52 protein-coding genes and 1 pseudogene (2 of these 53 running past the window's edge) are annotated in these 56,563 nt (G+C 61.6%); 25 read left to right on the forward strand and 28 right to left on the reverse strand.

The genetic code is table 11. The features are described from left to right. Both P3G66_RS10290 and P3G66_RS10295 read right to left on the reverse strand, forming a co-directional pair. A protein-coding gene (locus P3G66_RS10290; RefSeq protein ID WP_276116604.1) for an FAD-dependent monooxygenase crosses the window boundary here: on the reverse strand, window positions 1-566 show its 5' portion. Its footprint begins 1,042 nt before the window's first position; 566 of the gene's 1,608 nt are visible here — the first part of the coding sequence; its start codon is at window positions 564-566; its stop codon lies beyond the left edge, outside the window. 139 nt (window positions 567-705) lie between these two features. Further along, entirely contained in the window at window positions 706-1,020 is a 315-nt protein-coding gene (locus tag P3G66_RS10295) for a hypothetical protein (protein WP_202975892.1), read from the reverse strand. 359 nt (window positions 1,021-1,379) lie between these two features. Here P3G66_RS10295 and P3G66_RS10300 point away from each other — a divergent pair, with 359 nt between their 5' ends. From P3G66_RS10300 to P3G66_RS10325, 6 genes are all read left to right on the forward strand, one after another. Then, window positions 1,380-2,555, forward strand: coding sequence for an alkane 1-monooxygenase (locus tag P3G66_RS10300; protein ID WP_058227279.1), 1,176 nt, complete (start codon window positions 1,380-1,382; stop codon window positions 2,553-2,555). Next, window positions 2,552-2,722 carry a rubredoxin gene (locus P3G66_RS10305; protein WP_007734092.1) on the forward strand — a complete coding sequence of 57 codons (171 nt, stop codon included), beginning with the start codon at window positions 2,552-2,554 and terminating at the stop codon, window positions 2,720-2,722. The genes P3G66_RS10300 and P3G66_RS10305 overlap by 4 nt, the downstream gene beginning before the upstream one ends. Before the next feature lie 30 nt (window positions 2,723-2,752). Further along, window positions 2,753-2,944 carry a rubredoxin gene (locus P3G66_RS10310; RefSeq protein WP_007734094.1) on the forward strand — a complete coding sequence of 64 codons (192 nt, stop codon included), beginning with the start codon at window positions 2,753-2,755 and terminating at the stop codon, window positions 2,942-2,944. Further along, window positions 2,944-4,200, forward strand: a complete 1,257-nt coding sequence (locus P3G66_RS10315; RefSeq protein WP_058227280.1) for an FAD-dependent oxidoreductase — start codon at window positions 2,944-2,946, stop codon at window positions 4,198-4,200. The genes P3G66_RS10310 and P3G66_RS10315 overlap by 1 nt, the downstream gene beginning before the upstream one ends. A 74-nt stretch (window positions 4,201-4,274) precedes the next feature. Then, window positions 4,275-4,901: a TetR/AcrR family transcriptional regulator gene (locus tag P3G66_RS10320; RefSeq protein WP_007734097.1), complete on the forward strand. Its 627-nt coding sequence runs from the start codon at window positions 4,275-4,277 to the stop codon at window positions 4,899-4,901. Between the two features lie 197 nt (window positions 4,902-5,098). Continuing rightward, a complete protein-coding gene (locus P3G66_RS10325) occupies window positions 5,099-5,932 on the forward strand; it encodes a hypothetical protein (protein ID WP_276116510.1) in 834 nt (277 codons plus the stop codon). A 70-nt stretch (window positions 5,933-6,002) separates the two neighbouring features. On the opposite strand, the gene P3G66_RS10330 is transcribed toward P3G66_RS10325, so the two are convergent. Together P3G66_RS10330 and P3G66_RS10335 are read right to left on the reverse strand one after the other, a co-directional pair. Beyond that, complete coding sequence (locus tag P3G66_RS10330; protein WP_003945499.1) at window positions 6,003-6,374, reverse strand: hypothetical protein; 372 nt, start codon at window positions 6,372-6,374, stop codon at window positions 6,003-6,005. A gap of 2 nt (window positions 6,375-6,376) precedes the next feature. Then, entirely contained in the window at window positions 6,377-7,537 is a 1,161-nt protein-coding gene (locus P3G66_RS10335; protein ID WP_003945847.1) for a Rieske 2Fe-2S domain-containing protein, read from the reverse strand. A 195-nt stretch (window positions 7,538-7,732) separates the two neighbouring features. Here P3G66_RS10335 and hsaA point away from each other — a divergent pair, with 195 nt between their 5' ends. The 4 genes from hsaA to hsaB are packed head-to-tail and all read left to right on the forward strand — an operon-like array spanning window position 7,733 to window position 11,280. Beyond that, window positions 7,733-8,908, forward strand: a complete 1,176-nt coding sequence (hsaA, locus tag P3G66_RS10340) for a 3-hydroxy-9,10-secoandrosta-1,3,5(10)-triene-9,17-dione monooxygenase oxygenase subunit (RefSeq protein ID WP_039973406.1) — start codon at window positions 7,733-7,735, stop codon at window positions 8,906-8,908. A 10-nt stretch (window positions 8,909-8,918) separates the two neighbouring features. Further along, window positions 8,919-9,797 (forward strand): 4,5:9,10-diseco-3-hydroxy-5,9,17-trioxoandrosta-1(10),2-diene-4-oate hydrolase, encoded by an 879-nt coding sequence (hsaD, locus tag P3G66_RS10345; protein ID WP_003945808.1) that lies wholly within the window; start codon window positions 8,919-8,921, stop codon window positions 9,795-9,797. Next, window positions 9,797-10,699: an iron-dependent extradiol dioxygenase HsaC gene (gene hsaC, locus P3G66_RS10350; protein ID WP_003945585.1), complete on the forward strand. Its 903-nt coding sequence runs from the start codon at window positions 9,797-9,799 to the stop codon at window positions 10,697-10,699. Before hsaD ends, hsaC begins: the two co-directional genes overlap by 1 nt. Then, on the forward strand, window positions 10,696-11,280 hold the full coding sequence (hsaB, locus tag P3G66_RS10355) for a 3-hydroxy-9,10-secoandrosta-1,3,5(10)-triene-9,17-dione monooxygenase reductase subunit (protein WP_003945677.1): 585 nt from the start codon (window positions 10,696-10,698) through the stop codon (window positions 11,278-11,280). The genes hsaC and hsaB overlap by 4 nt, the downstream gene beginning before the upstream one ends. 67 nt (window positions 11,281-11,347) lie before the next feature. On the opposite strand, the gene P3G66_RS10360 is transcribed toward hsaB, so the two are convergent. Further along, window positions 11,348-12,172 carry an Abi-alpha family protein gene (locus P3G66_RS10360; RefSeq protein WP_081557350.1) on the reverse strand — a complete coding sequence of 275 codons (825 nt, stop codon included), beginning with the start codon at window positions 12,170-12,172 and terminating at the stop codon, window positions 11,348-11,350. Between the two features lie 2 nt (window positions 12,173-12,174). Beyond that, window positions 12,175-13,449: a hypothetical protein gene (locus tag P3G66_RS10365; protein WP_003945674.1), complete on the reverse strand. Its 1,275-nt coding sequence runs from the start codon at window positions 13,447-13,449 to the stop codon at window positions 12,175-12,177. 330 nt (window positions 13,450-13,779) lie between these two features. Here P3G66_RS10365 and thrS point away from each other — a divergent pair, with 330 nt between their 5' ends. Continuing rightward, entirely contained in the window at window positions 13,780-15,000 is a 1,221-nt protein-coding gene (gene thrS / locus P3G66_RS10370; RefSeq protein WP_276116511.1) for a threonine--tRNA ligase, read from the forward strand. On the opposite strand, the gene P3G66_RS10375 is transcribed toward thrS, so the two are convergent. After that, window positions 14,997-15,443, reverse strand: coding sequence for a MarR family transcriptional regulator (locus P3G66_RS10375; protein WP_003945852.1), 447 nt, complete (start codon window positions 15,441-15,443; stop codon window positions 14,997-14,999). The genes thrS and P3G66_RS10375 overlap by 4 nt on opposite strands. 143 nt (window positions 15,444-15,586) lie before the next feature. Here P3G66_RS10375 and P3G66_RS10380 point away from each other — a divergent pair, with 143 nt between their 5' ends. Beyond that, on the forward strand, window positions 15,587-16,783 hold the full coding sequence (locus tag P3G66_RS10380; RefSeq protein ID WP_256520349.1) for an MFS transporter: 1,197 nt from the start codon (window positions 15,587-15,589) through the stop codon (window positions 16,781-16,783). 81 nt (window positions 16,784-16,864) lie between these two features. Here P3G66_RS10380 and P3G66_RS10385 read toward each other — a convergent pair whose 3' ends face one another. The 3 genes from P3G66_RS10385 to P3G66_RS10395 all read right to left on the reverse strand — a co-directional run bounded on the left by P3G66_RS10385 (window position 16,865) and on the right by P3G66_RS10395 (window position 20,603). Then, complete coding sequence (locus P3G66_RS10385; protein ID WP_042449415.1) at window positions 16,865-18,922, reverse strand: neutral/alkaline ceramidase; 2,058 nt, start codon at window positions 18,920-18,922, stop codon at window positions 16,865-16,867. Window positions 18,923-19,017: 95 nt separating this feature from the next. Continuing rightward, window positions 19,018-19,746 carry an acetoacetate decarboxylase family protein gene (locus tag P3G66_RS10390; RefSeq protein ID WP_003945787.1) on the reverse strand — a complete coding sequence of 243 codons (729 nt, stop codon included), beginning with the start codon at window positions 19,744-19,746 and terminating at the stop codon, window positions 19,018-19,020. Continuing rightward, complete coding sequence (locus P3G66_RS10395) at window positions 19,743-20,603, reverse strand: SDR family oxidoreductase (protein ID WP_276116513.1); 861 nt, start codon at window positions 20,601-20,603, stop codon at window positions 19,743-19,745. Before P3G66_RS10395 ends, P3G66_RS10390 begins: the two co-directional genes overlap by 4 nt. Window positions 20,604-20,742: 139 nt before the next feature. On the opposite strand from P3G66_RS10395, the gene P3G66_RS10400 reads away from it, so the two are divergent. Further along, a complete protein-coding gene (locus P3G66_RS10400) occupies window positions 20,743-21,948 on the forward strand; it encodes a cytochrome P450 (protein ID WP_276116514.1) in 1,206 nt (401 codons plus the stop codon). Here the strand turns inward: P3G66_RS10400 and P3G66_RS10405 are convergent. Then, window positions 21,937-22,371: a cupin gene (locus P3G66_RS10405; protein ID WP_003945598.1), complete on the reverse strand. Its 435-nt coding sequence runs from the start codon at window positions 22,369-22,371 to the stop codon at window positions 21,937-21,939. The two genes, P3G66_RS10400 and P3G66_RS10405, sit on opposite strands and share 12 nt — an antisense overlap. 125 nt (window positions 22,372-22,496) lie before the next feature. On the opposite strand from P3G66_RS10405, the gene P3G66_RS10410 reads away from it, so the two are divergent. Next, window positions 22,497-22,853, forward strand: coding sequence for a hypothetical protein (locus tag P3G66_RS10410; RefSeq protein WP_050655893.1), 357 nt, complete (start codon window positions 22,497-22,499; stop codon window positions 22,851-22,853). Between the two features lie 17 nt (window positions 22,854-22,870). Here the strand turns inward: P3G66_RS10410 and P3G66_RS10415 are convergent, their stop codons facing one another. Beyond that, the gene (locus P3G66_RS10415; RefSeq protein ID WP_054782037.1) at window positions 22,871-23,815 is read right to left on the reverse strand and encodes an alpha/beta fold hydrolase; all 945 of its coding nucleotides are present in this window, start codon (window positions 23,813-23,815) and stop codon (window positions 22,871-22,873) included. Between the two features lie 118 nt (window positions 23,816-23,933). On the opposite strand from P3G66_RS10415, the gene P3G66_RS10420 reads away from it, so the two are divergent. Continuing rightward, the gene (locus P3G66_RS10420) at window positions 23,934-24,533 is read left to right on the forward strand and encodes a TetR/AcrR family transcriptional regulator (protein ID WP_031332839.1); all 600 of its coding nucleotides are present in this window, start codon (window positions 23,934-23,936) and stop codon (window positions 24,531-24,533) included. A gap of 10 nt (window positions 24,534-24,543) precedes the next feature. On the opposite strand, the gene P3G66_RS10425 is transcribed toward P3G66_RS10420, so the two are convergent. The 4 genes from P3G66_RS10425 to P3G66_RS10440 all read right to left on the reverse strand — a co-directional run bounded on the left by P3G66_RS10425 (window position 24,544) and on the right by P3G66_RS10440 (window position 28,159). Further along, window positions 24,544-25,626, reverse strand: a complete 1,083-nt coding sequence (locus P3G66_RS10425) for an ABC transporter substrate-binding protein (RefSeq protein WP_020968444.1) — start codon at window positions 25,624-25,626, stop codon at window positions 24,544-24,546. Between the two features lie 78 nt (window positions 25,627-25,704). Then, window positions 25,705-26,502 (reverse strand): ABC transporter permease subunit, encoded by a 798-nt coding sequence (locus P3G66_RS10430; protein ID WP_003945590.1) that lies wholly within the window; start codon window positions 26,500-26,502, stop codon window positions 25,705-25,707. After that, window positions 26,499-27,329, reverse strand: coding sequence for an ABC transporter permease subunit (locus P3G66_RS10435; RefSeq protein ID WP_276116515.1), 831 nt, complete (start codon window positions 27,327-27,329; stop codon window positions 26,499-26,501). Before P3G66_RS10435 ends, P3G66_RS10430 begins: the two co-directional genes overlap by 4 nt. Next, window positions 27,326-28,159: an ABC transporter ATP-binding protein gene (locus tag P3G66_RS10440; protein WP_003945415.1), complete on the reverse strand. Its 834-nt coding sequence runs from the start codon at window positions 28,157-28,159 to the stop codon at window positions 27,326-27,328. The genes P3G66_RS10435 and P3G66_RS10440 overlap by 4 nt, the downstream gene beginning before the upstream one ends. A 97-nt stretch (window positions 28,160-28,256) precedes the next feature. On the opposite strand from P3G66_RS10440, the gene recC reads away from it, so the two are divergent. From recC to recD, 3 genes are read left to right on the forward strand one after another with little or no spacing between them, the layout of a single operon-like run. Continuing rightward, window positions 28,257-31,538: an exodeoxyribonuclease V subunit gamma gene (gene recC / locus P3G66_RS10445; RefSeq protein WP_065456144.1), complete on the forward strand. Its 3,282-nt coding sequence runs from the start codon at window positions 28,257-28,259 to the stop codon at window positions 31,536-31,538. 3 nt (window positions 31,539-31,541) lie between these two features. Then, window positions 31,542-34,859 (forward strand): UvrD-helicase domain-containing protein, encoded by a 3,318-nt coding sequence (locus P3G66_RS10450; protein WP_209922168.1) that lies wholly within the window; start codon window positions 31,542-31,544, stop codon window positions 34,857-34,859. Further along, entirely contained in the window at window positions 34,856-36,724 is a 1,869-nt protein-coding gene (gene recD / locus P3G66_RS10455) for an exodeoxyribonuclease V subunit alpha (protein WP_058039221.1), read from the forward strand. Before P3G66_RS10450 ends, recD begins: the two co-directional genes overlap by 4 nt. Window positions 36,725-36,750: 26 nt before the next feature. Here recD and P3G66_RS10460 read toward each other — a convergent pair whose 3' ends face one another. Next, entirely contained in the window at window positions 36,751-37,119 is a 369-nt protein-coding gene (locus P3G66_RS10460) for a cupin domain-containing protein (RefSeq protein WP_064112446.1), read from the reverse strand. Window positions 37,120-37,369: 250 nt separating this feature from the next. After that, complete coding sequence (locus P3G66_RS10465; protein WP_029254476.1) at window positions 37,370-37,933, reverse strand: TetR/AcrR family transcriptional regulator; 564 nt, start codon at window positions 37,931-37,933, stop codon at window positions 37,370-37,372. A 97-nt stretch (window positions 37,934-38,030) separates the two neighbouring features. Between P3G66_RS10465 and P3G66_RS10470 the strand changes: the two genes are divergently transcribed. After that, window positions 38,031-39,257: an amidohydrolase family protein gene (locus tag P3G66_RS10470; protein ID WP_238592526.1), complete on the forward strand. Its 1,227-nt coding sequence runs from the start codon at window positions 38,031-38,033 to the stop codon at window positions 39,255-39,257. Further along, on the forward strand, window positions 39,254-40,126 hold the full coding sequence (locus P3G66_RS10475; protein ID WP_065456142.1) for an alpha/beta hydrolase-fold protein: 873 nt from the start codon (window positions 39,254-39,256) through the stop codon (window positions 40,124-40,126). The genes P3G66_RS10470 and P3G66_RS10475 overlap by 4 nt, the downstream gene beginning before the upstream one ends. Before the next feature lie 163 nt (window positions 40,127-40,289). On the opposite strand, the gene P3G66_RS10480 is transcribed toward P3G66_RS10475, so the two are convergent. Both P3G66_RS10480 and P3G66_RS10485 read right to left on the reverse strand, forming a co-directional pair. Continuing rightward, window positions 40,290-41,600: an FAD-dependent oxidoreductase gene (locus P3G66_RS10480; protein ID WP_042449434.1), complete on the reverse strand. Its 1,311-nt coding sequence runs from the start codon at window positions 41,598-41,600 to the stop codon at window positions 40,290-40,292. Window positions 41,601-41,857: 257 nt separating this feature from the next. Continuing rightward, window positions 41,858-43,198, reverse strand: a complete 1,341-nt coding sequence (locus P3G66_RS10485) for an MFS transporter (RefSeq protein ID WP_058039219.1) — start codon at window positions 43,196-43,198, stop codon at window positions 41,858-41,860. 400 nt (window positions 43,199-43,598) lie between these two features. Here P3G66_RS10485 and P3G66_RS10490 point away from each other — a divergent pair, with 400 nt between their 5' ends. Next, the gene (locus P3G66_RS10490; RefSeq protein WP_041814672.1) at window positions 43,599-44,816 is read left to right on the forward strand and encodes a helix-turn-helix domain-containing protein; all 1,218 of its coding nucleotides are present in this window, start codon (window positions 43,599-43,601) and stop codon (window positions 44,814-44,816) included. Between the two features lie 639 nt (window positions 44,817-45,455). On the opposite strand, the gene P3G66_RS10495 is transcribed toward P3G66_RS10490, so the two are convergent. From P3G66_RS10495 to P3G66_RS10505, 3 genes and pseudogenes are all read right to left on the reverse strand, one after another. Then, window positions 45,456-46,880, reverse strand: coding sequence for a PQQ-binding-like beta-propeller repeat protein (locus P3G66_RS10495; protein WP_276116516.1), 1,425 nt, complete (start codon window positions 46,878-46,880; stop codon window positions 45,456-45,458). Window positions 46,881-47,022: 142 nt separating this feature from the next. Beyond that, window positions 47,023-48,325 (reverse strand): annotated as a pseudogene (locus tag P3G66_RS10500) (TrpB-like pyridoxal phosphate-dependent enzyme). A gap of 227 nt (window positions 48,326-48,552) precedes the next feature. Next, window positions 48,553-49,011 carry a PaaI family thioesterase gene (locus P3G66_RS10505; RefSeq protein WP_276116517.1) on the reverse strand — a complete coding sequence of 153 codons (459 nt, stop codon included), beginning with the start codon at window positions 49,009-49,011 and terminating at the stop codon, window positions 48,553-48,555. A gap of 85 nt (window positions 49,012-49,096) precedes the next feature. Here P3G66_RS10505 and P3G66_RS10510 point away from each other — a divergent pair, with 85 nt between their 5' ends. The 3 genes from P3G66_RS10510 to P3G66_RS10520 all read left to right on the forward strand — a co-directional run bounded on the left by P3G66_RS10510 (window position 49,097) and on the right by P3G66_RS10520 (window position 51,527). Next, complete coding sequence (locus P3G66_RS10510; RefSeq protein WP_065456140.1) at window positions 49,097-49,672, forward strand: TetR/AcrR family transcriptional regulator; 576 nt, start codon at window positions 49,097-49,099, stop codon at window positions 49,670-49,672. A 72-nt stretch (window positions 49,673-49,744) separates the two neighbouring features. Continuing rightward, window positions 49,745-50,248, forward strand: coding sequence for an SRPBCC family protein (locus tag P3G66_RS10515; protein ID WP_019746932.1), 504 nt, complete (start codon window positions 49,745-49,747; stop codon window positions 50,246-50,248). A gap of 28 nt (window positions 50,249-50,276) precedes the next feature. Next, window positions 50,277-51,527 (forward strand): NADH:flavin oxidoreductase/NADH oxidase family protein, encoded by a 1,251-nt coding sequence (locus P3G66_RS10520; RefSeq protein WP_065351931.1) that lies wholly within the window; start codon window positions 50,277-50,279, stop codon window positions 51,525-51,527. Here the strand turns inward: P3G66_RS10520 and P3G66_RS10525 are convergent, their stop codons facing one another. After that, window positions 51,528-52,403, reverse strand: coding sequence for an aldo/keto reductase (locus P3G66_RS10525; protein ID WP_007734162.1), 876 nt, complete (start codon window positions 52,401-52,403; stop codon window positions 51,528-51,530). Window positions 52,404-52,471: 68 nt separating this feature from the next. After that, window positions 52,472-53,572: an alanine dehydrogenase gene (gene ald, locus P3G66_RS10530; RefSeq protein ID WP_276116518.1), complete on the reverse strand. Its 1,101-nt coding sequence runs from the start codon at window positions 53,570-53,572 to the stop codon at window positions 52,472-52,474. Window positions 53,573-53,681: 109 nt separating this feature from the next. Between ald and P3G66_RS10535 the strand changes: the two genes are divergently transcribed. Continuing rightward, window positions 53,682-54,203 (forward strand): Lrp/AsnC family transcriptional regulator, encoded by a 522-nt coding sequence (locus P3G66_RS10535; RefSeq protein ID WP_003945867.1) that lies wholly within the window; start codon window positions 53,682-53,684, stop codon window positions 54,201-54,203. A gap of 7 nt (window positions 54,204-54,210) precedes the next feature. Here the strand turns inward: P3G66_RS10535 and P3G66_RS10540 are convergent, their stop codons facing one another. The 3 genes in view from P3G66_RS10540 to P3G66_RS10550 are tightly spaced (at most 37 nt apart) and all read right to left on the reverse strand, a layout consistent with a single transcriptional unit that may run on beyond the window. Beyond that, complete coding sequence (locus tag P3G66_RS10540) at window positions 54,211-55,275, reverse strand: maleylacetate reductase (RefSeq protein ID WP_063315016.1); 1,065 nt, start codon at window positions 55,273-55,275, stop codon at window positions 54,211-54,213. A gap of 1 nt (window position 55,276) precedes the next feature. Then, on the reverse strand, window positions 55,277-56,065 hold the full coding sequence (locus tag P3G66_RS10545) for a pirin-like bicupin family protein (protein ID WP_231782933.1): 789 nt from the start codon (window positions 56,063-56,065) through the stop codon (window positions 55,277-55,279). A gap of 37 nt (window positions 56,066-56,102) precedes the next feature. Next, window positions 56,103-56,563, reverse strand: partial view of a VOC family protein gene (locus P3G66_RS10550; RefSeq protein ID WP_007734170.1) — the 3' portion only. The gene runs 37 nt beyond the window's last position; 461 of the gene's 498 nt are visible here — the last part of the coding sequence; the start codon falls outside the window, past its right edge; it ends in the stop codon at window positions 56,103-56,105.

Here is a 56,563-nt window from a genome sequence, read left to right on the forward strand (position 1 = left end):
ATCGACCAGTCGACTTCGACGTCGCCGAGCATGTAGCTCTCGGCAAACGCGCCGCCCTCGAAGCTCAGGCCCAGCCCTTTGCGGACCACGCTGTGCGCGCCGTCGGAACCCACCAGGTACCGGGCTGTCACAGTGCTGCCGTCGCTGAGGGTGCAGGTGACGGCGTCGTCGGACTGTTCGAATGCAGTGAGGCCGACTCCGCGTTCGACGGTTGTTCCCAACTCGGTGAGGCGCTCGGTGAGGATGCGCTCCGTCGAGTACTGAGGCAGGCAGAGAAACCAGTAAGGAACGTCGTCGGGGAGGGTGAGGTCGACGCGGCCGACCTCGACGCCGTTCGTGTACATGATCTGACCGCGCATCAATGTCGAGGCGTCGAGTGCCTGGCGGAGCACCCCCATGTTCTCGAAGAGTTCGAGAGTGCGTGGCTGAATCCCGACTGCTTTCGCGTATTGCCGCGGTTCGTCGAGGGGGTCGACTATTCGACAGGAGATACCGCGTCTGCGCAGCTCGATCGCGGTGGTCAATCCGATCGGGCCGGCGCCCGCTACCAATACCTCGGTATCCATGAGGACCCACTCACGTCGGGGACAGTCGGTCATTTCAGTATGGGTACGCGAACTTTCGTTTTGGGGAAATTCGCGCAAATCGGACATCGAGAGGTTGTGTCTCGCGCCGACTGTCCGTCCGCGCACCGACTGTTTTGCGCTATTGCTCGTCTTCGAAGCCGAGCGCGATTCTCCTGCACAGAAGCGTGAGCTCGACCTCGTCGACGCGTGGCGCGTCGTCCCATGAATCGACGTCGTTCCAACTCACTGAACTCGGAGCGCCGAAAGGCCTGACGAAAACGTGCTGATGAAAGTGGGGGACGCTTAGCCCAGCGATCGCGGAGAACACGAATTCCGGAGTCAATTCCGAGTCGAGGGCACGTGAGACGCACCAGACCGCGTGTGCGATGGCGAGTGCTTCAGGTTCGGATAGTGAAGGCAACCCGGACACGTGTCGACGGGTCTCGACGAACACATATCCAGGAACCGAACGTCCGTGTGGTGGAGGGGGCCGATGGGAGACAACGACGAAGTCGTCCTCGAATATTCGAGGGCTGACGAGCGGGCCTGTTCCTCGGTGTTTGGCGCATATTGCGCACGTTGACGTCCCCATTCCACTTTTGTAGCGAGTGTGGCGCGGTGGCGGAAGATTTGCGATCAGCCCGAACGGAGGGTTCATCTAGATGTACAAATTGACATGTTTGTAAAAGTTTTACCTTGAAAATCGTTGACAAAACGCCATCATTTGTCCACTCTCTATACATAGATGTTGTTCGTGTCGCGGATTACCGCGCAGGACGCACTCACTGATCCGAACGAGAACTGGAGAATTCGATGGCGGCGTTGGTGTACACCGAGCCAGATGGTCGGCTCGCAACTTGGAGAGACCGGAAACGCTACTTGTGGCTGCTGGCGCTGATTCCGTCATCGGCAACTTTCATCGCCGTGGGGCTTGTTACCGCCACCGGATGGAATGTCTTCTGGTGGACCGGCCCACTGATCGCGTTTGCTCTCATTCCCGTCATCGACATCCTGGCGGGTGAGGACGGGAAGAATCCGCCCGACGAGGTGATCGACGAACTCGAGAACGACCGCTTCTACCGGTGGTGCACCTACGCCTATCTGCCGCTGCAGTACACGGCCTTCTTCCTGTCCTGCTACATCTGGGCACGTTGGGATTTGAGCGTTCTCTCCAATATCGGACTCGCAGTGACGATCGGTGTGACGGCCGGAATCGGCATCAACACAGCCCATGAACTCGGGCACAAGAAGGAGAGCGTCGAGCGCTGGTTGTCCAAAATCGTTCTCGCGCAGAGCGCTTACGGTCACTTCTACCTCGAGCACAACCGTGGCCACCATGTGCGAGTGTCGACTCCGGAAGATCCGGCGACCTCGCGCTTCGGTGAGACCCTCTACGGTTTCTGGCCGCGCAGCGTCGGCGGGGGATTGAAGTCGGCGTGGCATCTCGAGAAGACCCGCTTCGAGCGTTTGGGCACCACGCACTGGAGCATCAAGAACGACGTGCTCAACGCCTGGCTCATGTCGGTTGTTCTGTTCGGTGGCGCGCTTGCAGTGTTCGGGATCGGCATCGCGCCGTACCTCGTGATCCAGGCGTTCATCGGGTTTTCGCTGCTCGAAGCGATCAACTACCTCGAGCACTACGGACTCCTACGTCAGAAAACCGCAAGCGGACGGTACGAGCGATGCACGCCGGCGCACAGCTGGAACAGTGATCGCATCTGCACCAACGTCTTCCTTTATCACTTGCAGCGGCACAGCGATCATCATGCGAATCCGACACGGCGCTACCAAGCGCTTCGCAGTATGGAAGAGGCCCCTCAGCTCCCGAGCGGCTACGCCAGCATGATCATGCTCGCCACAGTTCCGCCCCTGTGGCGCAAGGTGATGGACCACCGCGTTCTCGAGCACTACCGAGGTGACATCACCCAGGTCAACATCGCGCCGAAGAAGCGGGCCAAGATCCTCGCAGCCTACGGGGTGAACGCATGAACGCCTACATCTGCCCGATCTGCGACTACACGTACACCGAATCGACAGGTGCTGCGCGAGAAGGCTTTCCGCCCGGCACACCGTGGTCGAGCATTCCGGACGACTGGTGCTGCCCCGACTGCGGTGTCCGCGAGAAGGTCGACTTCACCCTCGTCACGCAATCCTGATCGAATTACCCACCGGTGAAAGGAAAACCGATGTCCGAGACTGCCACTGCTTACAAATTGTTCCGCTGCCTCCAGTGCGGGTTCGAGTACGACGAAGCGATCGGCTGGCCCGACGACGGTATCGAGCCGGGTACTCGCTGGGACGAGATTCCCGAAGACTGGTCTTGCCCTGATTGTGGTGCTGCCAAAGTCGATTTCGAAATGGTGGAGGTGGACCGCTGATGACAGCGGTCAGCGAGCCCGACACACGCACCGTCGTGATCGTGGGCACGGGCATCGCCGGTTCCGGTGCCGCGCAGGCCCTGCGCAAGGAAGGGTTCGGCGGCAGCATCATCCTGATCGGCAGCGAACCTGAGGAGCCGTACCGCCGCCCGGCGCTGTCGAAGGAGCTACTGTCCGGGAAAGCGTCGTTCGATCGGGTTCGGTTGCGGCCGTCGACTTTCTGGACCGAGCAGAGTATCGATCTTCGGATCGGCGCAACTGTCACGAGTATCGACACAGATTCCCGCACAGTACTTTTAGCCGACGGTGACAGCATCGACTACGACGTTCTGATTCTTGCCACGGGTGGACGGTCCCGACGGTTGGAGAACGAAGATTCCGAGCGTGTTCACTATCTTCGAGATATCGCAGACATGCGACGCTTGCAATCCCAGCTGATCGAAGGATCCTCGCTTTTGGTGGTCGGCGGTGGCTTGATCGGATCGGAGGTGGCGTCAACGGCACGCGACTTGGGTTGCAGTGTGCAGGTTCTCGAAGCGCAACCGTTGCCCCTGTCCAGGCTGCTTCCACCGTCGATAGCGGAGAAGATCGCCGCGCTGCACGCCTTGGCAGGCGTCGACTTGCAGACGGGAGTCGACCTCGAGACGCTGACGACAGGTGCCGACGGTGTCACCGCACGCGCGCGTGACGGACGCGAGTGGACAGCGGACTTGGCCGTCGTCGCAATCGGATCCTTGCCCGATACCGATGTGGCTGCTGCTGCGGGTATTGCGGTGGACAACGGGATTTCGGTAGACCGATACCTCCGGACCTCCGTCGTTGATGTGTACGCGATCGGCGATGTGGCCAACGTGCCCAACGGTTTTCTCGGCGGCATGCACCGTGGTGAGCACTGGAACACCGCGCAGGACCACGCAGTTGCAGTTGCCAAGACCATCGTCGGGAAGGAAGAACCCTTCGAATCCGTCCCTTGGAGTTGGTCGAACCAATTCGGCCGCAACATTCAAGTAGCTGGTTGGCCAGGCGCGGACGACACCGTAATAGTTCGAGGAGACTTGGACTCCTATGACTTCACTGCGATCTGCATGCGCGACGGAAATATCGTCGGTGCTGTGAGCGTGGGCCGGCCGAAGGACATTCGTGCCGTGCGAACCCTTATCGAACGCTCCCCGGACATCAGCGCCGACGTACTCGCCGATACAAACAGGGATCTGACCGAACTTGCGGCGGGTCTTGTCGCCTCACCGGTGCTCTGAGTGCACTCGTGACTTCTGTGGCTTGCGTGTCCACCGTTTTGACACCGAGCACGGGCGATGGAAATCTTCCCGATATGTCCACCGCTCGTGCCCGTGTCCCGTACCACGAGGCAGCTCGTCAACTCCTCCGTGCGTCAGCGCTCGACGCCACACGCGAACTCTTGACCGAGAAATCGTGGAACGACATCACGATGGCGCATATCGCGGAAGCTGCGGGCATGAGCCGGCAGACGTTGTACAAGGAGTTCACGTCCCGCCAGGGATTGGCGTCCGGATACCTCATCCGTTTCGTTGACGAGTTCCTCGAAGAGGTGGAACGCGAAGTAACGCTCCATCATTCGGATCCGCGGGGCGCGGTCTCGGCAGCCTTCCGTGCCTTCTTCGACGCCGGTGCCCGGGATCCGATGGTGGTCAGCATTGTCGGTCCCCGGCCGCAGCACGACCTGCTGAGCTTGGTCACCACTGACGGGACTCCGCTGCTCGAACATGCGAGCGCGAGGTTGGCCGAGATCTTCATGACCAGTTGGGCGAACGTCGACCGCATCCATGCCGAGATGTTCGGCAGCACGATAGTGCGTCTGGCGATCAGTCACGTGACGTTGTCTTTCGGTACCCCCGATCAGATCGCCGAGAACCTGGGGGAGATGTTCGGGCCGTTCCTCGATCAGGTCATCGGTTCGGGCACAGTCGAACCGAACTGAGCCGACAGGATCGATACGGTTTCCGGGCTAGGACGGAAGTTCGATCGAGCGTGATCGCCGTAGTTCTTTGGTGGGAAATATCGTCGTTATGTGTGAATCCGCGTCTCACTTCTCGGTAGCGTGCCGGGCGTAGATCGAGGTGCGATCCGCAGGGGGTGGCTCTCGTGAATTTCCGTCAACGGTGGAGGAATTCGAAGATGAAGAGCCGCAACAAATCTCGAGTGATGTCGACAGTCGCGCTAGTTGCAACATTTGTCATGGCCGGTGCAGGTGTGGCACTTGCCGACGAATCATCGTCAGGGTCTTCCGGCAGCGGATCGCTCGGTTCCTCCGGTGCGGCAGCGGTTGATCCGTTGACCTTCGACGGTTGGGGCACGTGCCCGATCGAGGATCTCGAGGTGACGACGTGCGCCAGCGTCGTAGTTCGCGGAGGGACCATGAAATTGGGCGCACTTTCGGTGCCGATCTCGGACGGAAGCCTCAAGGTTGCGGGCGGAGTGAAATACGCGACCCAGCCGGACAACAGTTTCATCGAGACGTTCGTCGCCAAGCAGGACGGGTCCAACGGGGTCTATTCCAATCCGATTTCGGTACCCGGAGGTGCTCTCGGGATCGATACTCCGCTGGGACTGACTCAGATCAGCGCGACGGTGGAATCGGTGGGAGTCCCGGATCTGAAGGTTCTCGAGCAGGAACTCACCATGCCTGTTCGATTGAAACTGTCTAATCCCTTGCTCGGTGACGATTGCTACATCGGTTCGGTTTCGAATCCGATCAACCTTCACCTGACCACAACCGGAAACCCTCCGTCGGAACCTATCGGTGAGTTCCCCGGTGCAGTGTTCCCGGCAGTCCCACATTCGGATGCGGTGTTTGCGGCGCCGGGAGCCAGCGGGTGTGGACCGCTGGGTGCGCTCAACTGGGCCGTGAATCTACGCGGGGGAGTGCCGGCGGCCAGCGGAAAGAACTCTCTCACCACGTCGAGCGACGTCTACGCGGTGGCTGCACGAAAGGTGCGACCGCCTGCCTGACGGACACGCGGGCGCTGGAACGTAAAACGAGGGCCGACCCGTGGGTCGGCCCTCGTTCTACACAATCAGGTCAGCTGACCTCGGGATCACGCACCGTGATGGTGCCGTCCCTAACCGCGTCGGCGATGCTGTCGTGCAGTTTCGGGCATCCGTCTTTCAATGCCGACGACTGCCCGGAAGCAATTGCCTCTTTGAAGGTGTGGCAACGCAGCGCCGGGTCGGAAGTCCACTGAACGCTGGTGTGTTTGTACGTGTTCTTGCGAACCAGTACGCACGCGCCGCATGCCTTGCAGTCGACTTCCTGCAGACCCGAGTCGAGGTATTCGTGCTTGTCCTCGATCGTCTGGGCCGCGATCGCCTCGAGCCGTTCCGTTTGCCCGGCAAAGTCCGGTGCCTTGGCCCAACGAGCCCACCGTGCGTCGGTTCCGATCGAGGCGCTCACGACTAGACCTCTGCTTCCTTCTTTGCCGCTTCTGCTGCAGCTTCCTTCTCGGCCTTCTGGCGTGCGAGGTTTTCCTCGACCTCGGCGTGCCAGGCTTCGTTTGCCTTGGTGGTGTCCACCTCGAACTCGAAGCGCTGCGTCATCTTCTCGGTGACGTCGGCCTTGTCCACGTAGAACTGCTCGTACCAGCGTCGTAGCTGGTAGACGGGGCCGTCTTCTTCGCAGAGAAGGGGATTCTCGATCTTGGTCTTGTTCTTCCAGATCGCGACGTCCTGCAGGAATCCCTCGCTGATGCCCTCGGTGAACTTGCCGGCCAACTTGTCGGCCATCTCGTCGGAGACACCCGTCGGCTTCTTCACCGTCACGCCCCACTGCAGCACGAACGAGTCCGGGCTGATCGGGTAGTGGCAGTTGATCAGAACACTCTCGACCTCGTATCCGCTGTAGCTGTTCCACAGGGGATTGACCATGTACGACGGTCCGTAATACGCAGCTTCGGAGCGAAGCAGCGTGTCGCCGCCGTACTGGGAGGCCATTCCGATGTCGGGACGGCCCGTGGTGTTGAGGTACTGAGTGGCGATCTCACCTTCGAAGACGTTCTTGAAGTACGTCGGGAAGGCGTAGTGGATGTAGTAGAAGTGCGCCATGTCGACCACGTTGTCGATGATCTCGCGGCAGTTGGACCCCTCGATGACCATGGAGTTCCAGGTCCAGTCGGTCCATTCGTCGCTGTACGCACCCTCGATACGAGGAATCACGATCTCTTCGGGCGGCGGATTGCCCTCGGGGTCGTTCCAGACGAAGAGCTGACCGTTCTGCTCGAGGGTCGTCCACGCGCGGGTGCGTGCGAGCGGAGGCACGCGGCGGGCATAAGGAATGCCGGTGCACTTGCCGTTGCCGCCCCAGCGCCAGTCGTGGAAGGGGCACGCGATGGAATCGCCCTTGACCTCGCCTTGTGTGAGGTCACCACCCATATGACGGCAGTATCCGTCGAGAACTTTGATGTCGCCCTTGCTGTCGGCGAACACCACGAGCTTCGTACCGAAAGCCTCGATCGCGTGCGGTTTGCCGTCCTTGAAGGTCTTCAGTAGACCCAGGCAGTGCCAACCGCGGGCGAAACGAGTTTGCACCGTTCCGACGTCGATCTCGCGAATCTGCGCCATTGTGACCTCACATCCCTTCTAGCTGTTAGTAGAACACGTTATAGAACTCGATCCGGTTCCGCCAGATTTTGGGGGCACTTGTTACAGCATTGCGGCCACAAACGGGACCTTTGTCAGCGTCTCGACAGAAAAGAGAACGTGTTCTAGTCTCAAGTGTAAGTGAACCAACCGATCGAGGAAGACGGGAGCGTCGAAGTGGGTAACCATGACAGCCACGAGGTGATGCAGAGGCTCGACGCACTACTGCCGGCACTGCGCGAGCGCGCACAGGAGACCGAGGATCTGCGTCGTATCCCCGACGAGTCCATCAAGGCTCTTCAGGAAACAGGCTTCTTCCGCTTGCTGCAGCCAAAGCAGTGGGGCGGATACGAAGCCGATCCGGTGCTGTTCTACTCCGCGGTCAAGAAGATCGCCAGCGCGTGTGGTTCCACAGGGTGGGTCTCCTCGATCATCGGGGTACACAACTGGCACCTCGCCCTCTTCTCTCAGCAGGCGCAGGAAGACGTGTGGGGCAACGACACTGACGTTCGCATCTCGTCCTCTTACGCCCCGATGGGTATGGGTGAAGTAGTCGAGGGCGGATACAAGGTCAACGGTGCGTGGGCGTGGTCTTCGGGTTGTGACCACGCCAGCTGGGCCGTTCTCGGTGGTCCGGTGTTCAAGGACGGCCGCGCAGTCGATTTCGTGAGCTACCTGATTCCTCGCGAGGACTACCAGATCGACGACGTGTGGAATGTGGTCGGTCTGCGTGGAACCGGCTCCAATACCGTTGTGGTCAAGGATGTTTTTGTTCCCAAGCATCGCGTTCTGAGCTTCCGGGCGATGAGCGAACTGACCGCCCCGGGCCTCGAGAACAACACCGCGCCGGTCTACAAGATGCCGTGGGGAACCATTCACCCCACGACGATCTCGGCACCGATCGTCGGAATGGCTTACGGAGCTTACGAAGCGCACGTCGAGCACCAGGGCAAGCGTGTGCGCGCTGCGTTCGCCGGCGAGAAGTCGAAGGACGATCCGTTTGCCAAGGTGCGCATCGCCGAGGCGTCCAGCGACATCGACGCCGCGTGGCGTCAGCTCTCCGGCAACGTCGCCGACGAGTACGCGTTGATCCTTGCGGGCGAAGAGGTTCCGATGGAACTGCGGCTGCGCGCTCGACGTGACCAGGTGCGCGCCACGGGCCGCGCGATCGCCTCGATCGACAAGCTCTTCGAGAACTCCGGCGCCACGGCGCTGCAGAACGGCACTCCTATTCAGCGTTTCTGGCGCGATGCTCACGCTGGTCGCGTCCACGCCGCCAACGATCCCGAACGCGCCTACGTCATGTTCGGAACCGGCGAATTCGGTCTGCCGATCACCGACACGATGGTCTAGAGGAGGCTCAGTGACAACCACCGAAGAAGCCCTCACCTACGAGTCCACTTCACGGTTCGCGCAAGTGCGCCCCGATCTGAAACTGCACTTCCACGAGGCGGGCGTCGGAAACGACAAGACCATCGTGCTGCTGCACGGCGGTGGCCCAGGCGCGTCGTCGTGGTCTAACTTCGCCCGCAACATTCCGGTGTTGGCGAAGAGCTTTCACGTCATCGCGGTCGATCAGCCCGGTTACGGGCAGTCCGACAAGCCGACGGAGCATCCGCAGTACTTCGTGCACAGTGCGTCGGCGCTCAATGATCTCCTGGACACGCTCGAGATCACCGGTCGCGTTGATCTGCTGGGCAATTCGCTCGGTGGTGGCGCTGCTGTTCGCTTTGCGCTCGACTACCCGGACCGTGCGGGTCGCCTCGTTCTGATGGGCCCCGGCGGTCTGAGTGTCAACCTGTTTGCGCCGGACCCCACCGAGGGCGTCAAGAACCTCGGAAAGTTCAGCTACCAGCCCACCCGAGAAAACCTCGAAGCATTCCTGCGGATCATGGTCTTCGATCAGAAGCTGATCACGCCGGAACTCGTCGACGAACGTTTCGCTGCCGCCAGCACTCCCGAGTCGCTGGCTGCGGCCAAGGCGATGGGTAAGTCCTTCTCCAGCGGTGACTTCGAGCTCGGCATGCTCTGGCGCGAGGCGTACAAGCTTCGTCAGCGTGTGTTGCTGATCTGGGGCCGTGAGGATCGGGTCAACCCTCTCGACGGCGCACTGGTCGCGCTCAAGATGATCCCGCGCGCGCAGCTCCACGTCTTCGGCGGTTGCGGTCACTGGGCGCAGCTCGAGAAGTTCGACGAATTCAACCGGCTCGCAACCGACTTCCTGCTCGACGGAGGTAAATGATGGGTATTCGATCTCTGGCGTACATGCGCATCGGGGCCACCGACATGGCTGCGTGGCGCGAATACGGACTCAAGATCCTCGGAATGATCGAGGGCAAGGGCGTCGACGCGGAATCGCTGTATCTGCGTATGGACGACTTCCCGGCGCGTCTTGTCATCGTTCCGAACGACACGGACCGTCTGCTCGTCTCGGGTTGGGAAACCGCGAATGCCGCTGAGCTGCAGGATATCCGTGACAGGTTGTCGGCAGCCGGTGTTCCGTTCAAGGAAGGCACGGCGGAGCAGCTCAAGGACCGTCGCGTCGTCGAGATGATCGCGTTCGAGGACACCTCGGGCAACTCCCTCGAGGTGTTCCACGGAGCTGCTCTCGAACACCGCCGGATCGTGAGCCCGTACGGGCACAGGTTCGTGACGGGTGAGCAGGGCCTCGGCCACGTCGTGCTCACCACCGATGACGACGATGCTTCGCTGCGGTTCTACCGCGACGTACTCGGATTCAAGCTTCGCGACTCGATGCGTCTGCCTCCGCAGATGGTCGGCCGGCCCGCGGACGGCGACCCGGCGTGGCTGAGGTTCCTCGGCTGCAACCCGCGTCACCACAGCTTGGCGTTCCTGCCGTTGCCCAACCCGACGGGCATCGTGCACCTGATGCTCGAAGTGGAGAACTCCGACGACGTCGGACTGTGCCTCGACCGGGCACTGCGCAAGAAGGTCAAGATGTCGGCGACTCTCGGTCGCCACGTCAACGACGAGATGCTCTCGTTCTACATGAAGACTCCAGGCGGGTTCGACATCGAATTCGGTTGTGAGGGGCTAGAGGTCGAGGACGAAAACTGGATCGCGAGGGAAAGCACGGCCGTGAGCCTGTGGGGTCACGACTTCACGGTGGGAATGAAGCCGTGAGTTCGCCCGACGCGTCGGTGAGTGCGGAGCAGGCGATCGATCCACGCCAGTTCCGCACGGTTCTCGGGCAATTCTGCACGGGTATCACCATCATCACGACAGTCGACGACGGTGAGCCTGTCGGGTTCGCATGTCAGTCTTTCGCGGCCCTGTCACTCGACCCGCCTTTGGTGTTGTTCTGCCCCACCAAGGGTTCTCGGTCGTGGGCGGCAATCGAGCGGACCGGTAAGTTCGCCGTCAACGTGTTGGCGGAGGAACAGCAGGCGGTGTGTGCTCGTTTCGGGTCACGTGAGCCGGACAAGTTCGCCGGCATCGATTGGACGCCATCGCCTCTGGGCTCGCCGATCATCGACAAGTCCCTTGCACACATCGACTGCACGGTGGAAACCGTCCACGACGGTGGCGATCACTACGTCGTCTTCGGTCGGGTTTCGTCGATGAGTGAGATCAAGACCGAACGCCCGCTGCTCTTCTATCGCGGGCAGTACACGGGCATCGAGCCGGACAAGACTGTTCCGGCTACCTGGCGTGACGATCTGGAAGCGTTCCTGACGACCACGACAGAAGATACCTGGCTGTAGGGGGCAAGCCCCCTGTGCGCCTTTTTGGTAGTGGTAACTACCAAAAAGGCGCACAGGGCCGGAGGCCCTACAGCGAAAAACAGGTATGACAGAAGTCGTCACCGAACGGCGTCAGCAGGATGCTACGACGCACAATCCTGTTGGATCGTCCGGCTCGCTTGACCGCCTCGATCACCGACGGCTGCACCTCGACCACCTGGTACCGGTCGGCCTCGACGGGCTCGCGTGAGAACGCCACCAAACCGAGCCGATGCAGGTTGTTCAGGTACGCGCTGATGCGGTCCAGATGTCGACATCCCGCCAGTTCTCCGATCATCGACAGACCCTCGTCGATCATCTCCGAGCCGACTCCGAACGGCCGCGCCGTGCGCACGTCGACGCTCGGTTGTGCGCCGGAGGTGGCCAGCAACCGAAGAATTCGAGCTTCGTCTGGTGCGATCTCGTCGAGGATCCGGTCGTAAGCCGGGTGCAGATCGTCGCGATCGGTCACGTCCGCGGAACGATCCAGCAACCTGTCACCACGTGCCCGCAGCGCCGCGAGAGTGGCCTCGACGCTCTGTTTGCGATTGGTACGAGTAGCCATTGCCGCCCGCAGGTTCTCCGTCCGCGAGCCGTCTCCGTTGGTGTTCTCGGCCCGACGTTCGGATTGCACGTTGGCGGATTCTGCAGCCTCTGCCGCGGCTTCGGCGGCGGCCTGAACGATCTGCCGCGTCGCCTCCTTCGCCGTTCCGAAAGCCCAACCCGTCAGCTTGATCGACGTGAGCGTCGTCGTGGCGGTAAGCCCGACAAGGCTACGGATCAGACGCTTTTCGACGGATTCGACCGGCGTGATGTCCGCAGCCCAGTCGTACGATTCCGCTTCGACGATCATGCGATGGTCGTGCTCACTCATGCTCATACTCCGAATATTGCGAGGTGTAGGAAACCGGCAAACGAGCCCAGCACGGCCCCGTGTACGAACAACAGCCACTCGTCCTGCTTGACGGCTGAGCGTAGTAGTTCGCTGAAATCTTCCGGTGAAAGGATGCTCATGCGTTCGGTGACGAAGACACGAATCTTCTCCGACTGGTTCTCGGCGAACTCCGCGTCCTCGAAGACCCTTGGGTACAGGTCGAGCACTTCGGTGGTGGCCAGGCCGGGCAGACGCTTGTAGCTCTGCGAACCGACGGTCATCTTGACCACCGACTTTGCCCAGCCGGCTGCGTCGTCGACGGATTCGCGCAGTACCTGATCGAGCATCCGCCGCGTTCGGTCCGAGCGGGGACCTTCGAGGAGTTCGGTGCCGATGTTCTCGAGCGTCACGACGTGATCGGCGAGGGTTTTTGCGTACCCGGCGATGATCTCGGTGCGTCGCTTCAGGAAGAGCCCCTGCCTCCACGGCACCCAACGGTTGGGGGTGATCGGCTCGAAGATCATCGTGATGCCGAGGTAGTTCACGATGTATCCGATGATCACACCGCCGATGGGAAGCACCCACCACTGCGGAACCAGATGGAGGATTCCGACGAGCACGAAGCCCATCGGGAATCCGAAGTAGAAGCCGAAGTTCTGCATGAACCTGAGCTCTTTGTTGCCCATCGTGCGGAAGATGTCGTTGAGCAGTTTGGGATGCGAAGAGAGGTAGCGGATCACCATCAGCTTCGCGTCGATGAACTCGTCGATGTCCTCTTCGATGCGGTCGGTGATCATACGCACGCTGGCCGGCAGATCGTCCTCCACCTTGCGGAAGACGGCCTCCTTCACCGACGTCGGAAGGTTGTGCCAGAGCTGAGGATTCTCGGCCGTCATGATTCTGGTGACCACGCCGCGCACTTCACTGCGAGAAATGTTCACCAAGTGCTCGGCGATGCTGTCCGGGTCCAGGACGCGATAGAAATCGGCGATGCTGCCGACTTTCGCGAGGGATTTGTCGACGGCGATCGACGCCATCTTCTCCGCCCGCGAGGGGACGATGCCTTGCCAACCGAATCTGCCGTCGCTGGTGATCGCGGGGATCACCTGAACGCGCCGGGGGAGGAACGGGAAGAGCAGTTTGAGGCCGGGCACTTTGATCCCGTGGAAGTTGATCGGCGCAAACAGCATCAGGACGCCCGACCAATTGGTGATGTACCCGATGATTCCGGTGAACAAAGGAATGGTGATCAACTGTTCGAGCAAGTGGTCCGGCACCGTCGCACATCCTCCTCATATCCGAGAACCTCACGTTCGGACATGATTGCCGAAACTTCGCTCTTCGTGGGTGTTTCGTTGGCTACTGCTGCGCCTTCCCAGTTGCGTCAGCATAGAGGCCCGACAATTCGGGCTGTAGGTGGGTAGGAAGTTGATGTAACCTCACGTACATGGTCAGTATTGCGCACAACACGACGACGCCGGTTCTCTTCCGGCGCATCGTTTAGGAACTGCTGACCGAACCCTTTCAGCCCCGGGAGTTATCGCCCCGGGGCTTTCCTGTTTCGTCGCTCCGTGTGCGTCTCCCCTTGAACGATTTGGAGACTTCTCATGAGCGTTGACCACCGCGAACTCGGGCGCGACCTGGAGTTTTTCGCCACCATCCCCACCGTCGGGGCCGGCCTCCCACTCTGGTTACCGGACGGCGCGATCATCAGGAACGAACTCGAAAAGTTCGCCGCCGAACAAGCAGCGCGATCCGGATGCCGGGGTGTCTATACCCCCGTTATGGCGAAGAAAGAGTTGTACGAGAGATCTGGGCATTGGTCCAAGTTCTCGGACGACATGTTTCCCGAAATGAAGATAGGCGGAGAGTCATTTCTCCTTCGTCCGGCTAACTGTCCCCATCACGCTCAGGTATTCGCCGCTCGCGGTCGTAGTTATCGCGAGCTACCTTTCCGCGTTCGTGAACTCGGCTCGATGTTCCGTAGCGAACTCTCCGGAGTTCTCAGCGGATTGAGTCGAGTCAGACAGATCAATCTCGACGACGCACATGTCTTCTGTAGTCGTGAACAAGTGCAAGCGGAAGTGATCGTCGCGCTCGATGCGATCGAGCGCTGCTACTCGACTCTGGGGATTGCCGAACGGGGGTACCGACTCTCGATCAGAGGGGGAGAGGGGCAGTACCTCGGCACCGACGAGCAGTGGGTGGACGCCGAGGATCACCTTCGCGGGGCGCTGAATGCACGCTCGATCGAGTACGTGGAATCGAAGGGGGAGGCAGCGTTCTACGGTCCCAAGATCGACGTCCAGGTGCGAGACGCGCACGGCCGCGAGGAAACACTCTCGACCGTGCAACTCGACTTCAATCAACCGGAGCGGTTCGACCTCGAGTACACCGCTGAGGACGGATCCAAGGCTCGCCCCGTCATGATCCATCGGGGCTTGCTCGGATCGATGGAACGCATGACTGCGCTTTTGATCGAAAGGTTCGAAGGGCGGATGCCGCCGTGGCTGGCACCCAACCAAGTCTCGATTCTGCCCGTCGGCGACCGGCACCAGGTTGAGGCCGAGCGTTTGCGGGCCGATCTCGAGGCTCGCGATGTTCGAGTGGCGATCGCGCCTGACGGATCGTTGGGACGTCGCATCCGCGAGGCACGCACTCACCGTGACCCGTACATCGCGGTGATCGGGGACAACGAGGTGCACGGCGGCACCGTCGACGTTCTGGTCCCCGCGCGTGGTGGGCGGGTGGTCGTCGATGCGAGTGTGTTTGTCGCTCAGGTGGTCTCGGGCATCAAAGAGCGTGCCCTGCTTCCGGCAGACTTCTAGCCGACGGGAAGCTCGTGGAGGGCGCGCACCAGTGGCGCGAGTTCGGGTGTCTTGCATGCCTCGTCGAGCGCCGCCTCGAGGGTGGCGTCGTGCGTCGGCCGTGCGCTTTCGAGAAGCTCGCGGCCGGCCGGCGTCAGCTCGGTGTAGATGCCTCGACGGTCGTCGGCGCACAGGATGCGCGTCAATAGTCCTCGATCTTCGAGTCGATTGACCAAGCGCGTCGTGGCGCTGCTGCTCAGTGCGGCAGCGCGAGCCAACTGAGCCATCCGCATGTGCCAGCCATCCTGGCGGCTCAGTGCGTCGAGCACGGTGTATTCGACGACGGACAGTTTGTGCTCACGCTGGAGCGCGCGTTCCAGTTCGGTGTCGAGGGCGCCGTGCAGTGCTGCGAGCGTGCGCCACCCTTGCGAACGGATTTCGACGGCGTCGTCGGCGATCCCCATGTGATTCTCCTTGTCCGTTTCCTGCGACTCCAGGTTACCAGCTTGCGCATGTAGCGCGCGCGTGCAACTATTTATAGCGCGCCTGCAACTAATGCGCACGCCCGCTAACGGCTTACGCGTAAATCTGTGAAAGGAACATCGAGATGCCATTGGGTCTCATTGCCCTCGCTATGGGCGGGTTCGGGATCGGCCTCACCGAATTTGTCATCATGGGCCTCCTGCCCGAGGTCTCGGCTGATTTCGAGGTCACCGAGTCCGTCGCGGGCTACCTGATCTCGGGCTACGCACTGTCGGTGGCGCTCGGCGCGATCCTCCTTACCGCTGCCGTCACCCGCTTCGAGCGCAAGAAGGTCCTTCTCTCGCTCATGGTGCTGTTCATCATCGGCAACCTGATGTCCGCGCTCGCTCCCTCCTACGAGGTCATGATGGGCGGACGCATCGTCGCGGCGCTGTGCCACGGTGCGTTCTTCGGAATCGGCTCGGTGGTTGCCGCCGACATGGTCGCGCCTAACAAGCGCGCCGGCGCCATCGCGATGATGTTCGCGGGCCTGACCATCGCCAACGTTCTCGGCGTTCCGTTCGGCACGCTGCTGGGCCAGCAACTCGGATGGCGCTCGACGTTCTGGGCCATCACCGTCATCGGCGTCATCGCGCTCATCGGAATTGCAGCACTCGTCCCGACGACGCCCGCCAGCACGACCGGTGGCGGATTGCGCGGAGAGTTGGGGGCATTCCGCAACAAGCAGGTATGGCTCTCGATCGCCATCACCATCCTCGGCTACGGCGGAATGTTCGGAGCCTTCACCTACATCGCCTTCACCCTCACCGAGGTCACCGGCTTCGCGACGTCCAGCGTTCCGTGGCTGCTCATCCTCTTCGGCTCGGGCCTGTTCGTCGGTAACTTCCTCGGCGCCAGGGCGGCCGACCGCTCGCTGACGAAGTCGCTGGTCTGGATTCTCGCGATCCTGACCGTCGTTCTGATCGTGTTCGCCGCCACCGCCGAGAGCAAGGTCATGACCGTGATCTCACTGTTCTTCATGGGCGCCTTCGGTTTTGCGACGGTGCCCGGGTTGCAGATGCGGATCATGAACTACGCGTCGGCCGCACCGACCATGGCGTCGGGTGCAAATATTGCCGCCTTCAACGTCGGCAACGCGCTCGGGGCATGGCTGGGCGGAATCACCATCGCCGCGGGACTCGGCTTCACCTCGCCGATCTGGATGGGGGCGGCGGTCACCGTCGCCGGTCTGCTGGTCCTGATCGTCGCGGCGAAGATCGACCGCCCGGCAGCGTCAGAGCAGTCGACGATGAGCACCTCGCTGCACCCGACCGCCGCCTGAACCTGGCCATTGCGCTCTGACCCCATCGCGTGAACGTATCGCTCCCCTTGTCCAACAAGGGGAGCGATACGTTCACGCGGGTCAGGTGAGGCGGAATTCGGCGGTCACCCCGGAGAAAGGCGTGATCGCGCCGCTACCCCGAGCCTTCGACGCACCGAAGTGTTGGACTCGATACGTACCCGCCGGAGTATCGGCCGGAACATCCCACGTGATGCGCACGACGGAACCGTTGCTCCCGACCCGGCGCCAGTGCAGTTTGGTGGACCAGTCGTTGTCGTCGGCGACCCGTGTCCAGGATCCGCCGGTATTGCGCTGGATCTCGTAGAAGGTCCCGTTTCGGTGAGTGTCGTTCTTGGGGTGGCCGGTGACGAACTCGACGGCAACCTGCCCACCCGGTGAGGTGTCGCCGGGTTGGACGGTTGCGTCGCCGAATTGTGTTCCCGGCAAGGGCTCGTCGAAGTCGACGCCAGGTCCGAAGCTGGGTTGGAACCCGGACAGGTCGGCCGGAGCGGGGCCGCGAGGAGGTTCGGTGCCGTCGCGCATCGCGGCTGCAAGGGCGGCATACCCCTGCTGATAGGCCGGCAGTGTGTAACGACCGAACATCGTCGAACCGCCCTCGTACTGCTGCGAATCGTATTCCTGTGGTGTGGTGCAGTAGCTCGAGTACGAGTTCGCGTATCCCTGGAAGATGACGTTCTCGAGGGGAACCCCAAGCTCCTCGGCGACGGTTCGACGCACTCGTAATCCGGAGACGATGGTGAATTCCGCAGGGCCACCGACGATGTAGAACTGACCGATCCGCAGGATCTGGATCTTGAGTACGTTCGGCACCCATCCTCCCGGTGGCAGCAGGCCGACCGGAACGACTACGAGTTTGGGCGCCTGTGCATCCTGAAGCCATTGAGGCACAGGAGCATCCATACCGCCCAGGGCGTCGATCATGGGGTTTCGGGTGCCCTCGGGGAAGATCGGGATTGCCGGTCCGTCCTCGACGCTTCCGGCGCTCATTGCCGCGCCGATCGCGGCCGGAGCGGTGCGGTGCTCGCGTCCGTCGGGGGTGAATCTTCCGCTCACCACCTGATTTGCCATGTCCAGGTACATGATCCGACTGTCGACGCCACCGGTGACGGTGTCGGACGCCGCGTCGAAGGCAGTTCGAGCCGCCGCAACCTGGCGCAGCCCGATGATGCGTGCGTTCTCGAATTCGTCTTCGGTCGGTCCGCGTCCGGGCTCGAGGAAGAGGTTGGGTGACATGTCGCCGCTGTTGGTCTGCGGAAACGCAGCAATGAAGCTGGTGTCGCCGTCGAGGTAGCGCACGCCCTGGTCGTCGTGCTCCCAGAAGTACGCCGCGGCGCCCTTGTTGTCCCCGGAGATGAGATGGTTCTCGTTCGTGAGCGAGGCGCAGTGGGTGGCGAACCAGTTGATCGCCCCGATGTCCTTGCTGCCCCGACTGATCCGCATGACACGCATGTGGTGGTCGTTGCCGCCGGGGTAGTAGGCCTTGTCCTCTTCGGGATTGAGGTCGAACGCCACTCGCGATCGGTTGACGCTGGCATCGGTGAGATCGGACCGCCCGAAACGGACCGTGCCTGGCGCCAGGTTCTCGTGCGCAGCGCTGATCGCCTCGACCATGCCGTTGACCTCGGCTTCGAACACCTGCAGTTCGAAGCCGAGAACTGCGAGGTTGTACGCGTAGTTGTGCGAGGCCCCACCACATGCCGCGTGTGAATGGATGGCCGTCAACATGACGTTGCGCTCGGTGTAGATGTCACCGAACCTCCCGGCCAGTCGGCGCAGGACCTCGTCGTGAACGGACTGGAAGATCATGCAGTTGTCGACGCACACGTAGGCGACCCGCGACCCGCCGGACTCGAAGATGAAGGCGCGTGCGCGCATTCGCTGGTGCAGGCCTTCGGCGCGTTGATCGAAGCTCGAGTAGCCCATCATGCCGACTTCGGCGACCGGTCCGGTCACGTCGGAAATTCCGACGCCCACCTGCAGTGACGCCGACGACTTGTCGGTGCGTGCGGGTGAAACGGTGCGTGCCGGCGAAGCTGCGACGGCCTGGTTCGTCGACAGAGCGGCGAGCGCAGGTGCGGCGGCAGCGCCTGCCAGTACGGTGCGTCGGGTGATCTGCACGAGTGTCCTTTCGGGCGGTCTGACGCGAGTTGGTCAACCGTCCAGGAGTGTAGCCCGAGTCACACGTGACCGAAAGGGGTGCCGTCGGCCGACACTCAGATTGTTGTGGCCTCCCCGAACGTCATCGCCAGGTTCTTGATGGTCGTGGTCATCAGGGCCCGGCGGGGGAGTCCCAGTTTCCGAAGCTCCGCCGCCATCGGGTGACTGCCCAGTTGAACCTCGGCTCCACCAGGGCGCGATTTGACGCCGGTCGGTGCCATGTCCCACGACGTGCACCTGGTGGCGCCGTCGAGATGTGAGTACGCGGCCAACGACATGTTGGCTCCGCCGCCCGGCACGCTGACGCCGGATTTCACACTCAACTGTGTGATGAGTTTGCCGTCGCGAGAGACCGATCCGCGCTTGACCGAGCCGACGTGCTCGGTGTCGAACTCGGCGAGCACCTTCGGGAATCCCCAGATTTCCCGGCCGGCGGCCTTGGTGAACTCGCCGTCCACCGGCAACTCGTGAATGAGTGCCCCTGCAGTTCCGGCAGCGAGCGAACGTAGATCTCCCAGCACCGAGGTTTCGGGAGGCGCAGTGTGGCTGCGCACCATGTACGTCACTCCGAATTCGTTGTACGGCCCCAGATCCCCGTCGATGTAGTCGACAAAAACCAGGCCGCACAGCGCCCGGCCGGGACGGTACTGGAGCACGGTCAAGCCGGTGTAATCGATGATCGACTGCGCGGTTGTGCTGGGTACCGAGTACAACGCCATGAAGGCAGACGCGGTGCGAACTTCGACGGGCATCTCGACCTTCTTGCCCAGAATCGTGTAGCTCATGGCGCCACCACCCCGCGGAGTCCGTCGGAGCCGTAGACGGGTTCGAGCATCGAGCGGAAATCCGGTCCGCGGCGCAGCATTTGGCCTCCGTCGACGTTGATGATCTGCCCGGTGATCCAGGTGGAGTGCGGTCCGAGGAGGAAGGAAGCGAGTCCGGCGACGTCCTCGACCTCGCCGACGCGTTCGAGCGGCGTGTTGGCCAGGTAGTCGTCCAGGATGGGGCCACCGTCGGTGATGAGCGCGACCAGATCCGTTCGGGTCAGCCCCGGGCGGATCGCGTTGACACGAATGTTGCTGGCGCCCAGTTCGTCTGCTGTCAACTGCACCAGGTGGTCGACGCCGGATTTCGAGACTCCGTACGCGCCGAACCAGCGATGTGTGTTGCTGCTGGCGATCGACGAGATCGCGACGATGGATCCACCGCCTCCAGCCACCAGTGCCCGCGCGCCGTGCTTGATCGTCAGCATGGTCCCCGTGACGTTGAGGTCGACGGTGCGGCGCCAGGCGTCGACGTCGAGTTGCGTGACCGGTGCGATGGTTTCGTTCCCGCCGGCGCAGGCCACGACTCCGTCGAGCTTTCCGGTGACGGACACCGCCGCGGCGACAGCGGCGACGACGTCTGTCTCGATCGTGACGTCGGCGGGGGAGACGCTGACCGATCCTTCCGGACTCGACTGCCGGATCGATTCGGCGGCAGCTTCGAGTTTCTCCTTGTTGCGTCCGCAGATCGTGACGTGAGCGCCAAACGCAACGAGCGAACGAGCGATGCCCAGGCCGATGCCACTACCGCCGCCGGTCACCAGTATCGATGTGCCGGCGAAAGTGGGTATGCCCGCTGAGGCGGTGTCGTCGTCCATGCGTGTCTCCTGGTCGTTGCTCCGGCGGGCTCGCGTGCTGATTCTGGAGGATTTCCGATTCGGCTTCGGTGAAAACGCCCCACGCTATATAGGAACAGGTTCTACTTATTGAGGCAAGGGTTGTGCGAGAGGTGGAGTGATGGCTACCAGACCGACCTTCGATTTGATCGACGGACGCTTCTATAGCGGAGACCTCGGCAATGTGCGCGACGCGTACGCCTGGATGCGCGATCACGAGCCCGTGTACCGAGACGACGCCAACGGAATCACCGCGGCCGCGAGTTACGACGCCGTCGTCGCAGCCGAGCGGGATCCCGAACTGTTCTCCAACGCCGGTGGCATCCGCCCCGAAACCGGTCCATTGCCGCAGATGATCGACATGGACGACCCGCAGCACCTCACACGTCGACGCTTGGTCAATACGGGTTTCACACGTAAGAAGGTCGAAGCCAAGGCCGGCCGTATCCGGGAGATCTGCGATCAACTGATCGACGCCGTCTGTGAGAAAGGAGAAGCCGACTTCGTCGCAGACCTGGCGGCACCGCTGCCGATGGCCGTCATCGGCGACATGTTGGGTGTCCGTCCGGAGGAACGCGCGTTGTTTCTGCGGTGGTCGGACGATCTGGTGAAGGCATTGGGAAGCAACGCTTCCCAGGATCAACTGCAGGCCATGATGGTTGCGTACGTCGACTTCACCGCGTACATGATGCGAACCATCGCCGAGCGGAGGAGCGACCCGGCCGACGATTTGGTGAGCACGTTGATTCACAGTGCGGTCGACGGCGAAGCCCTCTCCGATCAGGAAATCGTCAACGAATCCCTGCTGATCCTGATCGGCGGTGACGAGACCACACGGCACGTGCTCAGCGGCGGCATGGAACAGCTACTGCGCCATCCGGACCAGCGCCGGGAGCTAGTCGACGATCCCGATGCCATTCCCTTGGCAATGGAGGAGATGCTGCGGTGGTCCTCGCCGATCAAGAACATGGCTCGAACCCTGACCCGTGACACCGATTTCTTCGGCGCGCAGCTGAAGGCAGGTGAGAAGATGCTGCTGCTCTTCGAATCGGCAAATTTCGACGAGTCCGTGTTCCTGAACGCCGAACGGTTCGATGTCGGCCGCACACCGAATCCGCACGTGGCCTTCGGCTTCGGAACTCATTTCTGTCTGGGTAATCAGCTGGCCAGGCTCGAGGGACGGATCATGTTCGAGCAACTCTTCGCCAGGCTGCCGGGAATGGCACTTGCCACCGACGCGCCGTTGCAGCGGCGTGCCGCCAACTTCGTGTCCGGTCTCGAATCGATGCCGGTGCGGTTTACCGCTTCGGCGCCGTCAGCCGGGTAGTTGGCAGTTGGGAGGCGCAGCATCTTCGGAGAGGGGGCTGCCCGCCGGATTGACGTAGACGACCTCGAGTACCAATGGTGTTGTCTGCGAGTTGTTTCCGATGTGCACATGATCTGAACCGCTCGGTTCGATCAAAGTATTTCCGGCGCTGTAGATCCCGTCGACGGAGCAATCGGATCGGTAGTGGCTCAACGTGCCCTGCGCGATCAGTGCGTAGAGCGTCCCGTCGTGGAAGTGCCAACCGGTGGAACCGCCGGGGTCGATGGTGATCTGACGCAGGATGTAGTCCTTGCCGTCGAAAGTCACCTGCCCGAGAATTTCACCGTGTACTCCCGTGCTCGGTGTCGCCGACGCATTGATCGGCGTCAGAGACAGCCCGATCGCTGCGGACACTGCAAGCAGAACCTGATGGCGTTTACGCATGAGCGGCCCTCCCAGACGGATGTGCTCCTGAGTGTCCTCCGTCGATGCCCGGTTTATCCCAGTTTTCGTGGATCCAGCACTGCGAAGGCAGAGGTATGCCCTTGAGAGGCGGTTACGCTCGTGCCATGCTGCAAGTCGCGACGAGGCGCCGGAGCCAGCCGCCGCCTGCGCGCTTCATGTTCGAGGCATTGATCGATCCGTACCGCCAGCCCGCCCGGCACTGGCTGGAACTTCTCGAGAGCGAGATCGCACCGGAGATCGTCAGGGCTGAAGAACCGGAGCTGGTGATCTGGTCGTCGATCTGGCCGGACCGACCCGACGCCGTCATCCGATTCGACATCGAGGCGGTCGGAAACAGCACGATGCTGCGTTGGACGCTTTTCTTGGACGATCCGATACCGCCCGAGGCAGAGGTTGTCAGAATGCGAAAGCGGCTCAACACCTTGATCAATGCGAATCTCAGGTTCAACTTCGGCCAATAAGTCGGATCACTGCCGCATTACTTGGTGTCGACTCGGCCGATCGGGTCGGCGTTGTCGCTGAATGCGGCCCGGGCCGCTGGCCAGCTGGTCTCATCGATGCGCAACGTGGTCCGAAGGTAGGCAGTACTCATCCGTTGGATGGCGGCGACCCGCTCTGGGTTCTCGTCAGTGGTCTCGGCGACTTCGTATCCGACGATTCCGCCGAGTGCGTGCTCGGCACCGTAGAAGGTCAGGAGGTCGGTGGCTCCTGGGCTGTGCGTGTAGGCGTCGGTGAACCAGTCAGGTCCGCGGCTGGACATCTTGGACTGGTCGTGGTCGCCCGCGACGACGAGTGTCGGCGTCGTCAGTTCCTGGAACGAGGGGCGCATGAACGGGAAGTTCGCCTGCGCGAACGGATGCAGGTTCTCGCCGCCGAGACCGGTTGCCGCGAACAGGATTCCCGCGGTGACGCGACTGTCGGACATGTCCTGGCCGACCTGGCCGGCCTCGTCGAAGATCCTTGCTCCGAGGAGTGACTGAGCGGTTTGCCCGCCCCAGGAGTGACCAGTGGCGGCAACTCGACTGCGGTCGATGCGGCCGGCAAGCCCGGGCACGGCAAATTCGATGGTGTCGAGCTGATCAAGGATGCGTGTGAGATCCGCGATTCTCTCGGTCCAGATCGTCGGGAAAACCGGGTGGTCGAACCCGAAACCGTTCCGGCGCGAGTCCAGATGTGTCGGCTGGATCACCACGAATCCGTGGGATGCCCAGAATGCCGTGAGTGGCGAGTATCCATCGAGGTTCCAGCCGTTGCCGTGGGAGAACACCACAACGGGGAGGTTCGTGCCTGCTGCCGGAGCAGACACACGTACTTCCAGCGGGACAGGTCGATCGGGGGCGAACAACTCGACGGGGGCAACGGAGACGACCGGGGTGCCGGCGCCGATGATGCCGTTCAGAGTGTCGATCATTGATGAGGTCATGGCAAGTTCCTTGCTGAGGCTGCACCCTGCGATACTGTTTATCGGAGCGTCGCTCCGCAACATTACGGAGCGTTGTTCCGTAATGCAAACATATGTTGTGAGTCAGCAAGGAGTGCACATGGCTGATGCCCAGGACGAGCAGTCGCGCGTCGCGTCTCCCAAGCAAGTCGGTCGCCCGCGTCGAAGCGAGCAGGCGCTGCTCGACGCGGCGGCAGCAGTGTTCGTGGAGTCCGGAGTCGACGCTCCGGTGCGGGAGATTGCGGCGAAGGCCGGCGTCGGCATGGGGACGATCTACCGCCACTTCCCGACGCGTCCCGAGTTGGTGGTCGCCGTATACCGACACCAAGTCGAGGCGTGTGCGGACGCGGGCCCACAGATGCTCGCGGAGAGTGCAACGCCCGAGGCGGCTTTGCGGGCATGGGTGGCTTTGTTCGTGGAGTTCCTGGTAACCAAGCATGGGCTCGCCGGTGCACTGCAAGGAGACAGCGCCGGGTCCGACGCTCTGCATACCTACTTCGTCGACCGCCTCGTCCCGGTATGTGACTCCCTCCTCGCGGCAGCGCTCGAGTCCGTTGGCACTGCTTCGCGGGTCGATGCGTACAACGTGCTCAAAGGCATCGGGAACCTTTGTATCGGTGCTGGGTCCGATGACCGGTACAAGGCCGAGGTCCTTGTACAGCTATTCATCTCGGGCGTACTCGCGCGGGAGGTTCGCTGACGCTCGGCAGTCAGATCAGCTCCGGATTCTCCGCGTACACCTCTTCGAGGATCGACATGTCGAACAGTTGGTCCGCTGTAATCTCCAGCCCAGCTTTCGACAGTGCCGCGATATTCTGTTCGATCAGTTGGGGTGTCATCGTGAACAACCCGTTGGCTTTGGTATCTGCCGACACCACAAGATCGTTCTGTGCGGTGGCTTCCTTGATCTGCTCTTCGAGTTCCAGGTTCTGGTCCTTGCCGTAGACCTCGACGGCAAGGCGTGCCGACTCTGCCGGATCAGCGACCGCGTCCTTCCAACCCTGGATCTCGGCCTTCAGGAATGCCTTGAGTTTGTCCCTCTCGTTGTCGATGGTGGACTGGAGAACCGTGAACGATTCGGCGACCAACGGCAGGTTGTAGTCCGCGAAGAGGAAGTGGGCGTTGGGGAAACCTTTGGCGGCCAGTGTGATCGGCTCGTTGGTCACGTAGGAGACCCAGCCGTCCACCTCGCCGTTTGCCAGGGGGCTCGGATCGAACTGCGCGGGCACGATCGTCATCTGGCTTTCGGTCAGGCCGTTTGCTGCCAGGAGAGCTCCGAAGACGAGCTGATTGGAATCCTGGACGCCGATCTTCTTGCCGATCATGTCCTGCGGTGAGTTGATCGGTGCCGCAGCGGAACTGACAATCGCAAACGGATTCTTCTGGAACGTGGCCCCGACGATCTTCGCCTCCAGTCCGTCGAGCACAGCGGGGGCTGTGAGCTGCGGTGCGGACATTCCGATCCACACCTTGCCGGTGTCCAAGCCGGCTTCGACGCCGGTACCGGCTGCGCCACCTGCCACCAGGTCGACATTCCCGAACCCGGCATCCTTGTAGTACCCCTTGTCGAGAGCGAAGTACTCGCCGGCGAACTCGATGTTCTTGATCCAGGACAACTGCACTGCAACTGTTCCGAATTCGGAACCGTCGTCCGTGGTTCCGCCACTCGAACTGCTGGAGTCACTGCTACACGCGAGCAATGACGCACTACCGGCGACTGCGATGCCGGTCAGCGCGGAGTAGCGGAAGAAGGCCCTGCGGTCCAGCTGGCGGACGGGCTTGAATGGCGTCATGAATCGGAACACTAGGGCCAGTCGGTTTCGTTCAGTTTGCTTGGGAGAGAGAGTTTGTTGAGGTCGTGTTAACAGATGTCACGACTTGCCCGCCGAAGGACCGAAACGAGACAGAGCGATGCTTTCGAAGATCCCGACCACGGCGTAGAGGACGATCGACACCACGGTGATCACCACGATAGATGCCCACAATTCGTTGTACTGGTAGCGCGGAATGGCTTTGATCATGCTCGAACCCAAGCCTTGACCGCTACCGAGCCATTCGCCGATCAGTGCTCCGATCAAAGCGCCGGGCACTGACACCCTAGCGGCGGCGAACACCGCCGGAAGTGCGGACGGTACGGACACCATTCGCAATGCGGTCCAACGACTCCCGCCGTACGCAGCGATGAGGTCTTGTGCCTGAGCTGGAGCGGCGCGCAGACCGACCATGATCATGACCAGGGCCGGAAAGAACACCACTATCGCAACCATGACCGTCACACCCACGATTCCGCGGCCGAATATCAGGACGATGATCGGGGTCATCGCAACGAGAGGAACAGATCGTAGAAGCATTGCAACGGGCATGAAAGTCTGTTCGACAGTGCGGGAAACGACGAAGATCGATGCCACCACGAGCGCGGCAGTCATTCCGACGGCAAAGCCGACACCGGCGTCGCGCAGAGTGATGAACAGGTTGTCGATGATGCCCGAACGAGCGTCGGCGGATTTTGGGCCGGAGAACAGGTACTCCCAGACGTCGGCCGGCGTCTTTCCCACACGCGGGCCGACCTGGGGGAAGGCGTTGAGGAAGACCACCCAGATGACAAGCAACAGCGCCGAGGCGATGGCAATCGGGGCGAGGAATCTCAATGTTCCTCGTACCGCGGTCATTTCTGTGCTCCCGGAGCGCTCGTCCACGGGGTGACGAGCCGGGCGATCGCTGCGACGACGGCGTACCCCAGACCGGCGAGCAAGGCGGCGGCGATAGCCATTCCCCACGTTCGCGGGACGTTGTACGACGTCTGAGCGGCCGTTAGTGCGACGCCGATCCCGCTGTCCACCCCGCCGAGATACTCGCCGAGAATTGCACCCAGTACGGCCGAAGGTGCAGCAATCTTGAGGGCAGCAAAGGTGCTCGGAAGTGCGCTCACAAGTAGAACTTTGGTGAACTTCTGCCAACGCCCACCGCCGTAGGCGGCGACGAGATCGAGGCTCGTCTTGTCTGCCGATCTCAGGCCTGCGAGTGTGCCGACCATCGTGGTGAAGAAGCAGTACATTGCGGCGAGAAAGATTGTGGGGGTCCGGCCGCCGAAGACGACCAGGATGATTGGGCCAAGCGCCAACAGCGGTGTGCAGTAGCTCAGGATCGCCAGTTGTGTGGCCAATCCCTCGATGGGCGGAATGAGAACGACAAGCACGGCAAGCGTGATCGCCAGCAGGTTTCCCCAGAGAAAGCCCTGCAGCGCACCGGAAGCCGTGACGGTGAAATTGGGTCCGTACAGCGACCAACCGTCGTCGAACATCGTCGAGACAACTACCCACGGCGTCGGAATCGTGCCTCCCGCAACACCGGCCGCCGCCAGAATCCACCAGAGAGCGATCAGTCCGCAGATGCCGACTGCACCGCCGAACCACGTTGGACGCTTCAATCGGATCCGGCGCGGCACAGATGGCTGCGCCGCCGCGGTCGCGACGTTCTCGATATCGGTAATTGTCATGCGACGCCTGCTTTTCCGAAGAGCAGTCCGGAGAGGTAGTCGTGGATCTCGTGGAACTCGGGTGTACGCATCATCTCGGGTGTACGCGGGCGCGGCAGGTCGATCGGCACGACTTCGAGGACGCGTCCGGGCCGCGGCGTCATGACGGCAACGACGTCGGAGAGGAACACGGCTTCGGCGATTCCGTGAGTCACCATCAACGTGGTCGCCGGTTTCTCGGTCCAGATCCTGAGCAATTCGATGTTGAGCCGTTGACGGGTCATGTCGTCCAGCGCTCCGAAGGGTTCGTCGAGTAGGAGGACACTCGGCTTGACCACGAGCGATCGTGCGATCGACACACGCTGACGCATACCGCCGGACAATTGGGCGGGCTTGGCCTTCTCGAATCCTTCGAGGCCGACGAGCGCGATCAGGTCGGCTATCAGGTCGGGGTCGGGATCGATGCCGGCAACCTGAAGGGGCAGTTTGATGTTGGAGGCCACTGTTCGCCACGGCAGCAAAGCCGAATCCTGGAAGGCGATTCCGAGTTCGCGGCGCTTGCGTAACTCGGCCGGCGACTGTCCGTTGACAAGGGCCGTTCCCGACGTCGGACTATCGAGGCCCGCAAGGATGCGGAGAACGGTGGACTTCCCACATCCGGACGGCCCGAGCAGAGACAGGAAAGAGCCTTCGCTGGTTTGAAGGGACACGTCGGTCAGCGCGGTCACCGACCGACGACCCATCTCGAAGGTCTTGCCGAGGCCGGAGATGTCGAGACCGGTTCCAGCGGGGCGAGGTGTGGTGACGGGACTGGTCATTCCCGCACAGTACGAACGTCCGGTTGCGGTCATGTTGCCTGCGCGTCACCGCTGCGTGAGGCTGGTTCGGCGTCTCCTGTCACAGCGCCGTGGTGAGATGGACGTCTGGACGGAGTGAGGGGAGCGAAGATTGCTGAAGTTGTACCGGGCCGAGCGTTCGGACACCTTGGTCTCGGCGTTGGCCACGCTCCTCCGTACCCCGCTGTCGGATCCATTCGCCCGGGAAACTGTTGCGGTGCCGGCCAAGGGCGTCGAGCGTTGGCTCAATCAGCGGCTGTCCTCCCAGCTAGGCACGTCCGGACCGTCAGCAGTGGACGGAATTTCTGCGAACATCGCGTTTCCTTCACCCGCGCGCCTGGTCGCGGAGTCCGTGGCCGCGGTCAGTGGAATCACGGCTGACGACGACCCATGGTCGCCGACGCGATTGGTGTGGACGGTTCTCGATGTGATCGACGAGTCCCTCGGCGAGCCCTGGTGCGGAGTCCTGGCGAAACATCTCGAAGGCCATCGTGAAGGTCGACGGTTTGCCTCCGCCACACATGTCACCGAACTCTTCCGCAGTTATGCCGCGCAACGCCCGCAGATGCTGATCGACTGGGCCGCCGGGCGGTTGACCGACGGACACGGATTGGCGCTGTCGCAGGATTTCGAATGGCAGGCACGTCTGTGGTGCATCGTCGCGGACAAGATCGACGTTCCGGGGCCCGCAGAGCGACTGGGGCAAGTGAGCCGCGCGCTGGTCGAGGACCCGGCCTTGGTCGACCTACCGGAACGTCTGTCGGTCTTCGGGCTGACCCGGCTGCCGGTCGATCAGCGAATGATCTTGAGCGCACTCAGTGCGAATCGGGACGTGCACATCTGGCTCCCGCATCCCAGCCCTGCGCTGTGGACCAAGATGAGCTCGCGCATACCGCCTCGAAGTGAGAGCACGATCCGACGTTCGGAAGACGGGTCAGCGCTGATATCCGCCAATCCGTTGCTGTCGAGTCTTGCTCGCGACGTTCGTGAACTTCAGATCAGCCTCGGTGCCGCCGAGTTCGAGTCGGTGCATCTTCCCGAACCAGCCGGCCCGAAATCTCTCCTGGCGACGGTCAAGGCCGATGTCATCGCAGATCGTGCTCCCAGGGTTGCAGCGGAACCGGATGGGACAGTTCAGGTCCACGCTTGCCACGGGCCGGCACGGCAGGTCGAGGTGCTCCGCGAATGTCTGCTCCGATTGTTCGAGGACGACCCGACATTGCAGCCGCGCGACGTACTCGTGATGTGCCCGGACGTCGAAACGTACGCACCTTTGGTTCGTGCTGCATTCGGGCAAGGCGTCCATGGCCACCCGGGGCATCTCCTTCGAGTAAGGCTGGCAGACCGCGGATTACGTCAGACCAATCCTGTCCTGGCCGTTCTCGGCTCTCTCCTCGAATTGGCCGACGGCCGGGCCACAGCCAGTGAGGTTCTCGACCTGGCCGCGACCGAGCCTGTCCGCACACGTTTTTCGTGGGGCGACGACGAGTTGGAAAGACTGCGGGAATGGACGACGGAAGCGGGTGCTCGCTGGGGAATCGGTAGTCGGCAGCGTGCCACGTTCGGCCTCGACGCATTTCCGCAGAACACCTTCAACACCGCCATGGACCGAATCTTGTTGGGGGTCAGCGCGGACGAATCGGAAAATGCCTGGTTGGATCTCGCGCTACCACTCGATGACGTGGACGGCACAGACATCGACCTGACTGGACGTTTCGCAGAGTTCGTCGATCGCCTGGCCGTCTCGCTTCGCGATCTTGCCGGCCCACATTCACCGGCCGAATGGCTTCGTGTGCTGATGCGGGCCCTGGATCTGCTGACCGACACAGCGCCCGCAGATTCCTGGCAGAGCGCGGGGGCCCACCGCGAACTGGTAGCTGCTGTCGAATTCGGCGGAGAGACGGTGTTACGTCTGGCCGATGTTCGCGCGATGCTCTCGCGCAGCCTCGCGGGCAGACCGACGCGTGCCAACTTCCGAACCGGCGAACTGACGGTGTGCACGATGGTTCCGATGCGTTCGGTACCGCATCGCGTGGTCGTGCTGATCGGACTCGACGACGAGGTGTTCCCTCGAACCGGTGGAGTCGACGGCGACGACATCTTGTCACGTGATCCCGTTGTGGGGGAGCGTGATCTGCGCAGTGAAGACCGGCAACTGCTTCTCGATGCCGTGATGTCTGCGGGCGAACATCTGATTCTGTTGTATACCGGTGCCGATCCGGTCACCGGTGTCGTCAGACCACCGGCGATCCCCCTCAGTGGCCTTCTCGACGTACTCAGTGCGACGGTGGGTCCGGAAGCGATCAACGGAGTGCTGACACGGCATCCGTTGCAATCGTTCGACAATCGAAACTTCGCGCCGAACAAGCCGTTCAGCTTCGACACGGCAGCGCTGGCCGGTGCGAGGGCTGCCTCCGGAACACCGGTCGAATTGCCGACAGTCTTGTCGGCCGAGCTACCCGAGGTGCATCCGAAGGAAGTTAACATCGCCGACTTGGTGAACTTCCTGGTACATCCCGCGCGTGGTTTTCTGCGCCAACGCCTCGGCGTCCGGGTACCGGAACTCGACGACGACATCGCGGATTCGCTGGCAACCGAGCTCGATCCACTGTCCACCTGGGCTCTGGGTGACCGAATGCTTCTCTCGCGCTTGGCTGGACGCAGCTCGGCGGATTTCCGTGCAGCCGAGTGGCGCCGCGGCACTCTGCCGCCCTACAACCTGGGCGCTACGGTTCTGGGCAACGTCGAATGGGTGGTCGATCAGATTGCCGGACTTGCCTTGCCGCACTTCGAGGGAGACTCCGAAGCTGTCGACGTCGACATAGACCTCGGTGACGGGCGTCGTCTCACCGGAACGGTAACCGGTGTGCACGGCAATTCAGTGGTGGGAGCGTCGTATTCCTCACTGGCGCCTAAACATCGGATGACGGCCTGGATAAACCTGCTCGCCTTGAAAGCGCACGGACGACCCGGTGCGCTCGATGCAGTCTCGATCGGACGGGGTCGGGGAAAGATCGCAGCGGCACGGTCGGTGCTCGATGCGCCAGGCAATGCGGTCGAGATCCTGCAGCAACTGGTGGACCTACGCGAGCGGGGGCTGCAGCGTCCGTTGCCGATGTGGGCCGCTACTTCAGCCGAATATGCGCGCCGACGCTTTGGTGGCGAGTCGGTCGACGATGCGACAAACGGTGCGGACACCCAGTGGACCGGGCAGTACGGCGAGATGATCGATCCAAGCAACGCTTACGTTTTCGGAGAAGCTCGAACACTGGCGGAGTTGGCTGCGGATCCGCCGTCGGACGACGAATTCGTCTGGGCCGAGGAACCGACTCGATTCGGAGTTCTCGCCCGACGACTGTGGGATCCGTTGCTGACCAACGAAAGAGCGGAGTAACCCGTGGACTTCGATCTATTGGGGCCACTACCGACCGGCACTACGGTGTTGGAAGCGAGCGCCGGAACTGGCAAGACCTACGCGATCGTCGGACTCGCGACCCGTTGTGTTGCCGAAGGTCTCGCCGACATTTCGCAAGTTCTGCTGGTGACATTCAGTAGGGCCGCCACTCAGGAACTTCGTGAGCGTGCCAGGGAGAGGTTCGCGGGAGTGTCCGCCGCTCTGGTCGACCCGGAGGCGGCGAGGCGGTCGGATGATGATCTGGTGGCGTACCTCGCCACAGCTGACGACGAGGAGATCGGCGTGCGGCGTCGCCGACTCCTGCGCGCTCTCGCGGAGTTCGACGCCGGCACCATCACGACCACCCACAGTTTCTGTCAGAGGATGCTCGACGGGCTGGGCATCGCCGGGGAACGTGAACCGGACACAACTTTTGTGGAGTCGGTCGACGACCTGATCAGTGAGGTCGTCTCGGATTTGTACCTCAGCCGCTACAGCCGGACGGACTCGTCTCCACCGTTCTCCACGAAGGACGCGCTGGCCATCGCCCGAAGCGCAGTCGGCGATGGTCAGGCAATTCTCGAACCCGACGGCGAGGAGGAGACCGCACCCGGTCAGCGCGTCCTCTTCGCGGCTGCTGCTCGCCTCGAGGTCGAACGACGTAAGCGGACCAAAGGAATTCGCGACTTCAACGATCTGCTGACGCTGTTGCACGGTGTATTGACGGATCCGGAATACGGTCCCGTCGCGTGTCGTCGGATGCGCGAAAAGTTCAAGGTTGTGTTGATCGACGAGTTCCAGGACACCGATCCGTTGCAGTGGGACATTCTGCGGTTGGCCTTCCACGGACACACCACCCTGGTCCTGGTCGGTGATCCCAAACAAGCCATCTATGCGTTCCGCGGGGCAGAAGTCCTGAGTTATCTCGATGCGGTCGATCAGGCGGATGCGCACCAGGAGTTGACCACCAATTGGCGTAGCGACCCAGGGTTGTTGGCGGCACTCGAACACCTCTACGGTGGTGCCGCACTCGGCAACGAAGGCATCGTCGCGCATCCGGTGGAGGCTTCGCACAAGAAGTCTCGGTTGTTCGGCCCGGTGCCGATGCGTGTACGCCATCTGCCCCGTACCGGAGCCGGACCGCTCAATCGTTCGGGATTTCCGGCCGTAGGCAGACTTCGCAGTCGCGTCGCGGACGACGTCGCAGCAGACGTGGTCGCGCTCCTGGGCGGCGATGCCCGCTTGGCAGTCGACGGTGATCCACGCCCGGTCGAACCAGGAGACGTCGCGGTGTTGGTGCGCACCCACAAGCACGTGGCGATGATCCGCGATGCTCTCGATGCCGTCGGTGTACCTTCCGTATTGACCGGAGGGTCCAGTGTTTTCGCGACACCCAGTGCGACCCAGTGGCTGTGGCTGTTGCAGGCGATCGAGCAGCCCCATCGCTCCGATCGTGTCCGGTTGACGGCCCTCTCGCCGATTTTCGGGCGCACCTCCGAAGAACTGGACAAGGACGGCGACAACGTCGTTGCAGAACTTGCAGGTCAACTGCGCTCCTATTCCGGGCTGTTCGCACGCGTCGGGTTTGCGGCTGTGTTCGAAAGAATCTCTGCCGAAACAAATCTGGAGAAGCGTGTACTCGCGGCCCCGTCCGGCGAACGAGATTTCACCGATCTGCGGCACGTCGCACAACTCCTCGGTCGCGTCGCGACCGAGGAAGCGTTCGGGTTGAGCGCACTGGTTCGCTGGCTTTCCGATCGGATCAAGGAACCGACGTCCGGGAGCGCCACCGATCGAAGCCGCCGCCTCGACAGTGACGCTGCCGCAGTGCAAATCGCTACGGTGCATGCCACCAAAGGGCTCGAGTTCCCGATCGTCTACGTCCCGTTCAGTTGGGAGAGCGTTGGCGGCTTCAACTCGCCGACGCAGCTGTTGCACGACCCGGAGGGACGCCGCATCCTCGACGTCGGCGGGCAGGAAGGCCCGGGGTACAACGCCAGAAAGACTGTTGCGGAGGCCGAGGAAGCGGGCGAAGAACTGCGGCTGCTGTACGTGGCGCTGACCCGGGCGCAGTGCCAACTCGTGCTCTGGTGGGCACCCAGCTACGGGACCTCCCGCTCGCCGCTGCACCGGTTGATGCTCGGACGTACACCCGGCATCGCCGAACCTGCTCGGGTAGTGAAGGTGCTCGACGACGGTACAACCGCAGCACGGCTCGCAACCTGGCCGGCAGCAGCGTCCGACGTGATCTCGGTGGAACCTGTTGGTCCCCATCCGCCCTCGCCCGTCCACTGGTCCAGAGCGGCTGCGGACGTGACCGAACTGGCCGCGGCGCGTTTCGATCGAGACCTGGACACTCTGTGGCGTCGTACGTCGTACTCGGCACTCACCGCCGGAGCGCACCACGCGGTCACGACCACGGGCAGTGAGGTCGAGGATCCCGAAAAAGACGACGAGCCAGAGGATTCCGTAGACCTCGGGAGCATTACCCCCTCGCCCCTGGAGGCGTTCCCTTCACCCATGAACGGACTTCCCGCGGGCGCCGCATTCGGCACGCTGGTGCATGAGGTGCTCGAGGTGGTGGACACGGCTGTGGCAGATCTGAGAGCGGAACTCGGGATGCGTTGCGCCGAGGCGGTCTCGGTACGGGCGGCCGAGGTCGACTCCGAAGCACTCGCGGATGCGCTGTATCTGGTGATGCAGACTCCCTTGGGATTCGGAACCTTGGCCACGATCGCGCCGAAAGATCGTCTTCCCGAACTCGATTTCGAACTCCCACTGGCCGGTGGCGACGATCCGGTGTCGATGAGTGTCACACTCCGCGGAGTATCGGAACTGTTGAGGCGCCACCTTTCCTCCGACGACATTCTGGCGTCGTACGCCGACTATCTGGACCGTGTCGAGACGTCACCGATGCGCGGATTCCTGACGGGCAGTATCGACGCAGTCTTGCGGATCCCGGGCCCGTCGTTCGTGATCGTCGATTACAAGACCAACCGGATCGGTCGCGGCGATCTGACGGCTGCCAACTACACGCGTGAACTCATGGCGACGGAGATGATGCGCTCGCACTATCCGCTGCAGGCACTGCTGTATTCGGTTGCACTGCATCGGTATCTGCGGTGGCGCCTGCCCGACTACGATCCGCACCGTCATCTCGGGGGCGCGCAGTATCAATTCGTGCGTGGGATGCTCGGCCCGGACAGCCCGCCGGAATGCGGTGTCTTCGAATGGAAACCGCCTGCTCAGCTGACAGTTGAACTATCGGATCTGCTGGCCGGTCTTGATGCGTCCCACACAGTAGGGGAGAAGATTCGATGACCGAGGCGCAATTGGCGCAGCGCGCCAAAGGGATCGTGCGAATCTTCAACGAAGCCGGGGTTCTGGTTGCCGCCGATGTTCATGTCGCGACGAGAGTGTGCAGCCTGGGCGGTGAAACTTCCGAAGAAGTGATGCTGGCCGCGGCGTTGGCAGTTCGGGCCGTGCGATCAGGTTCGGTGTGCCTCGATCTACGACGGATGCGTGATGTGAGCGTCGACAATGCGACGGAGGAGGAACTTACGTCGTTGCCGTGGCCCGAACCGTCGGAGATCGTTGCCGCCCTTCGGCTGAGCCCTCTGGTGATCGGCGGAAACGCCGGACCTCTCAGACCGCTCCGGTTGGTCGACACGGACGACGGTGAACTCCTCTACCTCGATCGATATTTTCTGCAGGAGCAGACGATTCGGCGAGTGCTCGACGAGCGGGCGTCCACGTGGCCGCCCGCCGACCTGAAAGCGGTCCGAACGCGGCTGGATTCGCTGTTCGTCGACGAGAACGGGCCGACCATCGCGCCGGATCGTCAACGGATAGCAGCTGCTCTCGCCGCGACACAGTGGACCACCGTCATCGCCGGTGGGCCCGGAACCGGCAAAACCCATACGGTCGCACGTATTCTCGCTCTCCTGTCGGAGGAATTGGGTTCGAATGCTCGCATCGGTCTGGCCGCACCGACGGGTAAAGCCGCAGCACGGCTGCAGGAGTCCGTACGTGAGCAGACCGCGAGCCTTGGCCTTCCCGAAGAACTCGCGGCCATGACCCTGCACCGCCTACTCGGTTGGCAGCGGGGGAGTTCGAGTCGTTTCAAATACAATGCGACCAACAGACTTCCCTACGATGTGGTCGTCGTCGACGAGACGTCGATGGTCTCCCTCACGTTGATGGCGCGCCTGCTCGAAGCCGTTCGCCCCGATGCCCGGCTACTGCTCGTCGGCGATCCCGATCAGTTGACCTCAGTCGACGCGGGCGCTGTTCTTGCTGATCTTGTCGCCCGCCCGGTAAAGGTCAGTGGAAATCCGACGCTGACACAGTTGGTGGGTGACGATCTCACGGCCACTGGTTCCGAAGAGGCATTGAGTGCGGATGAACAGGATCGTCTGCGGGGCGGGATCATTCAACTCTCACGCGGGCGCCGCTTCGACGGAACCATCGCGTCGTTGGCCAGGGCAGTTCGAGCGGGAGATTCCGCTGAGGTTCTGCGTATCCTGCGCAGCGGTGATCCAGCCGTCTCCTTCCATTCGCCCGAGGATGTTGACGCATTGCGCGCCGACATCGTTGCGAGTTCAGAGGTGGTGACGGCGTCGGCCGAGGTGGGTGATGCGATCGGCGCGCTGAAAGGCTTGGAATCGCACCGCCTTCTGTGCGCCCACCGTGACGGACCGTACGGTGTCGGGAGGTGGGCGCAGCAGGCGATGGAGTGGGTCGGCACGGCAACAGGGCAGTTTCTTGACCCGACGCGGTGGTATCCGGGCCAACCCCTGTTGGTGACGGCCAACGACTACGAGGCGAAGATCTACAACGGGGATGCCGGGGTGATCGTGCAGCGTGAGGATGGCGTGCCTATTGCCGCATTCCAGCGGGGCAGTGATGCGTTTCTGATTCACCCGAGCCAACTCTCGTCGGTGCAGACGGTTTACGCGATGACGATTCACCGGAGCCAGGGCAGCCAGTACGACACCGTATCGGTGATGTTGCCGGCCGAGGCGTCGTCACTGCTGACTCGGGAGTTGTTGTACACGGCGATCACTCGCGCCAGAAATCATGTGAGAGTGATCGGTACGGAGGATTCCGTGAGGGCGGGAGTGCAGCGACAGGTGCTCAGGGCAAGTGGGCTGCGTCGTGAGATCCGTCCGTACGACGGGCCGTGAAAGTCGGATGTTGCGGATTCTCTTGGTCATTCGTTGTATACGACGAACACCTTGCGTACGGTCTCGGTGACCGTCCACGTACCCTTCCATCCGATTGGGAAGATTGCACTCGTACCGGCAACGAGATGTACGGGATCGCCGTCGTCCTCCTCGACGGTCATGGCGCCGGAGACGATGGTGATGATCTCGCCGCGGGTGAGGAACTCCCACCGCGACTTTCCCGGTTCGCTCTCCCAGACTCCGGATTGAATGCGGCCGTCGTCACTGGTGAACTCGACATCTGCACGAGTGATGATGTCTCCGCCGAGTGGCTCTGCACTGGGTTGGCCCAGCAGTGCTTGTTGGAAGATCCCACTTGCGCTGTTCAACTCTGCGGCGCGGAAGGTAACGGTCACAATTCGATCCTGACTTTCGAAACTCGTGTGAATCATCGGACTTGTCGATGATGTCGTGTGTCTGCTGAGCCGGGATACATTCACTTGTCGCATCTTTCGGCATTTCGCTCGTACAGATGTCGAAAGGGTGATCGACCATCATTCAACCGGGGCTCAGGGAACCGTCTCACGCCGAAACATGCCCGAGCCCAGGGAAAACGCCCCCGCGCCGGTGATCTCGAACGGGGGTGATCGGTTGTGTATGAGGGGTTTACGTGGTGGACGCTGTCAACGAGGTGATGAAGCGCTCGGCTGCCGCGTCGACCTCGGCGTCGGGGGTGAGCAACCTCTGCAGCAACAGTCCTCGCAGACATGCGGTTGCGATGATGCTCTGCTGCTTTGCATCCACCACTGTGAATCCTTCGCGAAGGGCCGCCGCTTCGAGGAGGTGCGCCAAATCGTCGAGGTCGGCGGCGAAATCTTGAAATGCTTTGTGCTCGTAAACCGCAAGTCCGGCCAGGTGAAAAAAGGTGCGGCTTCGATCTTCGTGCTCGGCGTTCGAGTAGAAGCTCCAGATCGCCCTGCACAGGGCTGCGAACCCGAGATCTTTGCCCATCGCGGCGATGACGAGGTTGTCACGGCGGCGAGCTTCCGACAGCACGGCGCTGAGGAGTCCCGGTCGTGATCCGAAGTGATAGGTCAGCAGCGTGTGGTGCACTCCGAGTCGCTCCGCTACTTGGCGCATCGACAGCTTCGGGCTTGGGCCGGTTTCACCGAACTCGTCGAACAGTGCCTGCAACAGTCGCTCTCGACCCTCCCCAACCGGCGATCTCACGCTACCTCCATTGACGGGTTCACCACTGTTGAGTACGGTACCGCATATCGAATTCACCAGTGTTTAGGAGAGTGGTTTCCAATGCTCGGAGGTCCCTTTGACTGACGTATGGTTTGCCGGCGGCATGGTCGCGGATGGATCGGGTACCGACCCGGTCGAAGTCGACGTGTGCGTGAGCGACGGCATTGTCACCGCGATCGGACAGGCGCCGTCGGGTTCGACCACGGTTGACTTGGACGGCATGCTTCTAACTCCGGGGCTCATCGATGCCCATGTCCACCTGGGCATTTCGAGTCCGATCCGAAGGCAATTCGGGTTTGAGCTCTCGGCAGCCGAACTGGCTGCGGGCATCTTCGCCACCGCGGGCCATGCCCTCGACGCGGGCTTCACCACGGTGCGAGACGTCGGTGGCATCGACGGCGGAGTCGTCGACGTTATCGCGAGCGGCAAGGTGCGTGGTCCGCGCGTCCTCTCGTGCGGTCCTGTGCAGTGCCAGACCGGTGGACACGGCTACTACGGGGCCGCGTGGGAGCCGACCGAGCTGTGGAACATGCACCACATTCCCGGGCTCTGCGCCTTGTCCTTGATGTCGGGTAATGCCGACGAGCTACGACGCAACGTGCGCGAATCGTTCCGCCGAGGCGCAACATTTCTGAAACTGTGCGTCACCGGCGGTGTCGTCGGAGGCCATGACAGCCTCACCGACACACAGTTCACCGTCGAGGAAATCTCCGTGGCAGTGGAAGAAGCAGCGTCGCGCGGCACCTACGTCACGGTCCACGCGCACAACAATGCGGGCATTCGCAACGCGGTGCGGGCCGGCGTCCGGTGCGTGGAACACGGCACCGACATCGATGCGGAGACGGCCCAGCTGATGCGGGAACATGACGTGGCACTTGTCCCCACCTTCGCCGTGGTCGAGCAGTTGGCGGACACCGAAAGCATGGACCTGGACCCGGCAATACGAGAGCGTGCAGCCGGAGTGCGTCAACGCATGGCCAGAGCGCTCGAGGCCTCTCGCGCAGCAGGCCTGAGGATCGGCCTGGGCTCGGACCTCATCGGGCCGCACCAAAAGCGCCGAGGTGAGGAGTTGCACTTGCGCGCGGAGTTGGAGTCGCCGATGCATGCACTCGTTTCGGCCACCAGCGTCAATGCCGACATTCTCGGTATCGGGGAAAGCGTCGGGACGATCCGCGTCGGTATGCAGGCGGACATGGTTGCCTGGCAGCAAGACCCACTCCGAGACGCAAAGGTGTTCGCCGATCCGGACATGGCTGTTCTCGTCGTGAAGTCCGGAAATATCGTCAAGGGAGACGTTCGATGAGCGCAATGCTGCACGGATGCTTTGCAGACACGGGGTACTTCGAAATCACGGCGAAGTCGGGGTACAGCTACGGCATCTGGGTGACCACACCCCCCGGCTACGCGGACTCCACGGATCCCTTACCGCTGATATACGTGATGGACGGCAACTGGGCTGTAGGTCTTACCGCCCCGCTCATCGTCACGCAGGCAGACCCGTATCTGACGATCGCCCCGTACATCCAGGTCAGCGTCGGTTATGCCGGTGAAGAAGCTGCCAACTGGGCACGACTACGCAACCGCGATCTCGTGCCGCCCGGGGAACCGGTAGGCGAAGAAATGATGGCTACTCTTGCCGCTGCTCGCGACTCGGGTGCAATGACCCAGGAGTATGTGGACGCCTACCTCGAGGAGCTGGCAGACACCCACGCGGACGTCTTCCTCGACTTCCTGACCAACGAACTCCACCCTCGCCTGTACTCGTCGGAGCTACGTGTCAGCGAGTCCGGGCACGGACTCTTCGGGTACTCGTACGGAGGCCTTTTCGCCCTCTACGCATGGCTGCGCGACGCGCCCCCATTCGCGACCTTCGGTGCGGGTAGTCCCGGAGTTGTGAACGCCGACAGCCAGATCCACACACTGGTCGAGGCACTGCCCGAGCGTGGCGTGGGCTCAGTTGTTCCGCAGCTGCACGTCACGCTGAACGAAGCCGAACTGACTGGACCCATTCCGATCTATCGCGGACTGTCACGCAACGTTCTCGCCGTCGTGGAGCAGTTGCATGGCAAGGGACGGTCGCAGGATGTTTCGACCGCGTTGTTGCACGAGACGCACGTAACCGGGCTGCAGGCATCGTTCCTGAGCTACTTGAAGAGCTGCCATGCACGTTAGCTCTCCGTCCCGGAGGCGATGTGCCGCTGACACGTTCTAGGGCGATTTTCCGTAGACGCCGTTGAAGGAGAAGTCGGCTGTGGGTGTCTACCACGTGGTGGACACCCACAGCCGTGTCTATTCAGTTGTCGCGGCTATCGATTCTCCAAGCCGGACAAGACTTCTAACCCATGACCGTCCCGGTCGACTCGGCATTGGGTGCCCGAAGGCGGGAGAATGCGCCGAGGTCGATTTCGAGCCCGGTGTGCATCCCGACATAGGTCAGGGGATCAGCGTCGTGATCGTGTCCAGCTTCCACCTGGTCGATGATCCTGGACATGAGGCGCCCAGCGATGGGCGCATTTTTGAATTGGTTCCCGCTGGTGCCCATGGCGACGTAGAAACCTTGCCTGTCTGTCTTGTCATAGATCGGGGTCCAGTCGGATGCTGCGTCGTACACGCCGGCAATACCTTTCGGTTGTGACGGGACCTCCAGGGTGGGGAAACGCCTGGCGGCGCGGAAAACCTGCGCTTCGAACCGGGCAACAGTGCGATTCGGGTTGGCGGTATCAGGGTCGTCGATCCACTCGAGCGGATCGCAATCCGGTTCGGTTCCGCCGACAAGGAAACCGTTTCCAGGTTCGGCTCGCATGTAGGTTCCGAGATCCAAATCGGCGATCATCGGGCCGAGGATCTCGTCGTCGTTGTAGCCAGTGGGTGCGGTGACGTGATGAACTTCCTGGCGCAAGGGCCGAACCGAAACCTTGAAGTCGGCCCCGACGTTCGACAGCTTGTTGAACGCTCCTGACCAGGGGCCGGCGGCATTGACGACAATCTTGGATTTCACACTTTCCCCGTCGTCGAGCCCTAGCTGCCAGATGCCGTCAGGCAACTGCTCGACTGCCACTACACGCGTGTTGTATGCGAAAACCGCACCGTGCGAACGTGCTGCCGCAGCAAGATTCGCGGCAGCCAGTTGCGGGTCGTCGACGAACCCCGCCTGAGGTGTGTACAGCGCGCCGAGCGTGGTTTCGGCATCTGCGAAGAAGGACTCCGAGTCGACTGGCTTCGGAGGATAGTATTTGCCGGCGTCGATACCGGGAATCTTCTCGACGAGTGTCGTTGCGTCCCAAAGCTGGTAATCGATTCCTATCTTCTCGAATAATCCGATCGTGCGCGCGTGGGGCGCGACGTCGACATCGAGCAGTGCCATCCCGCATTGCCGAAACTTCGCAAGCGCGCCGTCGACTGTCGCGTTGAGATGCTCGCTCCAGTTTTGCCAGCAATGCAGCGACTCCCAAGCCGCAGCCATACCGTCGAATGTGGAGTAGTTGAACCGGATAACCGCACTGGATGCACTGGTCGAGCCGTAGCCCGGACCACCAGACTTGTCGATGACCAGGACTTCGTAGCCTCGAGCGGCCAGTTCGTAGGCGATGGAGCTGCCGATCACTCCAGCTCCGACCACAACTGCATCGGTCTTGTCGGTAGGCACTTTCGGCCTCTCTTTCTACTGATGGCTTCGCCGGATCGAAAGCACAGCTGTTCGATCCGGCAAGCTTGGGTTCTGGTAATTCCGACGCCGTCGACTTCCTCTGGAGAGCTTCATCCCGACTTCTCGGATTCGGCTCTGCCTTAATGAATTTGGCACCTGAAAGTCCAGAGGTGTTCGTCGTCCTCAACTCTCTCGTGGCGGCCATCGGAACGCTATCGACAGCTGCGCAAAAAATCACAGCCGTGGCGCGTCCGTTGTCAGAAATGTTTCGTCGGGCTGCCCTGCGTGGCAGACCAGTTTTTCGTTTCCGGAATCCCTCGCCACAGAATGGGAAGCGCGATCAAAGCGATGGCGGTCGCATAGAAGGCAGGCGACAGATCGCTTCCAGTGGCGTTGACCAGTGCTGCGCACACCAGAGGAGCGGTCCCTGCAAAAAGTGCATATGCGATGTTGTAGGGGATTGCCGTGCCGGTGAATCGCGCATGCGTCGGCATCATTTCGAGAATTACGAGCAAAGCGGACGCGAGTAAGGAAAGCGCGAGGACCAGAGAAGCCAGTGCAACGGCAATCGCGAAAATGTTTCCGGTACCGATGAGCATGTAGCTGGGCACCGAGACGAAAACTGACATCACCATGCCGATTCTGACGAGTGGCCTCCGGCCGATTCGGTCGACTGTGGCGCCGAAGAAGATGAACAGCGGTACTGCGAGAACCAAAGCGCCGGTTGTCATCAGCAGTGCAACCGTGCTCGGAACATCGGCTGAGAGAACCAGAAATGTCGGCATGTAGCCGAGCAGCATATGAGTAACGACACCGAGCGAGGCGAAGTACACGAAGGACGTGAGCAGAGTCCGCCAGTGATTGCGGAACAGATCTGCGAGTGGGCGGGTTGGAAGGGAATCGTTTTCTTGCATTTCCTTGAACGCCGGAGTCTCCTCGACGGCAAGCCTCATGAACAGGCCCACCATGGCGACAACGCCTCCGATGATGAACGGCCAACGCCATCCTCCGTCGGCGAAGTGCTCAGCGCCGACCGAGCTGAATGACAAGACTGTGACCGTGGCCAAGATGCTGCCGACAAATGACGAAGAGCTGATTATCCCTGCGTACAAGCCTCGGCGGTGGGACGGCGCATGCTCGACGACGAAGGTGGCAGCTCCGGTGTATTCGCCCCCGGCCGAGAATCCTTGAACCAATCGGCACAGCAGCAGCAACAGCGGTGCGGCAACACCGATCGAAGCGTACGTCGGTAGGAGACCGATTGCCGCCGTCGAGCAGCCCATGAGCGTAATTGCCAGGGACAGTGACCTCCGTCGGCCGAGGCGGTCACCAAGCCGTCCGAAGAATATGCCGCCGGCAGGTCTGGCCAAGAAGGCGACTCCGTAAAGAGCGAAGGTGGCAAGCAGTGCGCCACTGCCGAACTCCGGAGGGAAGAACACTGTCGCGAGAACTGCGGCAGTGAAACCGTAGATCGTGAAATCGAACCATTCGACGATGTTGCCTGTCGCCCCGGCGATCAGGGCCCTACGGCGCGCCGATCGACGTCCAGGTGGAGTCTCGGTTTGATGCCCTGCAGGAGCATTTGCTGTGCCGGTCATGATGATTCCTCTCGGGATATGCTGAATGGCAACGGCTTTGCGACATCACGGTCACCGATGTCATTCGAGGTATTCGACATTGAAAGAGGTCGGTGGGATTCGATGTTGAACTGGCGAACGAAGGTCGTTGTCGATTTCGGGTCGGAGGCGACTTCGTCTGAGGGAGATCGTGCCGGCCGGCCTCGCGCCCCACTATGCAAATCCCACGGCTGCAACAGATCTCGTCGCTGCCACGTCTGACGGGTTGCGAACCGAGTGAAGACGTCACGGGTCTCGAGTGCTTGGCATGAAGCGAGCCTATGGTGCAAAAGTTAGTTGCATCACTGTCATGTGTTCAATTTTCTACGTAGAAATTTGGGCATATGTTGCAAACCGGAGAGGGGGCTCGTACAGTTCGACCATGGTCGGAGAACTGCAGCATTTGGTGGACACTACCGGGCGCCGACTGGACCGTTCCGTTGCGATCGATGATGTACAGATTCGTCTGCTCGCGTACAACTCGCATGACAGTGCCGTCGATTCAGTCAGAATGAATTCCGTTCTACAGCGGAATGTTTCACGCGAGATCGTAGACTTCATCTACGCGAGTGGAGGCCGTGAAGCCCTCGATCTCTTCACTGTTCCCGTCAACGAAGAACTAGGGCTGACCCTTGGCCGGGTCGGGATGCCGATCCGATACCGCAATGCGCTGCTGGGCTTCGTCTGGCTGTTGACTTCGGAGGGCGAAGTTGACGAGGATCAAGCCGAGGTCTTGAGGCGCACGGCTGATGCGGCAGCGATGATCCTCCACCGCGAACAGTTGCTGGACGAGTTGTCCCGAAGTCGGGAGCGGGAACTTACTCGAGACGTCCTGTCGGGCGAGCGGTCGCTGCGCGAGGACGCGGCAAACAGGTTGGCCGAGGAGGGCTTGTTGGCTGCGGGTCCAGCAGTCGTGGTCACTGTGTTGCTCCGTCCTGGCGACCAGTCGACATTGACCGAAAGAGATCGTCTGAGTGTTGCCGTCGGCGTCGATCAGCTTCGTCGGAGGCTCCCGCGGAACAGTGCAATCCAACTCGACCGCCCCGACCACAGTCTGTTGATCGTATCGGTGGCCGAACGCTCGACTCAAACCCATCTGGACTCGCTGATCGTGGCAGCCCGGGAGCGAGTCTTGTCTGAAAGTGGGCGCCAGAACATCGAATGTTGGGTCGGTATCGGTGAACCGCGAACCTCGGTTGCGGATGTGCGCGAATCCTACGAAGAGTCCAGACGTTCCGCAGATGTGGCCCAGGTCGTCAAGGTGCTCGGAAATGTTGTGCGTTATCGGGATCTCGGCGTCTACGGACTTCTGGCCGAACTGTCGGAGGATCGACTCGAGAACAGTATTCACTCAGGTTTGCAGTCCTTGCTCAGCCATGAGGACTCAAAAAGTGAGGCTCTTCTCGCGACGCTGGAGAGCTTTTTGGACAATGCCGGTGACGTAAAGCGAACGTCCGAGGCGCTCTGTGTGCATCGAGGGAGCTTGTACTATCGTTTGCGGCGAATTCAGGAGATAACACGCGCAGACTTGGCAAACGGCGACGACCGGTTGGCATTGCATTTGAGTCTGAAAGTCGCGCGGCTGTTGGATCTCCGATGATCCCAACCGAGAAGAGGGGACTGCGGAAGAATCCAGCGGCTCAACGTAGTTCGGGGCTTTCGATCGTCAAGCGGGATGGTTCTGGGGTGGGAAAGGAAGCGCGTCGTACATCGGCCGGGGTGGGTTGGCTTGACCTGCTGAGACGTTCATACGTTTGAAAGGGCACCTTCTATTCTCCTGTCGGCAGATGCGGCGGAGTGCAACTTTTTCGGGCATTGAAAGTGCAGAATCGTCCAGATGGGTGTCGAGCTGCGTGAAGAACGCGCGTTTTTGCAAACCGAAATGACGACGAATTTGGTCTGAGTTCGGTCCCCCGGTACGCAGATGTTTGCGCGCAAACTGGACTATTTGTTGCCGACTGCAAATTGGGGATTTCGCGACCATCCCGTTGGCTCCCTTTACGGTTGGGTTGGATCAGATACCTGAGTCGGTGCGATTTTTACGCACCCCTCACTGCAGGTCTGGTCTGATCTTTCCGAAATGGGAGTCGCGGAGATATATGCAGTTGTTCGAGATCGTTCCCCCGAAATTGAACAAACGCGCCAGACTGGATTGTGGCCATTGATGCTGCACGTCTAGCAATTTGCTTGCTGCTGAACTGGCTGGTCAGTACGACACGGTATCGGTGATGTTGCCGGCCTAACGCCAAACGGTGAAATGGTTCTGCCAGGAGAACGACACGTTTTTGCCGGCATTCGAGACGACGACTCCGCGTGGATCAACTTCTGGGGGAAGGGGAACCGACCACGTCATCTTTCCGTCGCGAGCCCGGATCGCGTGCATGCCGGTGTAGTCGCTGAAGACGAAGTGGTCGCCATCGGTTACCCCGCTGCGAACCCAGTACGCGTCTTGCCAGGGCGTTTGCCACAACTGTCGGCCACTCTCGATGTCGAGACCCGAGATTGTGCGAGTCTCGGGAGACGTGACCAGGATTGTTTTTCCTACCACCGCGGCGATGGCGCTTCCCGTCCCGGCCATCGCGGTGTTGACGATTTGTGAACTGCGCCAGAGTTCGTCACCGGAATTCGGGTCGTAGGCGCCGTCGCCGAGAAACATCGGCAGGCCCGTCGAGGACTTACTTGGGTAGGACGACGATGAGTACGAGGGAATCGGTATCGCACGAATCGTGGATCCATTTGAAGCCAAGAGGTTTTGGGTTCCTGCATAACCTGACCTGCCGCCGACACTGGTGAGGAACAATCCGTTCCCGGCCGGGGCAAGCGAATCACCCTCGAATCTGAATCGTTCGGCGCCGGAATCCAGATCGTAGATTCGATAGCGGTACTGTGGGTCCCCGCCATCGCCCTGTTCCATCGCAATGACAGTGTCGGTGTGAGGGACCGTGTAGACGGCCCCGAACTTCTCACTTGGTTCGAAGGTGCGAACGAAGTTGGCAGTCAAATCGGTTGTGGTGCCGCTGGCAAGAATTCGTGTTCGAACCGTTCCGTCCATCCTTTCGCCGGACGTGTACACGGTGTCTCCGGCGATGGTGGCGCCATTGAGATCGAAGTCGGTTCCGAGGTCGGACATAAGAGTTCCGGTCGCGGTATCGACAAAGATCATCCGTCGATCGCCCCAGCACGCGATGATCGTGGATTCGTTCTGTTGGCTGCACTGGCCGATGACTCCGCCGATTCGCGTTTTCCACAGCGGACTTCCGTCGTCGGGATTCACCCCGACGAGTGTGACGGCACCGACTCCCTGACTCGACGAAGACTCGTCGGTCTTGGGAAGCGGATAAGCAGTCGCGGCCACCAGCACGTCACCGACTTGGTACGTGTTGCCGTAGCCGTAGTAGCTATCGAGCGTGGAAGGCATCGACAGCAGCACGTCCCCGGGGTTGTCCGTGAGCGCTCGGACATCGAGTTCCCAGGCTTGTTGCGGAGGATCGGAGAGGTCTACGTCGACAACGCCTTGCTCGACGATCGGACCGCCTGTCTTCTGCTTCGGCCATGCCGCATCACTGGAGTCGGAGATTACCGATACGACGATGAACGCGATCGCCACGAGCAATGCCAGTCCGAGTGCGACCAGTTTCCAATGTTCCTTCAACCGAAGCTGCATCGAAAGACCGTAACCGATCGATCAAACTGATCGGTTCGTTTCGCGGACGGCCGGCACGATGTCGATCGCGAGATCGAGCCCACGTGCTCGGTGTGACGAAGTGTGGTGGCCTCGTACGCACGAGACCACCACACCGACGGCGTCAGACGTAAGGCGAGTACGCCGGAAGATCCAACTGACCGTTGCCGGACAGCCCGATCACGATCACCTCGGGTTCGGTGACGGCACGGGCGTGAGCGATAGCGCCGGCAACCGCGTGGGTGGATTCCGGAGCCGGGATGATTCCTTCGGCGCGGGCGAAAATCAGACCTGCCTGGAGTGCGTCGTCCTGATCGACGGCAATTGCATCCATGAGTCCGAGGTTGACCGCGTGCGAGACCATCGGCGACATGCCGTGGTAGCGGAGGCCACCGGCATGGATGGCCGGCGGTACGAAATCCTTACCCAGAGTGTGCATCTTGAGCAGCGGCGTCAGGCCGGCGACATCACCGAAGTCGTAGCGGTACTCGCCCTGGGTGAGGGACGGGCATGCCGACGGCTCGCAGGCGACCAGACGAGTCTTGGTGCCTTCGCGAAGTTTTCGTCCCAGGAACGGGAAGGTGAGTCCGGCGAGGTTGGAACCGCCACCGGCGCAACCGAACACGGTGTCGGGGACGGCGTCGCCGGCTTCTTCGAGCTGGACCATTGCTTCCTGACCGATCACGGTCTGGTGCAGCATGACGTGGTTCAGCACGCTACCGAGTGAGTAGTGCGTGTTCGGATCCTGCGCAGCGACCTCGACGGCCTCACTGATGGCCATACCGAGCGAGCCGGTGGTGTCGGGATGCGACTTCAACAGTGCGCGTCCGGCTTCCGTCAGGTCCGAAGGCGACGGGTGACAGATTCCGCCGTACGCCTCCATCTGGATGCGTCGGTACGGCTTCGAATCGAAGGACGAGCGAACCTGCCATACCTCGACGTCGAGTCCGAGCAGCGCGCCCGCGAACGACAGCGACGCACCCCACTGTCCCGCACCGGTTTCGGTGGTGAGCTTGGTGGTTCCCTCGATTGCGTTGTAGTAAGCCTGCGCGACAGCAGTATTCGGCTTGTGTGAACCGACCGGGCTCACGCCTTCGTACTTGTAGTAGATGCGGGCAGGTGTGCCGAGAGCGCGCTCGAGTCGATGCGCGCGGAACAGGGGGAGAGGGCCTCCACATGCCGTAGATCTCGCGAACCGTCTCCGGGATCTCGATGTAGCGCTCGGTTGCGACTTCCTGCGCGATGAGGTTCATCGGGAACAGCGGCGCCAAGTCCTCGGGGCCGAGCGGCTCACGAGTGCCCGGATGCAGGTGCGGGGGAACAGGCTCGGGGAGGTCAGCCGCCAGGTTGTACCAGTGCGTCGGCACTTTCGACGGGATGGAGACGCCCAAAGGCTCGAGCGAACGGTTGAGTGGGGTGGTGGTCAACTAACTCTCCTTCGTGGATTCGGTACCTGATCTTGGCGGTCGTAGCGACGACGCGTACGGCATTTGCCGGATCGGGGATCCTGAGAGGAGCCTGCTGGACCACCCGATATCGGTCCGGGCAGCACGCAGTTGCGGCTGACCGTCAGCGGTCGGGCCACCAGAGGTGCGCAGTGAGCAGGGTCACGAGCCGATCGTACATCGGCACTCGCACCCTGCTCACGTCGGGCTTAGCGAAAAATCATGCACGTCGTGGTTCCATGCGCCACCAACTTGCCGTTTTTGTCGAGGACCTTGCCCTCTGCCGTCGCGGTACGCCCGCCCACGTGAATGACGCTGCCCTGGGCTGTCAGTTCGTCACCGTCGAGAGGCACCGTGCGGATGTAGTTGAGCTTGAGTTCGAGGGTCGTGTAGCCGACGCCGGCCGGAAGCATCGTGTGTACCGCGCAGCCCATGACCGAGTCGAGCAGCGTTGCGCAGATGCCGCCGTGCACAGTGCCGAGCGGGTTGCTGAAATCGGCGCGCGGGGTCAGGGCGAAGCTCACGGATCCTTCGTTGACCTCGCGCATCTCCATGCCGAGGAGGCGTCCGATGCTGGGCCGGTCGTTGACCTGCGTTCCCATCCAGCGGAGAAGTTCGAGGCCTGTCATCTGCGCCGGATCGACGGTCGCGGTTGTCTCGTCACTCATTGTTTCATCCCATCACTATGTAGGTCGTCATACATAACGTAGCGTATGAGTCGACAGGTGTACCGACGGCCGAAGGATCTGTGACATGGCAGAGCTGAGCTCACGTGATCGCATGATTCGCAGTGCGGTTGAACTGATCAGCCGCAACGGTGTCGACGCGACGTCCTTCAGCGACGTCATCAAGCACAGCGGCGCACCCCGTGGGTCGATCTACCACCACTTTCCTGGCGGTAAGACCGAGTTGATGGTCGAAGCCGTGCGCGCGGCCGGTGCGATCATCACCAGACGGATCAGCTCGGCTGCGGCTACCGGTTCCACGGCCGACGTGATCGAAGCGGTCGGAGACATCTGGCGACTCAATCTCACACGCTCGGACTTCGCGATCGGCTGCCCGGTGATTGCCGGCGGGTTGGCGCGTGCCAGTGAGCCAGAAGTCGCGGAAGTGTCGGCTGAGGTCATGCTGGGATGGCAGAAGTTGATCGAATCGCAACTCGAAACTGCGGGTTATCCTGCAGTGCAGGCAAGATCGATGGCAAACCTGACGATCACGTCGGTCGAAGGTGCAGTGGCGGTGTGCCAGACGACTCGAAGTATCGAGCCGCTCGAACAGGTCATCGCTTCACTGCAGGGGCTCTCTCGTTCTGAGGCTTGGTCCCGCTGAGCCTTCGGGGGTTGACTTCGGTCGTCAAGTATCCGTAACTTCATGTAACGGCTAATTGGGCAGGAGTAGGCGATGACACATTGGTTCGACCTCGAACCGGTCGGTGTCGATTTCTTCGACACGGCACCGCATATCTTCACGTACTCGATCGATCTCGCCGCCGAACCTGACGCCGTCTGGGCCGGTCTGACCGCCGACGAGCCTTTGTCGTGGTGCCGACTGCTCACAAAAGTGCACTACACCTCGCCGCGCCCCTACGGCGTCGGCACGCGCCGAATCGCGGAGGTGGGCGGCGGTGCGATGCAGATGCGCGAAAAGTTCATCACCTGGGACGACGAAACGCGTCGGCACTCGTTTTACGTCGAACAGTCCAATGTTCCGCTGTTCCAATCCTTCGCGGAGGACTACCGCGTCGACGAGCTCGCAGTGGGTTCGAGACTGCAGTGGAATTTTGCATTCTCGCCGCGTCCGAAGCTGTCGCTCGCGGTGCGCGGCGGGCTACCGGTCAACTCGCTGATCTTCTCGAGCTTCGTGCGCGATACCAAGCGGCACTTCGGTTCTGCGCCACGCCATTGACTTTCTTCCCTTCATACGAGAGGCATCCATGACCACGCTCGGAGAATCATTGACTTTGCCCTGCGGGCAGATCCTGCGGAATCGCACGATGAAAGCTGCGCTCAGCGAGGCTCTGGGTGACCGCACTCATGGACCGTCCACTCGCTTGGAAACGCTGTACGGTCGTTGGGGCAGTGGCGGGTTCGGTTTGCTGATCACCGGCAATGTCATGGTCGATCGATCGCAGATCGCCGAACCGGGCAATGTCGTCGTCGACGACGATCGTGATGCCGAAGCACTGACTGCCTGGGCCAAGACCGCCAAGAACGGCGGCGCCGAGATCTGGATGCAGCTGAACCACCCAGGGCGGCAATCCAACCCGATTGCCAGCAGAGGTAGACCGGTCGCCCCGAGCGCGATCGCGCTGAAGATTCCGGGAATGGCGACGCCGCGAGAACTCTCGACCGCTGAGATCGACGAGATCATCGACAAGTTCGCGGAAACCGCTCGCGTCGCCGAGTCCTCCGGCTTCGGGGGCGTGCAGATACACGCAGCGCACGGTTATCTTGTTGCGCAGTTCCTTTCGCCCTTGTCCAATCAGCGGACGGACGAGTGGGGTGGAGATCCTGAGCGTCGACGACGCTTTCTGATCGAGATCGTTCGGCGCATACGCTCTGCCGTTGCTCCGGGATTCGCGGTCTCGGTCAAGCTCAACTCGGCTGATTTCCAACGAGGTGGATTCTCGGAAGACGAGTCGCGAGAAGTAGTGCGCGCGTTGACCGAAGAGTTGGTGGATCTCATCGAGATCAGCGGTGGCAGTTATGAATCGCCGGCCATGATGGGTAAAGCGCAGAAGCAGAGCACTCGCGATCGAGAGGCATATTTCCTCGAGTACGCCGAGACAGTCCGAGCGATTGCCGGCGACATTCCCTTGGCGGTCACCGGCGGCTTCCGCTCGCGATCGGCGATGGTCGAGGCACTGGCTTCCGGCGCGTGCGACGTGATCGGCCTCGGCCGGCCGACGATCACGATCCCCGACGCGGCAACCGTTCTCCTGGAATCGGATCGGGAACGATTGACCGTGCCGACTGTTGAGTTCGGAGCGCGGAAGTTGTTGGGGAAGGTTGCCGACATCTCGATGCTCGACGGTGCACTCGACCTGCAGTGGCATACCGATCAGCTGCACCGGATGGGCGACGGAAGCGAGCCGGATCCGGCTCGGCCGTGGTGGAAGACCCTCGGAACGATGGTGAGGCGAAACGGATTCGATGCGCTTCGCCCCACCAAACGAGCGGCTTGATCAGTTCGGTGCACCGATGTTGAGTTCATCGGGATGCGCGCCGACGCGGGTACCGTCGTCGAGCGTATCGATTTCGCTCAGGTCGAGATCGGTGAGTTCGAAGTCGAATACGTCGATATTCTGAGCGATTCGAGCATCGTGTACGGATTTCGGGATGACGATCAGGCCGTTCTGAAGGTGCCAACGGATCAGGACCTGCGCGGCAGTCTTGCTGTGGCGGTCACCGATTCGAGTGATGATCGGGTCGGTGAGCAGGGTGTTGGGCTTGGACGCCTTACCCCAACCTGCGTTACTGGTACCGCCGAGTGGGCTCCACGATTCGACCTTGATCCCGTGCTCGGCGGCCTTGTCGCGAATGGCGTGCTGCGTGAGGTGCGGGTGCAGTTCCACCTGATCGACTGCGGGCAACAATCCACCGCGTTCGACGAGAAGCTGCAGATGATGCGGCTCGAAGTTGCACACCCCGATTGCCTTGGCGCGGCCCGATTCCGCGATCTTTTCGAGTGCGTCCCACGTGCGGAGGAGTCGGTCGTTGTCCTGCAGAGGCCAGTGGATGAGGTAGAGATCGACGTAGTCGACGCCGAGCTTGTCGATGCTGGTGTCAAAAGCCTTCAACGCCGGCTCGTAGCCCTGATCCGCATTCCAGAGCTTCGTGGTGAGGAAGATGTCCTCTCGCGCGACGGACGAGTTGGCGATACCTCGTCCGACGCCCTCTTCGTTTCCGTAGGCGGCAGCGGTGTCGATGTGCCGGTAGCCGGCCTCGTCGAGTGCGAACCGTACTGCATGCTCGGTTTCGTCGTTGGTGGCCTGCCAGACTCCGAGGCCGAGTTGCGGGATCGTGGTTCCGGAATTCAGCGTGATGTCAGGAATGCTCATGGATCAAGGCTAGCGATCTCGAGCTGTCCTTGCCTGGGTCAGAACTGCCTGGGTCAGAGCTGCCTGGGTCAGAGAGTGGTAGCCGAGTACCCATGCGCCGATGCAACACTGTCGGACAGGAGCAGGCCGTCGTGTGTGCTCAGACCTGACCCCAGGCCGGGAACTGTCGCGACCGCGTCCTTCCACCCCTTGTCGGCCAAGGCGACGACGTACGGAAGCGTCGAGTTGGTGAGTGCGTAGGTGGACGTACGGGGGACCGCTCCGGGCATGTTCGCAACGCAGTAGAAGACCGAACCGTGAACCTGGTACGTCGGATCAGCGTGCGTGGTCGCGTGTGAATCCTCGAAGCAGCCGCCCTGGTCGATGGCGATGTCGACCAGGACAGAACCCGGCTTCATACGCGCCACCAGGCTGTTGGAGACGAGAGTCGGCGCCTTCGCCCCGGGGACCAGCACTGCGCCGATGACCAGGTCGGCGTCGAGTACTGCCTGTTCGAGTTCGAGGCTGTTGGACGTGATGGTCTTGACCTGGCCGTGGTACAGCTCGTCGATTTCCCGCAGGCGCGCGATCGACAGATCGAGAACGGTGACGTCGGCCTGCATGCCGTAGGCCACGGCGATGGCGTTCTTGCCGGAGACTCCCGCACCGATCACCACGACCTTGGCGGGGCGCACTCCTGGGACGCCGCCCATCAGAACTCCGCGTCCGCCGCCGTGACGCATCAAGTGATAGGCGCCCGCCTGCGGTGCCAGGCGTCCGGCTACTTCACTCATCGGGGCGAGGAGGGGCAGTGAACCGTCGGAACCGACAACTGTTTCGTAGGCGATGGAGGTGGTCTTCGACGTCAGGATCGCGTCGGTGCATTCCTTCGACGCCGCCAGGTGCAGGTAGGTGAAGAGCACCTGATCCTTACGGAGTCGCGAATACTCTTCTGCAATAGGTTCTTTGACCTTCAGGAGTAGATCTGCGTCCGTCCAGACCTGATCGGCAGATCCGAGGATCTGCGCGCCCGCGGCCTTGAAATCCTCGTCACTGAACGAGGAGCCGACGCCTGCACCCGTTTCGATGACGACCTCGTGCCCTCGGCCGACCAGTTCGTGGACGCCTGCTGGGCTGATGGCCACGCGGTACTCGTGGTTTTTGATCTCGCGGGGGATTCCGACCTTCATGACACGGCTCCGAACTGAGTCTGTTGTTTCTTCGAATGGCAGGTGCCAAGCATGAAGTTTCGTCGCCAGATAGTGAAGAGAAGTGAAGATAATTCTCTACGCTGTATGCATGGTGCGTGAAAGTTCAAAAATCGGTATTCAGACGGCTGCCTCGCCGAAGCATGTTCGGGCAGCAATGAAGTTGGACGAGATCGACCGGGTTCTGCTCGAAGAGCTGGCGAAGGACGCGAGGATTCCGAACAATGCGCTGGCCGCGATCGCGGGAATTGCGCCGTCGACATGCCTCGGACGTGTGCGCGCCTTGGTGGACAACGGCGTGATCAGGGGATTCCATGCGGACATCGACCCCGCCGCTCTCGGAATGGATCTGCAGGCGATGATCGCAGTTCGACTGCAGGCCAACGCGCGGTCGCATCTCAACCGGCTCGGCGACGATTTCGCCAAGCTGGACTCGGTGCTCAACGTGTACTTCGTTGCCGGTGTCGACGACTACATGCTGCACGTCGCAACGACGGATTCGGCGCAGTTGCGTGACTTCGTTGTCAACAATCTCTCGGCGCATCCGGCGGTTGCTGCGACCGAGACGATTCTGATCTTCGAACATGTCAGGCCTAGAGGCGGTACTGCCTGATTCGTTCTCACCTGATGGCGGGTCGACGCCCGGACCAGGCGTTCTCGAGGAGTTCGCTCAGGCCTGCCGGGGTGATCTCACGCGGGTTCGGATAAGCGGCGGCGTTCGCGAGTTCGACTGCACGGCCGATCTGATCGTGACTCATTCCCACCTCTCGCAGAGAGGTCGGTCCGCCGCACGAGGTGACGAGGTCGAAAACGCCGGTGGCGGCGTCGGATACACCCAAGGCAGTCGCTATTCGAGACATGACTTCCGGGACGCCAGGCGCGTTGAACGCCATTGCCTGGGGAAGGACAACGGTGTGGGTGGGAGCATGCGGCAAACCGAAGCTGCCACCGAGGGTGTGGCACAACTTGTGATGAAGCCCCATACCGACCGTGCCCAAGCAGGTTCCGGCCAACCAGGCTGCTTGCAGTAGTTCGGCCCTACCTTCCAGATTTTTCGGATCATCGACAATGCTCGGCAGCGCACGGGCGATCCCGGAGATCGCCTCGATCGCCATCAAGTCCGTGATCGGGTTGGACTCGGTGGAGTACAACGCTTCAACCGCATGCGCCATCGCGTTGACGGCGCTGGTGACGGTGGTATCCAGCGGCAGATCGAGAGTGAGGTCGACGTCGTAGATGACGGTTTCCGGTCTGATGTGGGGAGAGGAGCGAGTTGTCTTGCGTCCGTTCTCTGTTTCACCCAACACCGGAGTGACTTCTGATCCCGCGTACGTTGTCGGAACGACGATCTGATCGAACCCCGCTCGTAGTGCCAATGCCTTGGACAACCCGGTTGCCGAACCGCCGCCGATCGCGACGACCGTGTCGACGTGATGGTTCTCGGCAAGTCTCAGCGCGGCTGTCGTGACTTCGATCGGAGTATGCATCAAAGCGCCGTCGAAGCGGGCCACCGCCATGTCGCCGAGAGATTCGGTCACGGCGGCGGCAACCGCGTCGAGTCGACGACTTGCCAGCACCATCACTCGGCTACGGCCGAGCCGCCGCACTTCTTCGGCGATCGTATCGATCATCCCTTGGCCGAAGACAATTCGAGCCGGTGAAGCGTCGTACGAGAAGGGCTTCATGTCATCCCTGCGAAACGGTGGCGTGCATTTCCCAGACGATGACCTCTGCCCCGGTATCGGAGCTGATCTGCTGACCTCCGCCGCCGGACACGCGTACCGCGTCACCTTGTTCGAGCACTCCGACGCCTTCCATGGCGGCCTGACCGTCGGCGACAAAAACGTGCAGGAACGGTGCGTCGGGCAGGGTCACGGGCTGTCCGGGTTGCAGACGCGCAACGTGCATCGCGGCGTACTTGTTCTTGATCCGGATTGCCGAGTGATCGGCGTACGCGTCCATGCCGGAGGCGACGGGAACCAGTCCACCGGCAAGCAATTCGGCGTCGATCTCCAACTGCTCGTAGCCGGGGGTGATTCCGGCTTCGTCGGGGATGACCCACATCTGGATGAAGTGAACCGGGTCGCTGTGCTTGTCGGAATGGCTGCCGGCCACGTCACCGAGTCGCCACGAATCGTTCTTCTCCGAATGCAGGATGCCCGTTCCGGCGCTCATCCGCTGGGCTAGACCGGGGTAGATGACACCCGAATGACCCATCGAATCCTGATGTACGAGAGAACCTCTCAGTACCCAGGTGACGATCTCCATGTCCTGGTGGGGATGGGTGTCGAATCCCATTCCCGGCGTGACGATGTCGTCGTTGTTCACCAGAAGAAGACCGTGGTGAGTGTTCTTCGGGTCGTAGTGATTGCTGAACGAGAACGAGTGCTTCGAGTCCAGCCAGCCGGCATTGGACTTGAAACGATCCCCGGATCGACGGATATCGAGGTTCGGCTGCGACAGAGTGGAGGTCATGGTGTGCCTTCCGAATGGTATGGGGGAGAGCAAGTTTTCAGAGGACGTGATTGCCGTACATCTCACCGAGTGGGTCTGCGATCAGTTCGAGTCGAGCGCCGTCGGGATCGCGGAAGTACAGTGAAACCTCACTGTGCTCGATCAGTTCGACGCCGGCCTCGGTCAGTCTGGTACGTAGCTTCGCCCACTTGGCGGGTTCGACGCTGATCGCGATGTGGTGGAGGCCGCCGAGTACTTCTTGGTACGGGCCCACGTCGAGACCCGGGAAGTCGAAGAACGCCAGAAGGTTGCCATTGCCGATGTCGAAGAAGAAGTGCGACGACCCGGGATAGTCACGGTTCTCGATCAACTCGGTGAGTGGGAATCCGAGGAGATCCTGGTAGAACTTCACGGTTCGTTCGACGTCACTGCTGATCAGGGCCGTATGGTGCAGGCCGCGTGCGGTCGATGCGGGTCGTTTGTCGGCGGGGAGCAGATGTCGATCCCTGATCTCGGCCC

Origin of the sequence: Rhodococcus sp. C3V, assembly GCF_029269915.1 — a bacterium.
In the GTDB taxonomy this organism is placed as follows: domain Bacteria; phylum Actinomycetota; class Actinomycetes; order Mycobacteriales; family Mycobacteriaceae; genus Rhodococcus_F; species Rhodococcus_F qingshengii.

What these genes read in the sequence shown, in the direction of transcription:
- P3G66_RS10495 (WP_276116516.1), bottom strand. Translation starts at nt 46,880, where the DNA reads ATGCAGCTTCGGTTGAAGGAACATTGGAAACTGGTCGCACTCGGACTG.
- P3G66_RS10320 (WP_007734097.1), top strand. Translation starts at nt 4,275, where the DNA reads ATGTCCACCGCTCGTGCCCGTGTCCCGTACCACGAGGCAGCTCGTCAA.
- P3G66_RS10435 (WP_276116515.1), bottom strand. Translation starts at nt 27,329, where the DNA reads ATGACAATTACCGATATCGAGAACGTCGCGACCGCGGCGGCGCAGCCA.
- P3G66_RS10430 (WP_003945590.1), bottom strand. Translation starts at nt 26,502, where the DNA reads ATGACCGCGGTACGAGGAACATTGAGATTCCTCGCCCCGATTGCCATC.
- P3G66_RS10305 (WP_007734092.1), top strand. Translation starts at nt 2,552, where the DNA reads ATGAACGCCTACATCTGCCCGATCTGCGACTACACGTACACCGAATCG.
- P3G66_RS10545 (WP_231782933.1), bottom strand. Translation starts at nt 56,065, where the DNA reads ATGACCTCCACTCTGTCGCAGCCGAACCTCGATATCCGTCGATCCGGG.
- P3G66_RS10485 (WP_058039219.1), bottom strand. Translation starts at nt 43,198, where the DNA reads ATGACCGGCACAGCAAATGCTCCTGCAGGGCATCAAACCGAGACTCCA.
- P3G66_RS10360 (WP_081557350.1), bottom strand. Translation starts at nt 12,172, where the DNA reads ATGAGTGAGCACGACCATCGCATGATCGTCGAAGCGGAATCGTACGAC.
- P3G66_RS10510 (WP_065456140.1), top strand. Translation starts at nt 49,097, where the DNA reads ATGGCAGAGCTGAGCTCACGTGATCGCATGATTCGCAGTGCGGTTGAA.
- P3G66_RS10400 (WP_276116514.1), top strand. Translation starts at nt 20,743, where the DNA reads ATGGCTACCAGACCGACCTTCGATTTGATCGACGGACGCTTCTATAGC.
- ald (WP_276116518.1), bottom strand. Translation starts at nt 53,572, where the DNA reads ATGAAGGTCGGAATCCCCCGCGAGATCAAAAACCACGAGTACCGCGTG.
- P3G66_RS10390 (WP_003945787.1), bottom strand. Translation starts at nt 19,746, where the DNA reads ATGAGCTACACGATTCTGGGCAAGAAGGTCGAGATGCCCGTCGAAGTT.
- P3G66_RS10440 (WP_003945415.1), bottom strand. Translation starts at nt 28,159, where the DNA reads ATGACCGCAACCGGACGTTCGTACTGTGCGGGAATGACCAGTCCCGTC.
- P3G66_RS10425 (WP_020968444.1), bottom strand. Translation starts at nt 25,626, where the DNA reads ATGACGCCATTCAAGCCCGTCCGCCAGCTGGACCGCAGGGCCTTCTTC.
- P3G66_RS10405 (WP_003945598.1), bottom strand. Translation starts at nt 22,371, where the DNA reads ATGCGTAAACGCCATCAGGTTCTGCTTGCAGTGTCCGCAGCGATCGGG.
- P3G66_RS10490 (WP_041814672.1), top strand. Translation starts at nt 43,599, where the DNA reads ATGGTCGGAGAACTGCAGCATTTGGTGGACACTACCGGGCGCCGACTG.
- P3G66_RS10325 (WP_276116510.1), top strand. Translation starts at nt 5,099, where the DNA reads ATGAAGAGCCGCAACAAATCTCGAGTGATGTCGACAGTCGCGCTAGTT.
- P3G66_RS10475 (WP_065456142.1), top strand. Translation starts at nt 39,254, where the DNA reads ATGAGCGCAATGCTGCACGGATGCTTTGCAGACACGGGGTACTTCGAA.
- P3G66_RS10395 (WP_276116513.1), bottom strand. Translation starts at nt 20,603, where the DNA reads ATGGACGACGACACCGCCTCAGCGGGCATACCCACTTTCGCCGGCACA.
- P3G66_RS10535 (WP_003945867.1), top strand. Translation starts at nt 53,682, where the DNA reads ATGGTGCGTGAAAGTTCAAAAATCGGTATTCAGACGGCTGCCTCGCCG.
- recD (WP_058039221.1), top strand. Translation starts at nt 34,856, where the DNA reads ATGACCGAGGCGCAATTGGCGCAGCGCGCCAAAGGGATCGTGCGAATC.
- P3G66_RS10525 (WP_007734162.1), bottom strand. Translation starts at nt 52,403, where the DNA reads ATGAGCATTCCTGACATCACGCTGAATTCCGGAACCACGATCCCGCAA.
- P3G66_RS10520 (WP_065351931.1), top strand. Translation starts at nt 50,277, where the DNA reads ATGACCACGCTCGGAGAATCATTGACTTTGCCCTGCGGGCAGATCCTG.
- P3G66_RS10315 (WP_058227280.1), top strand. Translation starts at nt 2,944, where the DNA reads ATGACAGCGGTCAGCGAGCCCGACACACGCACCGTCGTGATCGTGGGC.
- thrS (WP_276116511.1), top strand. Translation starts at nt 13,780, where the DNA reads ATGAGCGTTGACCACCGCGAACTCGGGCGCGACCTGGAGTTTTTCGCC.
- P3G66_RS10310 (WP_007734094.1), top strand. Translation starts at nt 2,753, where the DNA reads ATGTCCGAGACTGCCACTGCTTACAAATTGTTCCGCTGCCTCCAGTGC.
- P3G66_RS10540 (WP_063315016.1), bottom strand. Translation starts at nt 55,275, where the DNA reads ATGAAGCCCTTCTCGTACGACGCTTCACCGGCTCGAATTGTCTTCGGC.
- P3G66_RS10420 (WP_031332839.1), top strand. Translation starts at nt 23,934, where the DNA reads ATGGCTGATGCCCAGGACGAGCAGTCGCGCGTCGCGTCTCCCAAGCAA.
- P3G66_RS10380 (WP_256520349.1), top strand. Translation starts at nt 15,587, where the DNA reads ATGCCATTGGGTCTCATTGCCCTCGCTATGGGCGGGTTCGGGATCGGC.
- P3G66_RS10515 (WP_019746932.1), top strand. Translation starts at nt 49,745, where the DNA reads ATGACACATTGGTTCGACCTCGAACCGGTCGGTGTCGATTTCTTCGAC.
- P3G66_RS10375 (WP_003945852.1), bottom strand. Translation starts at nt 15,443, where the DNA reads ATGGGGATCGCCGACGACGCCGTCGAAATCCGTTCGCAAGGGTGGCGC.
- P3G66_RS10415 (WP_054782037.1), bottom strand. Translation starts at nt 23,815, where the DNA reads ATGACCTCATCAATGATCGACACTCTGAACGGCATCATCGGCGCCGGC.
- hsaC (WP_003945585.1), top strand. Translation starts at nt 9,797, where the DNA reads ATGGGTATTCGATCTCTGGCGTACATGCGCATCGGGGCCACCGACATG.
- P3G66_RS10300 (WP_058227279.1), top strand. Translation starts at nt 1,380, where the DNA reads ATGGCGGCGTTGGTGTACACCGAGCCAGATGGTCGGCTCGCAACTTGG.
- P3G66_RS10505 (WP_276116517.1), bottom strand. Translation starts at nt 49,011, where the DNA reads ATGAGTGACGAGACAACCGCGACCGTCGATCCGGCGCAGATGACAGGC.
- P3G66_RS10335 (WP_003945847.1), bottom strand. Translation starts at nt 7,537, where the DNA reads ATGGCGCAGATTCGCGAGATCGACGTCGGAACGGTGCAAACTCGTTTC.
- P3G66_RS10410 (WP_050655893.1), top strand. Translation starts at nt 22,497, where the DNA reads ATGCTGCAAGTCGCGACGAGGCGCCGGAGCCAGCCGCCGCCTGCGCGC.